Here is a 47,520-nt window from a genome sequence, read left to right as displayed (position 1 = left end):
TCCTTCGGATTCCGCGTCTGCGTCAGCGCCGAAGCGGCAACCGCTTTTTCCGCCTTTGACGCGGACTTGCTCCGAAGAACCTTCGAAGCCGCCGAGGACACTTTCTTGCCAGTGGTTTCTGCTTTCGCCATGGACGTCGTTTCCTTGTTGCGAGGGCCGCGAAACGGCGGTCCGACGGGGCTGCAACATGGCAGATTCGCACCCGCAGCGGTATCACACGCAAGGCACAATCGATCGTGTTCCAACGCGCGCAACCGGCCTCTCGGGACCGCTTTTCCGCCCATTCATTCACGTCGCCCGAATTGACAGGTTTGCGGCAAGAGGCGACAAGGCCCAACGGTATTTTCAAACTGACAACAATGACGGAGATCCGACCGAAATGGCCGCCGCAAATACCCTGCTCGATCTGCAGAAGACCATCGAGAGCGCGTGGGATAACCGCGATGCCGTTTCGTTCGACACCAAAGGAGAGGTCCGCGACGCGGTCGAGACGTCTCTCAACCTTCTCGACACCGGCGCGGCGCGCGTCGCCGAGAAGAAGGATGGCGCCTGGACGGTCAATCAGTGGCTGAAAAAGGCTGTCCTTTTGTCGTTCCGTCTCAATGATATGGAAACGATCTCCGGCGGCCCTGCGGGCAGCTTCTATTGGGACAAGGTTCCCCCGAAATTTGCCGGATGGACGGAAGCCGACTTCCGCAAGGGTGGCTTCCGCGTGCTGCCCGGAGCTGTCGTCCGCCGCTCGGCCTACATTGCGCCCGGCGCCGTGATCCTTCCCGCCTTCGTAAACCTTGGCGCCTACGTCGACAGCGGCACGATGGTCGACACCTGGGCAACGGTTGGAAGCTGCGCCCAGATCGGCAAGAACTGTCACATCTCGGGCGGCGCCGGCATCGGCGGCGTCCTGGAGCCGCTGCAGGCAGGCCCGGTCGTCATTGAAGACAACTGCTTCATCGGTGCGCGCGCCGAGGTCGCCGAAGGCGTTCAGGTCGGCGAAGGCTCCGTGCTCTCGATGGGCGTCTATCTCGGCGCTTCGACCACGATCATCGATCGCACGACCGGCGAGAAATTCTTCGGCAAGGTGCCGCCTTACTCGGTCGTCGTCTCGGGCTCGATGGCCGGCAAGCCGCTACCCAACGGCGAACCGGGACCGAACCTCTATTGCGCCGTGATCGTCAAGCGCGTCGACGAGAAGACGCGTTCGAAGACCAGCATCAACGAGCTGTTGCGAGACTGACCGTGCCCCTGACCTATCGAGCGCTCGATCCCACAAGAATTGTGGAGACCATCGAAAAGCTCGAAGAGCGCATCTCGGTGCGCTTTCCGGGGTCGGGGCTATCGCGGGTCTGCGCCGATCTCGGCGGCGTCGCCAAACACACCTCCCAGCGCATCACCTACGTTGATCGTCCGAACTGGACGCTTCGCCTGCTTCTGCTGGTGATGGCAAGTTCCTCGCTCTTGATTTTATTTTATCTCGCGACGCAGGCGGCAGCGCTGAAAGGCACCGACGAATGGTCCGAGACCGTTCAAGGCCTCGATGCGCTGGTCAATCTTCTGGTGCTCCTCGGCGGTGGCGCGTTTTTCGTCTCGACGCTCGAAACCCGCTGGAAGCGCGCCCGCGCGCTGACGGCGCTGCACGAATTGCGCTCCATCGTCCACGTCATCGACATGCACCAGCTTTCGAAGGACCCGAGTTCCGATCGTCCGCCGACCGTCGGCAGCATGAGCGGTGATCGCAAGATGTCGCTGTTCGAGTTGATGCGATATCTCGACTACTGTTCGGAAATGCTCTCGCTGACGGCGAAATGCGCCGCGCTCTATGCCGAACGGCTGAGCGATTCCGTCGTCGTCGATACCGTCGGCGACATCGAGCGTCTGACCTCCGACCTCTCCAGCAAGATCTGGCAGAAGATCACCATCATCGAAACGCTCGACGGCCGGGATATGCCGCTGCCCACCATCGAGCAGAGCCAGAGGACGTCCGCTTCGTCATGACGCTGAACCCTGCCGATCCCGTTGCTCTGACGCAGGCCCTCATTCGCTGCGAAAGCGTTACGCCTGACGAGGGCGGCGCACTGACGCTCCTGCAGAACGTCCTGGAACCGGCGGGCTTCACCTGTCACCGGCTGATCTTTTCCGAGCCCGGCACCCCTGACGTCGATAATCTCTACGCACGCCTCGGCTCGGGACGACCGCATCTCTCGTTCGCAGGCCACACCGACGTCGTGCCAGTGGGTGACGAAAAGGTTTGGACGGTCCCGCCGTTCTCCGGCGAGATCCGGGAAGGCAAGGTCTACGGTCGCGGCGCCGTCGACATGAAGGGCTGCGTCGCGGCTTTCGTGTCCGCCGCCTTGAAGCACATTCATCACCACAACGGCCTGCAACACGGTTCGCTGTCGTTCCTGATCACGGGCGACGAGGAAGGCCCCTCGATCAACGGCACGATGAAAATCCTCGCCTGGCTGAAGTCCAGAGACGAGGTCGTTGATGCCTGCATCGTCGGCGAACCGTCGAATCCAAAGGCCTTGGGCGACGAAATCCGCATCGGACGTCGCGGCTCCGTCAACGCCGAGATCGTGGTTCACGGCAAGCAGGGTCATTCCGCCTATCCGCAGATCGCGGACAATCCGGTGCCGAAGCTTGCACGCCTCATCGATCGCCTGTCGACGGCGAAGCTCGACGATGGCACCGAGGATTTCCAGCCGTCCAACCTGCAAGTGACGGTCATCTCGGTGCCGAACACCGCGACCAACGTCATACCCGGGCATGCCGTCGCCAAGATCAACATTCGCTATAACGATCTCTGGCGCCGCCCGACGATCGAAGCCTGGGTTCGCAATAAGCTCGAACACGCAGCCGCCGAAGTCGGAGCCAAATACGATGTCAGTTTTTCAGGCACCGGCGATGTCTTCCTGACGAAGCCCGGCCCTCTCGTCTCTACACTGACAGACGCCGTGCAATCCGTAACCGGCCGCGTGCCGAAACTGACGACCGGCGGCGGCACGTCCGACGCACGCTTCATCAAGGACATTTGCCCCGTCGTCGAATTCGGCCTGGTCAACGCCACGATCCATCAGGTCGACGAGCACACCAGCATCGCCGATCTCGAGCAGCTGACCGACATTTACGGCCGCTTCATCACAAATTATTTCCGGACTGAATAGCCGCGCTGGCGGCTGGCTATCCAGCGTTTCGGGCGGCCGGCTGCGAAACGCGAGTCGCGCCCGAGTTTAGTCCTGCGCTGGCGGCCGACTCCGCGAAGCGGAGTAGCCGGCGCCAACAAAAAAGGCCGCCGTAACCGGCGACCTTCTTCAATTCACGCGTCTGAACGAGCGTTAGACGGATTCTTTGAGTTCCTTGGCGGCGCGGAAGGCAATCTTCTTCGAAGCCTTGATCTTGATGGCTTCGCCCGTCGCCGGGTTGCGGCCCATACGCGCCGGACGCTTGCGAACCTGCAGCACGCCAAGACCGCCGATGCGGATGCGCGCGCCCTTCTTCAGATGCTTGCTGATGGTGGCAACCAGGTCTTCCAGCAGCGCGATCGACTGCTTCTTCGGGATCTCGTGAGCCTCGGCGAGAGCCGCCGCGATATGCTTCAACGTAACGGTTTCGATCTTTGCAGCTGCCTTTGCCGGAGCTTTTGCCGGTGCTTTCGCCGGAGCCTTCGCCATTGTTATCCCTCTCATTTGCGAATCAAATTGAAGTCGAACATTACATCTTCAAGGTTCAAAAACACGCTGTTTACGGGCGTTTTTCGAATGAAGCGCGCGAAATGAGCAGCATTTGTTGCCGGAAAGCAAGCGGCAGTTTCATGTCCGGTGCAAAAAAAGTGCGCTGAAACCCGGAAGTTTCAGCGCCGATTGTCGGCCCGATGCGGGCGATGCGGGAGAAAAATCAGAAAGTCAGCGCACTGCCGCCCGAGGCTTCGACCACCTGCCCGGTGACCCAACGGGACTGTGTTCCGGCGAGGAACGATACGACATCGGCCACGTCGGAAGGCTGTCCGATACGCTTCAAAGCCTGTTTGCTGAGGGCGAAGGCCTGCCCTTCCGGATTGCTCACGAACGCGGCCGCCATGTCGGTATTGATGACGCCGGGAGCGACCGCGTTGACGGTAATTTCCCGAGGTCCGAGTTCGGTCGCGAGCGATTTCGTGAGGTTGTCGAGCGACGCTTTCAGCATGGAATAGGCCGCAACAGCCGGAAGCGGCGTTCTGACGGCGCCCGTCGACGTCGAGATGATGCGGCCCCCGTTCCTGAGGCGCTTGACGGCTTCCTGCGTGATCAGAAACAGCGACTTGACGTTGACGGTATAGGTCTCATCGAGGACATCCTCGGTCGCATCTGCGAAGCCGACGAACGGCGCGATGCCGGCATTGTTGACGAGAATATCGAACTTGGTGTCACCGGTCCGCGCGGTCAGTTCCTGATCCAAACCTGCGAAAAGCGCTTGTGCCGCGCCCTTCTTCGATAGATCGGCGCCAACCGCGAACGCATCTCCGCCCGCCGATTTGATTTTCGCGACGACCTCGTCGGCTCCGGCCTTGCTCTTCCCGTAATGGACGGCAACGAGCGCGCCATCCTGGCCAAGTGCCTCGGCAATCGCACGACCGATGCCGCGGCTGGCCCCTGTGACCAGCGCAATTTTTCCAGCGAGAGGTTTAGACATGTCGTCCTCTTGAATTCTGTCGGTCCGTCCTGATCAGGCTCAACGGGCACCCGGCACGCCGCCTCGGACAACACCTACGTAATACCTATAGTTCCGTAGTTCAAGATTATTGAACTATTGAATTATCACGAATTCGTGCCTATATCTTGCCCAAATGCAAAGGCCATTCGTTCACCCCGCCATCGAAGATATCGCGCTCGAAAGCGTGCTCTACGCGCTCGCCGATCCCACGCGGCTCGAGATCGTCAAAAAGCTCACCGCCGGCGCCTGCGGGATGAACTGTTCGGCGGCGGCGCCCGCCGATCTCCCGAAATCAACCCAATCGCACCATTTTCAGGTGCTCCGCGAGGCCGGCATCATCCGGTCGGAGCGGCGCGGCACGGAAGTCGTCAACGCGCTCCGCTGCACGGAAATCGAGAAGCGTTTTCCGGGCGTTGTCTCGGCCATTCTGAAGGCCAGCGAACTCAAGGCCAGTGAAAAAGCCAGGAAGCGCTAGCTCTCTGCCCCCTTCAAAACGTCAAAATCCTCGGCGATCCAGCATGGCGAGAGCCGCGCGGCGACCCATTGTCATGAGTGTCGAAGCACGACGTCGCGACCCGGATAGGGAGAAAACCAAATGGCCTACGTCGATGGATTTGTTGTTGCAGTCCCGGAAAGCCGCCTCGCCGACTACAAGAAGCTGGCGAAGAAGGCCGGCAAGATCTGGCTCGAACACGGCGCGCTGGAATACGTCGAATGCATTGGCGACGATGTTCCGCCTGGCAAAGTTACATCGTTTCCGCGAGCTGTAAAATTGAAAGAGGGCGAAGTCGTCGCTTTCTCGTGGATCATTTACAAATCGCGCGCCGATCGCGATGCCATTTTGAGAAAGGTGTTCGCCGATCCTCGCCTGTCGAAAGACATGGCACAAATGCCGTTCGACGGAAAGCGCATGATCTACGGCGGCTTCAAGACGATCGTCGAGATGTAGCTTCGTCATCCTCGACCGAGCGCAGCGTGGATGGCCGCTTGCGCGGCCATGACGGATAAGAGTTTGCGATCTTCGAATAGATGACGTGTGAGCTACGCCGTCCGGCATCGATGCTCGATATTTTCAGTTGTCGTCATGGCCGCGCAAGCGGCCATCCACGGCTAAGGCGCAATCGCGCTTGCCGTGTAGCGGAGTCGCCAACGCCAACGAAAAACTATTTGAAATGCTTCGATAGCTTCAGGCCCTGGCCCTGATAGTTCGATTTAAGCCCCTGCCCGTAAATCATATCCGGCGTCTCGATCATGCGCTCATAGATCAATCGCCCGATGATCTGCCCGTCTTCGAGAATGAATGGCACCTTGTGCGAACGCACTTCGAGCACGACGCGCGACCCGCCGCCACCGGCCGGAGCATGGCCAAAACCCGGGTCCATGAAGCCCGCGTAGTGAACCCGGAACTCGCCGACCAGCGGGTTGAACGGCACCATTTCCGCGGCGTGCGTCGGCGGAACGTGCACGGCTTCTTTCGACGCGAGAATATAGAACTGGTCCGGATCGAGGATCAGGCGATGCTTGTCGCGAACATAGATCGGGTCCCAATAATCCTCGACCGGATAGGCGCCCGGTTTGTCCACATCGACGACGCCGGTATGACGGCGTGCGCGAAATCCAACGAGCCCTTTGGCATCGCCCGCCAGATCGACCGACAGCGCGATGCCGCCGGAGATGTCCGCATCCTCCGTTGAAATCAGCCGCTCGCGCTTGTGAAGCTCTTTCAGATCGACATCGCTGTCGGCCGCCGTGCCGACGCGAAAGCGGATTTGCGAAAGCCGCGATCCCTTCCTGACGACGATCGGAAACGTCTGCGGACAGATTTCAGCGAAGAGCGGGCCGTGATAGCCGTGCGGGATCTGATCGAACGCGCCAACGCCGTCGGCAATGACGCGCGTAAAGACGTCGAGCCGCCCCGTCGAGCTTTTCGGATTGGCGGAGGCTTCGATAGCCTGAGACAACTCCAGGCTTTCGAGCAACGGCACGATATAGACACAGCCGGTTTCGAGCACAGCGCCCTGGCTCAAACTGATCGTATGGAGCGCGAGGTCGTCGAGCTTCGTCTGCACGCGGCCGCCGGGCTTCGGCAGGAAACTCGCCCGAACCCGATAGGCGACAGGTCCAAGCCTCAAATCGAGGCTCGCGGGCTGCACCTGCGTTTCGGCAACGGGCTCCGCGAGCACGATCTCGCCTGAGGCAATCATCCGTGTAATGCCTTGCGAGGGAACGATACCCTGAGCCGCATCGCGTAGCTTCGACGCCGCAATGATCCTCTCTGCCTTGGCCATATGTTCCTTCGCCCTTCAGCCCGCTCCGGCCCACTAACGCTAATGTCGATCCCTAAGGCAGCCGCCCCTTGACGCCAAGGGGCACCGGAGTTAATCCCCGAGACGTTCCGTGGTCCTTTGGCCGGCCGGCTTGCAGCCACGTTAAATAAGTCGCTAAAGAGGCCGTGTGCGCTCCCGGTTTCCCGCGCCCGGCTTTGACGACCGGCGCCCGTGGACCGGGTTTTTTTTGGCGCGAAAGGCTAAAGTCCGATGGCAAAAGAACAAGAGCATCCTGCCGGGCGCAATTGGCGGCCCGAGACGGCACTCGTGCATGGCGGCATCACGCGGTCGCAATGGAACGAAACGGCGGAAGCGCTCTATCTGACGCAGGGCTTCGTCTATAACACCGCCGAGCAGGCCGAAGCCCGCTTCAAGCAAGAAGACCCGGGCTTTCAGTACACGCGCTTCGGAAATCCGACGACGGCGATGTTCGAGGAACGGCTGAAGATCTTCGAAGGCGCCGAGGAATGCCTCGCCACCGCGACGGGCATGGCGGCCGTTACCGCGTCGATCCTGTCTTACGTCCGCACCGGCGACCATATTGTCGCGGCGCGCGCGATGTTCGGTTCGTGTCGCAACGTCATCGAGACGATCTGCGGACGCCTTGGCGTCACCTCGACGCTGGTCGACGGCAAAGACTTGAACGCTTGGCGCGAGGCCATCCGGCCCAACACGAAGATGTTCTTCTTCGAAACGCCTTCCAATCCGAACCTCGAACTCGTCGACATCGAAGGCGTGTGCAAGATCGCCCGCGAGAAGGGCATTGTGTCGATCGTCGATAACGTCTACGCCACCCCGCTGCTGCAGCGGCCGCTCGCGCTCGGAGCCGACGTCGTCGTCTATTCCGCGACCAAGCACATCGACGGCCAGGGCCGCTGCCTCGGCGGCGCCGTGCTCGGAAAAACCGAATTCATCACGAAATACGTGCAGGAATGGCTTCGCCAGACCGGGCCTTCGATCGCGCCCTTCAATGCCTGGGTGTTGCTCAAGAGCCTGGAAACCATGCCCGTCCGCATTCGGGCGGCGTGCGCGTCGGCCGCAAAAATCGCCGACCTGTTAGCCGGGCTCCCAGGCGTTACGCGCGTTATCTATCCGGGCCGCGCCGATCATCCGCAGGCGGAGCTTGCCGCACGCCAGATGCCGGGCGGCGGCCAGATGATCGCCTTCGAGGTCGAAGGCGGGAAAAATGGCGCCTTCCGCTGCCTCAATGCGCTGCGCCTCATCATCCTTTCCAATAACCTCGGCGACACGAAAAGCATCGTCACGCACCCCGCAACGACGACGCATTTCAAGCTCACCCCGGCCCAGCGCGACGAATTGGGCATTAGTGATGGCATGATCCGGCTATCCGTCGGACTTGAAGCCGCCGAAGATTTAGCCGACGATCTGACGAACGCAGTAAAGGCGGCCAGGGGATGATGGGAACCCAATGACCAAGAATACGCCGGCATCGACATCGAAAAGGCGGGCTGCCAGCCATCCTTATGAGGCCATCACGCGCGGCATCCGCATTCGTGTGGAACCGCAGTACCTGGACGATCAGTCGTCGCCTGAGGACAGCCATTTCGTCTGGTCCTATGCCGTCGAAATCAGCAACGACGGCCAGGAAACGGTGCAGCTGAAATCGCGCATGTGGCGCATCACCGACGCGCTCGGCCATACCGAGGAAGTGCGCGGCCCTGGAGTCATCGGACAGACCCCGACGATTCAGCCGGGCGAGTCCTTCAACTATACGTCCGGCTGCCCATTGAAGACCCCGCAGGGCATCATGGTCGGCAGCTATCAGATGACCGATGAGGCGGGCACGCTGTTCGACGTCGCCATCCCGGCCTTCTCGCTGGATAGCCCGTACACGCGTCGCAGCATGAACTGACAGCGGCAGGCCGAATGAGCACGAGAAGCGAAACCCATTCACCGGCGGAGCTGCTCGCTCGCCTCGTCGCGTTCGATACGACCAGCTACCGCAGCAATCTCGATATCATCGCCTTCATCGAAGATTACCTGCGCGAGCACGGCGTCGCCTCGCGCCGTATCGTCAGCGACGACGGCCAGAAATCGTCTCTCTACGCCACAATTGGACCGGACGGCGAAGGCGGCGTCGCATTGTCAGGGCACACCGACGTCGTTCCCGTCGACGGCCAAACCTGGACCAGCGACCCCTTCACGATGCGCGCCGCCGACGGTCGCTATTACGGCCGCGGCACGGCGGACATGAAAGGCTTTATCGCGGCCGTTCTTGCGGCAACGCCGGACTTCAACAAACGCAAGCTCAAGACGCCGATCCATCTCGCATTTTCCTACGATGAGGAAGTCGGCTGCCTCGGCGTTCGCCCAATGCTTGCGGAACTCGGCAAAGAGCTGCCGAAGCCACGCATGGTCATCGTCGGCGAGCCGACGTCGATGCAGGTCGTCGACGCGCACAAAGGCCCAGTCCGCTGGCTCGTGGAAGTCAAAGGCCGAGCCGCGCATTCGAGCATGGCGCCGCTCGGCGTCAATGCGATCACCTACGCCGCACGCCTTATCGGTGAGCTTGAGCGTATCGAAGCGGAGCTGAAAAAGACCGTCCGCAACGCCCGTTTCGACCCCGACTACCCGACGCTTCAGGTCACGATGCTCGAAGGCGGCACGGCGTCCAACATCATTCCGATCAGCTGCACGTTCGGCTTCGAAGTGCGCGCCTTGCCGGGCCTCGATCCCGCGATCATTGAACGCCGCCTGCGCCAGTTCGCCGAGACGCAATGCCTGCCCGAAATGCGCGCCATTGCGCCGGAAGCCGACATCGCGATAACGCGAACGAATTCCGTCACGCCCTTCGGAGCCGACCGCACGTCCGACGTCGTCGCGCTCGCGCTGAAGCTCACGGGCCAGAACGAAACCCACACGGTGTCCTTCGCAACGGAGGCTGGCCTGTTTCAGGAAGCCGGAGCTGCGGCCGTTGTCTGCGGACCCGGAGACATCGCGCAGGCGCACACCGCCGACGAATGGATCGCCGAAAGCGAAATCGCAAAGTGCATGGCGTTTCTTGAGCGGCTCGGAGACTGGGCCGAAGCCTGATGCTTGCGTACCAAAAAACCTAATCTCTGAAAAATATTGCGTCACATCAAAGCCTTGGTCGCGTTTTCGGCCTCGTGTGACATCGCTGCGACATCTTCGTGCACTTTTGCATCAACCCACTGCTTTTTCTGGCTCTGCCGCGCAATCGACGCAGTGTTAGGAGTACGAATGCGCCCTAGCCAGCAAGCACTCGCGATCACAGAGACAGCCCCATGCCCTTGCGCTTCAAATCCTTGCCGTCCGTTCTTTGCGCAACGATCGCCGGGCTGACGCTGTCGGCATGTTCGACGACGCCGCTGCCGTCGATCGGATCGATCAACCCGTTTGGCGGCAACTCGCTCTCTGAAGTCGACCGCGCCTTTCTGCAGGCCGCCGGAAGCTGGGATACGAACCACGACAACGTCGTGACGTGCAACGAATGGAAATCTTATGCCGAAGACCTGTTCAATGGCGCCGACGCCGATCACGATGACTCGTTAGACGCCACCGAGTGGCCTAATCTTATCAAGGTCGACCGCCTTTTCGAGACGGCGAACCTGCAATATTACGACGCCAACGGCGACGGCAAAGTTACGCGCGCCGAATTCGTCGACAAACCGAACCCCGCCTTCACCTTGATCGACAAGTCCGGAACCTGCAAACTCGACGGCTCGCAAATCGCCAGCGCCCGCTCGAAGACGGAATACGATGTCTCCGGCGCAAAGGCCGAGAGCGGCGATCCGCGTGAGGCAGGCGGCCAGGCCGGCAAAGTCGCCAACGGCGGCATGCGCTAACGCGCCAAAAGCGAATAGTCGGCTCACGGTCGCAAGGCGCCCCACCGGCACGCCCGATAGAGGCACGCCGTCGACACCAACAACGCCACCCTCGTTGTCACCACTCGCAAAACCACACCATTGTCACGACGACAACGCCACTCCCGCCGTCATGGCCGCCTGCGCAGCCATGACGTAAGTGGGAAAAAACGCAATTTAATCACCGGCCTGCTTCAGATCATCGAGAGAGAACGCGTATCGCGACGTGCAGAACTCGCATGTCACGACGATCCTGCCGTTGTCGTCGCGCATGTCGGCAAGCTCTGCCGCTCCAAACGCCGTCAGCACATTCTCGACTTTCGCTCGGCTGCATCTGCAGAATGAGGAAAGAGGGATCACACGCTCGATCGCGACCTGCTCTTCGTGAAACAGTCTGAGCAGCAGACGCTCGACGGGCAAATCAGGATCGAGAAGCTCGTGATCCTCGACGGTCGCCGCCAGCATCTCGACGCGACGCCAGTCTTCAGCGACTTCATCTTCCCCGTCACGCTGAGCCGCGAGACTTTGCACCATCAGCCCGCCGCCGCGGCGATGCCACTCGGAGGTGCTCGACGCTGACCGGCGCCCCGCGACGAACTGGTTCGCAATCGCGATGCGGATGAACGTCGGAAGCCCTTCGCGCTGCTCGAAATAAGCGGCCGTCGTCGCCTGCAGCGGCGCATTTTCAAATGCGAGCACGCCTTGATAGCGTTCTTCGCCGGGACCGGAATCGAGCGTCAGCGCCAGATGCCCATCGCCAAGACCGGCACGCTGAGATTCTGCGGCGTCGAGCTTGGCCGCATCGTAGCGTGCATATCCCCGCAATCGACCGGGCGCGGCGTAGTCGGCAACGAGAATGGACACCGCCCCGCTCGCGCGAACCTGGAGATTGAGATTGCCGCCGTCAGGCAGCGCCGAACCGCAAAGGGCGGCAACCGCGATCGCTTCCGACAAAAACTTGCTCGGCGCATCCGGCATCGCATGTGGCGTGACGATATCGTCGAGCACCTTGCCGAGGCGGACGAGCCGGCCGCGAACGTTCGAACGGCGCGTGCGAAAAACGACGACGCTGTCGTCAGCCGGCACACGGGGCGGCTGCTGTTCGATCGGCATGGAGCGATACTCTTAGGCGTTACCCGCCGAAACACCACGCAAGAATGGCCTTCTGCGCGTGCAGGCGGTTTTCGGCTTCATCGAAAATAACCGATTGCGGGCCTTCCAGAACCTCTTCGCTGACTTCGTGTCCGCGATAAGCAGGCAGGCAATGCATGAAGATGGCGGTTTTGCTGGCCTTGCTCATCAGCTTGGCATCGACGGCATAGGGAGCCAAAATCTTCTTGCGCTTGGCGGCGCCCGACTGCCCCATCGACACCCACGTATCGGTGACGACGCAATCGGCGCCCTTCACGGCCTCATTGGGATCGGTGCCGATTTCGACATTACCCTTCTCGCGCCGGACCCAATCGATGAACTCAGCCTCCGGATAAAGCGACTTCGGGCACGCGAGCCTGAGCTTGAATCCGAAACGCACCGCCGCATGCATCCACGATACCGCGACGTTGTTGCCGTCTCCGACCCACGCGATGGTACGGCCTTTGATCGGGCCGAGATGCTCCTCGAACGTCTGGATATCGGCCATGATCTGGCACGGATGGCTCTTTTCCGTCAGTCCATTGATAATCGGGATCGTCGCGTGGCGCGCAAGCTCGACGAGCGTCGCGTGCGCGTTGGCGCGGATCATGATGCCGTCGGCATAACGCGACAGAACCCGCGCCGTGTCGGCCACGGACTCGCCGCGCCCAAGCTGCAGATCGTCATGATTGAGCGTCAAGGCTCCGCCGCCGAGCTGGCGCATCGCGACATCGAACGACACACGCGTCCGCGTCGACGGTTTCTCGAAAATCAGCACGAGAACGGCGTCTTCGATCCCCTTCGGGCGAAGCTCGGCCGGAACACGTTTCCCGGCGCGCTTCATCGCGTGCGCATTGTCGATGATCTTGCGCAGCGTCTTGGAATCGAGATCGGCAATATCGAGAAAATGCCTCGGGCCCTGTTTGGCGGTCATTAAAGTCGGAGCCTTCTCCAGCATCAGGCAACCTCACGAGCGACGCGCGAAAGCGCGCGCGATAGAATTTGCATGGCTTCGGCAATGTCTTTGTCCGAAGCGATCAGGGGTGGAAGCACGCGCACGCAGTTGTCACCAGCGCCGACCAGCAGCAGCTTTTCATCCGCCGCCACCTTGACGACCGCTTGCGGCGAGACATGCGCCTTGAGCTTGAGGCCGGTAAGAAGGCCTGCGCCGCGAACCTCTTCGACGACGTCGGCGTGCTGGTCCTTAAGACCCTCAAGTCCTTGCTTCAGATGCAGCGCTTTGGCGCGAACCGCTTCAAGAAACTCTGGCTCCGCAACGATATCGAGCACCGTCGAGGCCACCGCCATCGCCAGCGGATTGCCGCCGAACGTCGAGCCGTGCGTGCCGGGCGTCATGCCTTTCGCGGCTTCCGCCGTCGCCAGGATCGCACCGACTGGAAATCCACCGCCTAGCCCCTTCGCGACCGCCATGACGTCCGGCGTGATACCCGCCCACTCGTGCGCGAACAGCTTGCCGGTACGCCCGATGCCGGTCTGCACTTCGTCGAGCACCAGCAGCAGCCCGTGCCGGTCGCAAAGATCACGAATGGCCCGCAAGTCCTCCGGCGAGAAAGCGCGAACGCCGCCCTCGCCCTGGATCGGCTCCAGCATGATCGCCGCCGTCTCCGGCGAGATCGCAGCTTCAAGAGCCGCAAGATCTCCGGCATCGACGTGATCGAAGCCGCCCGCTTCCGGCGCGAAGCCTTCGAGATATTTTTCGTTCCCGGCTGCGGCAAGCGTCGCCAGCGTCCGGCCATGAAACGCGCCGCGGAACGTGATGATCCGCTGCCGCTCAGGATGACCGGAGACATAATGATAGCGCCGCGCAACCTTGATCGCGCCTTCGCACGCCTCCGCGCCCGAATTGCAGAAGAAGACGCGCTCGGCAAACGTCAGCCGCGTCAGCTTTTCCGCAACGGTTTCCTGGCCTTCGACGCGATAAAGGTTCGACGTGTGCCAGAGCTTGTCCGCTTGCGCCTTGAGCGCCGCGACGAGAGCCGGATGCGCGTGACCGAGCGCGTTGACCGCGACGCCTGATCCGAAATCAAGATACCGGTCGCCGTTTTCTGCAAAAAGCCATGACCCTTCGCCGCGCGCGAACACGATGTTCTGGCGGCCGTAAGTGCCCATGACGGCCGTCGACGGCTCGGTCAATGATGAGAAGCTGCCGGGTGTTTTCCCCAGCGCGGCGGGGGAAGATGCCATGTGCGTGGATAACCCCAGGCGGAAAATCAAAAAGCCGCCCACGTCCGGCGGCTCGAATGCAACCACTGATACGCGTTGACCGAATTCCTGTCAACGAATGTCCCCTATTCCCGGGGTGCCGCGAGTAGAACGGCGAGCGCTACAATCCAGCGGTTGAAAGCCTATACTCCCAAACAGGCAATTCGGACATATCCCCGGCCACGAATCGATCTGTTGCCGCCTCGCAACGTATTCCTGTCAATACCCTTATGATTAAACCTCTGGCTTGTAGGCGGGATTCAGCATGTTGTAACTTACCCTTGTTGGGCCACGAGATCTGGCGGCGCCTGTAGCGCCTCTTGTTCCGGCTGTGTATCGGCTCCAACCGCGCTCTGGGCAGCCTTGTATGAGCCGCCCGCGTCTCTTGCGCGTATGTTCCGCGTTTTCCTGAAGTTTCTGCGTTTGTAACCGGTCAGGGCCGTCGTTGTCCTGCATCCGCGTGCTGTCGTTTCGACTGCGCGCGCGCAGACATCGCGTCTCGACCGTCGTTCCGCGGGCATCCGGGGGGTGCACGCCGCTATTGCGGCTCGAGAGGGAGCATACGACGCATGTCTTGGACTGATGAGCGCGTGGATCTGTTGAAGAAGCTCTGGTCGGAAGGACTAAGCGCTAGCCAGATCGCCGGCCGTCTTGGAAGTGTGACCCGCAATGCGGTCATAGGAAAAGTTCACCGCCTCGGCCTTTCCGGCCGGGCGACCACGTCACGCATGAAAACGCACCGGCCGCGCAGTCGCATGGTCAATGCCAAGAGGCCGGTGAAACCGCGCTTCGCCCAGTCCGGCAATCCGGCCGTCCGCGCGCTCTATATGGACACCGAGGCTTACGTGCCGCCGGCGGAGGAAATCGAGATCCCGCTTGCCGAGCGCAAGACGATCCAAACGCTGACCGAATGCAGCTGCCGCTGGCCGATCGGCGATCCGCAGACCGCGGAATTTCATTTCTGCGGGCGCACGAAGGTGCCGCTTCTTCCCTATTGCGAGGTCCACGCTCGACGCGCCTTCCAGCCGGTCGCGCCACGTCGCCGCGAGCGCATCGAAATCGAGAGCCCGGTCGCCACTGCCAACGTACTTCTCGCAGTAGCCGATCCGAAGCAGCGAGCCTGAGATATTCCGCGAGGCTAGCCGGGGGGCAAAGCCAGCGGAGCACGGAAAGCCAGCAGCGCGCGGGGGCCGCTGCTGGCTTTTCTATGTCCATTTCGCTAACCGTCTTGGCGCCGTCGCAGAACGGGCTTTTTGCCGTGTGCTAACGTCTCAGGCCCGCACCGTCATCGAACAGCCCCGAGGAGACGTCCCGTGTCGAAAAACAAAGGCAAGGGAAAGTCGAATAAAGACCAGACCGTCACCTCGTCATCAAAAGCGAGCGACGCCGAACCGACGGCCGCCGACCGCAAAGCCACGAAGAAACTCGCGTCCAGCGGAACCGGCGCGGACCTTCTTAAAAGTTTTTCGATCGACGCCCCAAAGCTGCCGAAGGCGATAGAAGACGCCGCGATGCGCTCCGGCGGATACCCTTACGACGAGCGCATGAAGCGCGCGGATTTCGAGGAGCGTCTGCAGGCGCTGCAGATCGAGCTCGCGAAACTGCAGAAGCACAATCTCAAAACCGGCGGCCGCATCCTCTGTCTCTACGAGGGGCGCGACGGCTCCGGCAAAGGCTCATGCATCAAAGCCTTCAATCAGCACATGAATCCGCGCAATACGCGCACCGTCGCTCTGACCAAGCCGACCGAAACCGAACGCGGACAGCTCTACTTCCAGCGCTACGCCGTGCACCTGCCAACGGCGGGCGAAATCGTCCTCTTCGACCGCTCCTGGTACAATCGCGCCGGGGTCGAGCGTGTCATGGGCTTCTGCACCGAGCATCAGCTGGCAATCTTCCTGCGCGAGGCACCGGAGTTCGAGGGCCTGCTCGTTCGCGACGGCATCAAGCTTTTCAAATTCTACCTGACGATCGGCCGCGAAATGCAATTGAAGCGCTTCTACGAGCGCCGCCAGGATCCGTTGAAACAATGGAAGCTGTCCGACATCGACGTCGCGGCGCTCCCGAAATACGACGACTACACCAACGCCGAGGTCGAGATGTTCCGCTTCACCAACACGGTCATCGCGCCGTGGATGGTCATTCGCGCCAACGATCAGCGTCGCGCCCGCCTCGAAACCATACGCCACGTGCTGTTGGCGATCGACTATGAAGGCCGCGATCTCGCGGCCATCGGCGCGGCCGATCCGCAGATTATTTATTCGCCCGCGTAAACGATCATCGGACCAGCAGGATCGGCGCCTGGATCGCGGCCGACGCGCGCGAAAGCTCCCGGCCGTCGGCGACCGCCGTACCGCCAAAGCGCGCAACGACGAACGACGGCTTCATGCGCGCAACGATCTCGGTCATCGCGCCCGGCACACCGAACGTCGGGCCGATCGGCGCGAACACGACAGGCAATGCGTCGGCCGTCAACAGACGCGCCTGATGCTCAAGATCGGCATGCTCCGCCGCCGTCTCCGCTCCGATGACGAGATGAATAGCGGCCCCGGGCAGCGATAACCGCTCGGCCGCACGCAGCATCGACGGCAAGCGTTCGCCGTCTTCGACAATAACGACGACACCCGTTTTCCGGTTTTTCAGCGCATCGCCGCACAACAGAAAACCCGTCGCGCCGCTGACGTTGGCAAGCAGCGAATTGATGACCGACTGCCCGCCGACCGCCGGTGTGCCGGTCAATGCCACGATATTCCAAGGTCCCCGCATCAGGCACATCTCGGAAATGCGGTCGACGGCATCGCCTTGCGCCAGGGCATGACGAACCTTCACCTTGTGGGTCCGGCCTGCATCCTCGACCGTCCGCCGGCAACGCTGCGCCAGAAGCTGGAAACGGTACGCGACGGGCGGAACATCCGGCAGGCTGACATGACCGATGCGGCGGAATGGAACTTCACCGCTTTCATCCGCACGCTGATCGACGACGATCGTCTCGATTTCCGCGTCATAGGCTCGAGCCAGACGGAGCGGCGCCTCGAGAACCGTCGGCGTGCAGCGCGACTCGGGATCGAGCCAGAGAACGACGCGGCCACTCAGCTCGGAAGCTTCGGCCACGTGCGTGATCATGGAGTTTCCCCGTCGGCACGATGCGCCAACGCCTCGGTAACGTCGGAAGCCCGGATCTGCGTAGCATCGCGCGCGCCTGCGACGGCATCGGCGTCTTTGAGGAGATGCAGCAGCGTCGTGCAGGAGAGTGAAACGCGACCGCCGCCACGCCGGACCGCATCCTTGTAGATGATCGGCGCGACGCTCGGCGCCAGCGGGCGAAGCGCGTGATCGGACGCGAGCCGGGCCGCACCCATCGAATATTCGACCTCGGGCATATCCGCGAGCGCCACTGCCGAGCTAAGCTTGGCGACGTGCGGAAAATGCCGGCCGACCCCGGGCTCGATCGCTTCGAGCTTTGACCACGACGGTTCGTCGGCGATCAGGATGACGGTTGCGGCGAGCGGCACCGGATCAGCCTTGATCGACAGGCCCGGCCCGCTCAGCGGCGTGATCTCGCGCGACGCGAGCACGGCGCTCAAGGCCGACCACGCCATTGGATCGGCGGCAAGCCGCCAAGCCTCGATGATGACGAATCCCGAACCGGCGCGGGCCAGTTGACCCGGAACATGCGCCGGACGTCCCAGCGCATCGCGGCCGATTTCACCCAGGAGTTCGACGGGCGACACATGCCGCACGGTCACGACCTTGCGCGCCTCGTCGCCGTCATCGGCCGCCAGATTGAGCGGCATGGCCGCCTGCGCTCCAGCTGCGCCGCCCGATGTCGACGACGCCACGAATGCGTCTTCGACGGCGTCGATCGCCGCGACGATCGACTGGTCGTCCTCATGCGCGCCCTTGAGGGCGACAAGGCTCGGCCGGATCGCGCGCAAAGCCGTCTGCCTGACGAGCGCCTCATATTTCTCGCTCGCCTCGAACTCGACATTTGGAAGCGTCGCCACGATCGACTGCAGCTCGCCCTCGAGCGTCGTGATCTTGGCTTCGACGTTCCGCTTCAGAGCCTCCGGCAGCGCCCGGAAAACGTCCGAGCGGACGACACGCCCCTCATGCATGGGCGCCAGCACATAACCATCGAGCGATTTGACCACCGCGATGTTCTGCGATTCCGCGCGCCGTCGCACTTCATCGACGGCCTTGTCGCCGAGATAGCGAATTTCCTCTTCCAGCAGATCGAGGCTGATCCGGTGCTCGTCGCTTTTGGTGTGCCGTTCGAACGCGACCGTCGCCTTGTCGATGGCGGCGCGAAGATCGCGCACCAAGTCCCCAGCCTTCCCATGCGGAATGGCGAAGGCTTTCGCGCGCGTCGGCGTGTGCCGTTCGATGACGTAAATCCAATCGTCGGCAGCGTTGCGCGCCGTTTCCGCCGCAAGCTCTTCCGCGAGCGCCAGCCGTCCGGTGCCTGGCTCACCAAGAATGAGAACATGCTCGCCCGGCTTTGCATTGAGCGCGACACGAATTTTTTCCACGGCGCGCTTCTGCCCGAAGACATGCGGCTGCGCTGAAGGCGCAATCGGCGAAGGTTCGGTCGGAACCTGCGGCGGCTTGATCGTCTTCGTGTCCTGAACTTCGATCTGTCCGGCCGTAGTCGCGACACCGGCCAGCCTGTCGGCCAACCGATCGGCAAGCCGCGACGTCACCAGCGTGACGACATTGGTTTGCGGTATTGGCTGCGGCGGCGTTTTGGAAGATTGCGCGCTTGCGGCTTCCGTTTGCGCGGCAGGCTCGACGGCACGTTCTTCAGCGACGACCGGCGTATCGGCTTTCTTTGCCGATCTATTGCGCCAGAAAACCATGCCACAATCCCCCAGGAAGGCAACGCCTCTACACCTGCGGACGTTGTGACGTGTCCGCGATCGCTTGCCACTGACTGTCGCACCGCCATAATGGCGGCACCATGACGGACGCGCCTTCCTCCGCAACGAATAATTCAATGGCTAACGTGACGACGCCCGTCGTCGTTTCAATTCGAGACGATGCGCGCGCCCGCGCCATCCTGCGCGGTACGCAACGCCTTTTAAAATCGCTGAACTTCGAAAGCTTGAGCGAAGTCTCGCTCGGAAACGGTCGTCGCGCCGATGTTCTGGCATTGGCGCGCGACGGACGAGTCTGGATCGTTGAAATCAAGTCGAGCATTGCCGACTTTCGCACCGATCAGAAATGGCACGAGTATCGCGACTATTGCGACGGCCTGCTGTTCGCGGTCGCGCCGGATTTTCCAGTCGAGATTTTACCCGCCGATACCGGACTGATCCTCGCCGACGCTTATGGCGGAGAACTCGTGCGCGACGCGCCGAGCCACCCCATAAGCCCCGCACGTCGCAAAGTCTTGACGCTGTCGTTCGCGCGCACAGCCGCGATGCGCCTGCTCTCGCAGCTCGATCCTGGCGCCAAAATCGAATAGCGCAAAACCGGTCCGAGCTGCCTCGGCCTGTCGATTTATTTCGGCGCGCGCTTCGCGAGGATACGCTGTAGAGTCCGGCGATGCATGTTCAGTCGCCGCGCGGTCTCCGAGACATTGCGATTGCACAGCTCGTAGACGCGCTGAATATGTTCCCAGCGCACGCGATCGGCCGACATCGGATTTTCCGGCGGTGGCGCCTTCGAGTCGCTCGGCGCAAGCAGCGCGTCCGTCACATCGTCGGCATCGGCGGGCTTCGCGAGATAATCGACCGCGCCGAGCTTCACGGCCGTCACCGCCGTCGCGATGTTGCCGTAACCCGTCAGCACGATGGCGCGAGAGTCGGGCTTCAGCCGCGCGAGTTCCGCGATGACGTCGAGACCCGAGCCGTCCTCGAGGCGCATGTCGACGACAGCGAACGCCGGTGGCTTTTCGCGAATGAGGTCGACACCTTCGGCAACCGAATGCCCGAAGCGGACTTCGAATCCACGCAACTCCATCGCCCGCGCGAGGCGCTGCAGGAAGGCGCGATCGTCGTCCACGATGACCAGCGACCGATCGGCCGGCAACTCATCCTGTTTGAATGACAGATCCTCGGTAACCACGTTATCCTCCCGCATCAGGGCTCACCTGCATGTTTGTTCACTTTTTGCATAATCCAACGCTGATACTCCAGCCGCAACCCCTTAGGCACGGAAAATCGAGCCCGAAAGGTTACCAGCGGGCTATTCCGACCGATTCCTTTCGTCACAACGGCCGCATTAAACCGTATTGGCCCTCCGCGCGCGCGCTCCAGGCCAGTCAAACGTGCCCTGGGGCAACTCGAAGGCGCTGCGCGGCCAGGCGATCTGGATGACCGCACCGCTGCGTGGTGACGGCTGGTTGGAAAAGGTTACGGTCGCGCCCGAGCGCTCGAGCAGCGTCTTGGCGATGAAAAGCCCGAGGCCCAGGCCCGAATGGCCTCTGTCGCCCTTTTCCTCGTAGCGGCGCGACGTAACATATGGCTCCCCGATCGTATCCATCATTTCCGGCTTGAAGCCTTGCCCATCGTCGATGATCGTCACCATCACTTGCGCAACGTTCCAGCGCGCCGACAGATGCACTTCTGAAGCCGCGAAGCTCACGGCATTTTCGATCAGGTTGCCGAGCCCATAGATGACGCCCGGCCGCCGGTAACCGATGGGTTCTTCGCGCGCGGTATCGTCGAGTCCCGGAAGCGGATGCGCCGAAATGATGATGCGTTTACCTGAGTTCCGGTGCGCCGCCGACGCCTCTTCCAGAAGTTCGACCGTCGTGATGCTGGCGTGCATCGGGTCCTGCTCGCCGGGCTTGCGGGTCAATTTCTGCAAAATCTCGCGGCAGCGCTTCGCCTGGCTGTGAAGCAACTGCAGATCCTCGCGAAACCGGCTCTCCGGGCCGAGTTCGTGCTCGAGTTCCTTTGCAACCAGCGTGATCGTCGACAACGGCGTTCCAAGCTCATGCGCCGCCGCCGCCGCAAGACCATCGAGCGCATGCAGACGTTGCTCGCTCGCCAGCACCAGATCGGTCGCCGCCAGCGCCGCCGACATCTGGCGCGCTTCCTTGTTCAACCGCCACGTATAAAACGCCATGAAAATCATAGACGCGACCAGCGCCGTCAGCGAGCCGATTTTGTAATCGCGCGGCAACTCAAATCGCAAACCCTCATACCAGGGAAGCGGATCGTGGAATGAAATGAGCAGTCCGCCGGCCGCGATCACGATGGCGCCGAGAATAAATGTGTAGCGCATCGGTTGCGTTGCGGCGGCGACCGTGACCGGAGCAACGAGCAGCACCGAGAATGGATTTTGAATGCCGCCGGTAAAATAGAGGAGCCCCGCAAGCTGCAAGACGTCGTAGACAAGTAATCCGAACGCCAAGCTCGTGCTGAGGCGATAGCGGGCCGGATAGCGGATCGACAGAAAGACATTAAGCCACGCCGACATAGCGATCAGGATGAGGCAGTTTCCGATGTTGAACGGAAACCCATAGTAAAGTCTGATCAACGCCACGGCAGCGAGCTGCCCCAGCACGGCCATCCAGCGCAACCGCACACTGGTAACGAGCCGAAGTTGACTTTCGCGCTCGTTCACGATGCCCTTCAAGACCGGCGCGACTGCCGTTTTGCTTTCTGCCGGCGTGCTCATAGCGCTGAAATCCAACGTTGATTGTGGTAACTGCGAACCACGCGTGATGGGCTTGCACGGCAGTCCAGAAAGACCGACATGAGAGATCGTGCTGCCGCTGTATCTACCCAAAGCATAACGGAGACTTCAAGAAGATGAACCGTGGTATGATTGGATTGGCCCTGGGCGGACTATTGTTGGGCGCTGTATTCGGCGCATTGGCCCTGCGACCGACCGATAACCCGGACAATGGCCGCGCGGCCTCCGTTTCTGGAAAACCTCTGGTCGGCGGTCCTTTCAGCCTCATAGACCAGACCGGCAAACGCGTGACCGATCAGGATTTCCGCGGCAAGGAAATGCTTGTCTTCTTCGGCTTCACCAATTGCCCGGACATTTGTCCGGCTGGCTTGCAGGTGATGTCGGCCGCGCTGCAACAACTCGGCAAAAAGGCCGACGACGTCGTACCTCTTTTCATTACTCTCGATCCGGAACGCGATACGCCGGAAAAGATGTCTGAGTATGTGAAGAACTTCAGTCCGCGATTGGTCGGATTGACGGGAAGCGCAAGCGAGATCGCCGCGACTGCGAAAGCTTATCGGGTTTTCTACCAGAAGGTCCCTGACGAAAAGAATCCGAACAACTACAGCGTCGACCATTCCGCGTTCTTCTATTTGATGGGCAAGGATGGTTCATTTCTCGCACCTATTCCGATCACGAATGATCCGGCGCAACTCGCGTCCTCGATTGATAAGGCATTGGGATAGTTGACGCGGCGAATCGATGCTGAGACCTCAACGCCACACATCCACCAGCGCCAGCCCGTCTATGACGTTGCCACTGGAGCAACGACGCGAACCTTGTTAGGTCATCTTCGTGCTGCATTGGTCCGGCACACGCGTGCCGAACTTCGCTGCATCGACACGATGCGCGTCAGCTTGGGGGGCAGGACGCTTGGGGATCAAGAATAAACCGCACATTGCCGAGTTGTCTTCTCAAGCACGCGCCGTACGTCTTGAAGACATCGGCGCGCAACTCGAAGTGCGTCGTCATCCCAGCGCGCGACGCCTGACGCTGCGGGTCAGCCGCACGCGCCGCGCGGTGATCGTCACACTGCCGCTGCAGTGCAACCTCGACGAAGCAGGCACATTCCTCAATCGTCACATCGACTGGGTTCGTGCACGCCTCGATAGCCTGCCGAACCACATTCCGTTCGAGAATGAAGCGGCGATGCCGTTGCGCGGCGAGCTTCACAAGATCGCATTCACCGGCGCCCCACGCACACGGATCGTCTCCCTCGATCGCGACGCGCGCAATCATCCGGCGATCCTCGTTCCGGGTCCAAAGGATCTCGCCGCGAACCGCTTAACGCGCTGGCTGTTTGATCAGGCCAAAAGCGACCTCGAAAAGAGTGTCGCCACGCACGCCGCTGTATTGTCGTTGAAAGCCAAGCGCATCGCGATCCGCGATCAGACGAGCCGCTGGGGCTCATGCTCGACGACCGGCGCGTTGTCGTTTTCCTGGCGCCTTGTTCTAGCTCCGTCCTTCGTCCTCGATTACGTCGCCGCGCACGAAGTCGCGCACCTCGCGGAAATGAACCACGGTCCGAGATTCTGGGCGCTCGTCAAAAAGATCCGCCCCGAATTCGAAGCCGCCAAGCAATGGCTGCAGGTGCGCGGACCGGATTTGCACCGTTACGGCCCGGATCACGGCCACAACCCCTAGAGTGCTTCCGGAAAAGTGGACGCCGGTTTTCCGATAAGAAGCACGACAAAACAAAGAGTGCTTCCGGAAAAGTGGGAACCGGTTGTCCGCTAAGAAGCACCAAACAAAAAACCAGCGGCTTTCCGTGGTTACACCCAAATCGGGAAGGCTCTAGTGATCGCCGATCACGAATGCCGCGACGCCCCGGCGCGCTTCGACAGGCTCGCCATCCGGCATCGCATCCCGCTGTTGATCGAGTTCATCGGCAAGCGCGCGGGCGATGAAATCGTCGCCGATGTTGCTCGTCGGATGCGACGGCGGCGGAGGTGATAACGGCGGCGACGACAAATGCGCGGCAGCAGCGTCCGCCGTCATATCCACCGTCCTCGGCCGCGCTGAATTTTGAACGCTGCCACGACCGGCTCCCGGCAAAGCTTCGTGATACTGAACGACACGCGGCGCGCCCGCCGCTTTCACCCCATGCGATGCATCATCCGCTGCGAAATCCGCGTCTTCCGGCTCAGGCCTACTGACGACTGTGCCGGGCAACGGCTCCGGCGGCAGACCTTGGTGCGCAACCCGCATGATCTGATTCCAGATTTCCGCCGGCAAGCTGCCGCCCGTCGTGCGGATCATCGGCTTGCCATTGTCGTTGCCGACCCACACGCCCGCCGTCAGCTGGCTGGTGTAGCCGATGAACCAGGCATCGCGAAAATCCTGCGTCGTCCCGGTCTTGCCCGCGGCAGGGCGATCCGGCAACGCCGCCCGTCGCCCAGTTCCATAGACGACGACAGCATTCAACATATCGTTCAGCGCGCCGATCTGATCGAGGCTCGCGACGCGGTCGGTGCGCGGCGGCGGACTGACATAGACAGGCGATCCGCTTCCGACACGAACCTGCGAAATGATATGCGGCTCGACCGCCTCGCCGCCGTTCGAGAACACGGCATAGGCGCCCGACATCTCGAGCAGCGAGACTTCCGACGTGCCGAGCGCCAGCGACGGACCTTCGTGCAGATCGGACCTGATGCCAAGGCGTCGCGCAACCGCAATGGTGCGCCCTTGCCCGACATCCTGATTGAGACGCACGGCGACGGTGTTGACCGACTGCGCCAAGGCCTGCCGAAGCGTGATCTCTCCGGCGAATTTGTTGTTGTCGTTCTTCGGTGACCAGCCGCCGATCGTAACCGGCGCGTCAAACATCATGGTGTCCGGCGTCATGCCATGATCGAGTGCCGCGAGATAGACGAACGGCTTGAACGCCGAACCCGGCTGCCGCTTCGCCTTCACCGCGCGATCGAACTGGCTTTCGGCGTAGTCGCGCCCGCCGACGAGCGCGCGAATGCCGCCGTCCTTGTCGAGCACGACGAGCGCAGCCTGGCTCGCGCCGAACGCCGTACCCTTTCGCGCTAGCGTATACTTGACGATCTTTTGCGCACTGCGCTGCAAATCCCGGTCAAGCGTCGTTTGCACGATAACTTCGCCGCTCGCGGTTTGCGAAATCGGCGGCATCTGATCGAGAATATAATCGACGACGTATCCGGTGTCGGGCGCGATGGCGGTTGTCTTCGGATCGGCGAAGATCACCGGCTGCGCGAGCACGGCCTTTTCCTGTTCCGGCGAAATGAACCCCGCGTCGCGCATCAGCGAAACGACCACCCGCCCGCGTTCGCGCGCCGCCTCGGGGTTTGTCGCCGGAGAATATTTCGATGGCGCTTTGAGAAGCCCGGCGATGACCGCCGCTTCCGCCAGATTGAGACTTCGCGCAGGCTTGCCGAAATAGCGCTCGCTCGCCGAGCCGACACCGTAGGCGCCAGCGCCGAAATAACACTGGTTGAGATAGAGCTCGAGAATTTCGTCCTTCGTCAGTCGGACTTCGAGCCACAGCGCCAACCCAAGCTCGGCGATTTTACGCGTGAGCGTTCGTTCTTGCGTCAGGAACAGGTTTTTCGCGAGCTGCTGCGTCAGCGTCGAACCGCCTTGTGCGAAACGTCCAGCCCTGAGATTGGCGAACATCGCCCGGAACATGCCGAACGGATCGACGCCGTAATGATCGAAAAAGCGCCGGTCCTCTGTCGCGACAACCGCCGCCGGAATGAGTTTCGGTAGATCCGCGAGCCGCACATATTCGTGCGCCGCGCCACGCTCCGCGATGGTGGTTCCGTCGCGCGCCAAAATCCGGATGAGCGGCGCGCGATCGTTATTACGCAGTGCGAGAGGATCGGGAAAGACGACGGTGTAATAGACCATCATCGCCGCGAACGTCAGAATGATGCCGCCAGTTGCCGCGACGCCGAAGCTGAGGGCCAGGCGATACTTGAGTTTGAGGCGCCCCGCCAGCGAGCTTGCGACAGTCCGCTGCGTCAGAGGCGAAGGCGACACCGGATCGGGTTCGTTCCCGAAATCAAAAGCCTGTTGCGCAACGGACTGAAAAGGCGCCGGCAGCGTCGGCGGCGCATGGGTCTTACCGAGGCCGAGCGCTTTGCCCACGACCCACGCGCAAAACCGGATCGTCGCTCTCAGAAGACGAAACACCGCCGCACCTAACAATCGATAACGTTCAACGCGCCGCACGTTGCCATGGCGCAGCCGGCGCGGAACGATTTGTACTGAGCAATATCAGACCTTGGCTAAGGGCCGGTTAAGTTCGCCGCAATGCTGCCTTCGAATGCGCGACTCGAAGCTGTTGTTGTAGGTGCTCGAGCACCACCGAACGGGAAAAGTGCAACGCGAGCAAAATGCGCGATGGCATCGGGCGGCGCTGGCGTTCATAATTGCGTAAGAATGCGGGGAGGCTGATGTCAGCAACGAATGAACTTGTAGCTTACAAGGATGCACTGCTTGTCCTCGGCACGGCCGGGGTCGTTGTTCCATTGCTGCATAGAGCCGGCGTCAGTACCGTTCTCGCATTTCTGCTTGCGGGCGCCGCGCTGAGCCCCGGCAGCCTCGGCGCGCTGACGCCCTACTTTCCCTCGCTATCCTGGCTGACCATCACTGACCCGGAACGACTGTCGAAGTTCGCCGAATGGGGCGTGGTTCTGCTGCTCTTCCTGATCGGCCTGGAGCTTTCGTTTGAACGTCTGTCGACGATGCGCCGCCTGGTCTTCGGATTGGGCGGCCTCCAAGTACTCGTCTCTACGGCCGCAATCGCCATTTTCGCCATCGAAATCGGCCAGACCCCGACGACCGCCATCGTCATCGGCTCGGCGCTCTCCCTGTCGTCGACCGCTATCGTGATCGAAATTCTGGCGCGCCAGAAACGACTGTCGACCACCGTCGGACGAACGAGTTTTTCGATCCTGCTTTTCCAGGATCTGGCCGTCGTGCCGATCCTCCTGCTCGTCGGCATCCTTGAACCAGGAAGCAAGCAGTCGCTCATGGTCGGAATTCTGACCGCCCTGCTGCAGGCCGCGGCGGCGCTGCTGATCATCATCGGCGTCGGTCGGTTCCTGCTGCAGCCTTTCTTTCGCCTTGTCGCCCAGACGCACAACCACGACCTCTTCATCGCCGCGACGCTTTTCGTGGCGGTCGGCACGAGCTTCATTTCCGCGGCCGCCGGCCTTTCACTGGCGCTCGGCGCCTTCGTCGCAGGTCTGCTCCTGGCCGAAACCGAGTACCGGCGCGCCGTGCAGACGACGATTGAGCCGATCAAATCACTGCTCCTCGGCGTCTTTTTCTTTTCCGTCGGATCGAGCCTCGAGCTTAAATCTCTCATCTCCAACCCGGTGGCCATCCTGTTGACGGCCGGCGGCACGATCGCGCTGCAAACGGCCATCATCTACGGACTTTCCCGCCTGTTTGGCATCAGCCGCGGACCAGCGATCGAGACAGCAACGCTGCTTGCGCCGTGCGGAGAATTCGCATTCGTCATTCTGACGGTGGCCATCAGCTACGGACTGCTCGAGCAGGAATTGGCGAGCATTTTGCTGACGTCCGTGTCGCTGTCGATGGCCCTGATCCCAGCAACCGCAAAGATCGGCCGCTGGCTGTCGAAGCGGAATGCGCCGCCAGCCTCTGTCGACCCGGCCCTCTCCGTCGCGCCGACGGGAAGCGAGAACGCAACGGCTCTGGTCGTCGGCTACGGTCGCGTCGGCCAGCTCATCGGCGACATGCTCGCCGAGCATCAGATGCGCTACATCGCGATCGATCGCGACCCGCGCCTCGTTGCAAACGCACGCCGCGACGGAAAGCCGGTCTATTTTGGCGACGTCAGTCGGCTCGAATTCTTGAAGCACTGCGGCCTCGACACCGCGAAGGCAGCGATCATCACGATCCACACGCAGGCGGAAATCGATGCAATCGTGCAGGCGCTGCGCACGAATTACCCCAAGCTGGTCATCGTCTCGCGCGCCAAGGACGCGAACCACGCGCGCCATCTCTACGAAATCGGAGTCAGCGACGCCGTGCCGGAAACGATCGAAGCGAGCCTTCAGCTTTCCGAGGCCGCGCTCGTCGGACTCGGCATCCCGACCGGCCTCGTCATCGCATCGATCCATGAAAAGCGCGATAAGTTCCGCACCGAGCTTCAAGGCGCCGCGAAAAAAGCCGGCACCGAAACTCGCGCACTGCGAAGCCGCAAGGTGCTTTAGAGTGCTTCCGGAAAAGTGGGAACCGGTTTTCCGGTAAGAAGCACGATCAACAAAAGGGTCTAGGCGCTTTCAATCGACGATTCAAACGGCGTCGCACCGAGCAAGCGCCGCGTCACGGCCACTGCCTGGCCCAATCCGGCGCGGCGACATTCTGAAACCGCAACGGAGCGAGATCGGCAACGAGCGTCGCATTCTCAACCGGGTCCAGAACCGGCTCCTGAGCCGATACCGCCGCGAGCCGATAGAGCTTGCCGTCGAGTGCGAACAGCAGATCGCCGTTCGACTGCCAGTCCGCCCACGAACATTTTTCGATAAGGCGAATGCCCACGCCCTCGCGAAGCACCTCGAAGTCCTCGACATACCACGGCCCGTTCTTCTGATAGATCGCACGCAGAAATCGCCTTAAGACAAGCCCGCTCTTCGGCGACGGCCGATCATAGATCTCAGGCGCATTGAACAGCCACGCATAGCCCGATTGCCGATATGGGCCCGCGTCGCCCTCGCTGACGAAAACCCATCCGTCACGTGTGATCCGCTCATGATGCACGGGATTGTCCTCGCCGCGTCCCGCGTGCTCGCTCCATCGGCGCACTTCGAAATTTCCCGGCCGCCTCAAAGGCTCGTCCCCGAGCGGATGCCAACGCGCCTTGGGGACGCCTGGAATGACGGGCGCTTTGATGTCCAGATGATTGAGCCCAATGACGCGCGGCGTTTCGAAAAGACCGCCCCCGCCCCACGCGTCGCCTTTCGGCCAGAGCGCCAGCGCAGTCAGATACGGCGTGCGGCTGACGGCCGTCCAAGTCTCGAAAGGCGCCTGCCACTTGGCCGCAAAATAGATCAGCAGATCGCCATCGGGCGAGAGATCGCAGCGCCGCTCATAAATGCGCCCATTGAACCATTGCCCCGGCTCTAGCCGGTCGTGATCGAGCCACCAGCGGAGCGCCAGCACCTGCTTTGACGGACCGCGCCGAAAGACAACGGCCGATCGCCCGTCCCGCGCAAGGATCGCATAAATCCGGCACGACGGTTCGGTTGCAAACGGGGTTGCTCCATCCGTCGCGACACGACCTCACACGTCCAAGTTCGACACGTTGAGCGCGTTTTCCTGGATGAATTCACGGCGCGGCTCGACGACATCGCCCATCAGCTTGGCGAAAATTTCATCCGCCTCCGCGAGATCGCCGACCTTCACCTGCAAGAGCGTGCGAACATCCGGATCGAGGGTCGTTTCCCAAAGTTGCTCGGGATTCATCTCGCCCAGACCTTTGTAGCGCTGCAGCTCGATGCCCTTGCGGCCCGTTGCATAAACGGCATCGAGCAGCGACCGCGGCCCGAACACGGCTTCGACCTTGTCCTTGCGCTTCAGCTTCGCGGGCTTGTCGTACACTTCGACGAGATGCGCGTGACGCTCATTCAAGCGTCGCGCGTCGAGCGAACCCAACAGCGCGCGATCGAGAAAATGCACCTCCGTCACGCCGCGAACTTCGCGTTTGAACACGAAGCCGTCGTTGCCGAAGCGGCCTTCCCACCCGGTCTCCATTTCTTCCGAGATATCGTCGAGACGCTTTGCAACGCGCGCCGCCGCCGCAGTCGCCTCCGTCGCCGACTGCAGGTACGCGGGATTAAAAATACCGCCGATGGCGCCCTGCTCCACGACATTGCGATTGTAACGCGAATGCAGGCCGTTGATGCCGCCCGAAATCTGCCGCGCTTGCTCGACGATATCGCGAAGATCACGCCCCGCACGCTCGGTGCCGTCGCCGGTCACCAGAACCGCGTCGACGAGACCTTGATCGATAAGATAATTTTCGAGCGCGCGTTCATCCTTGAGATACGACTGCGCCTTGCCCCGCGCGACTTTGTAAAGCGGCGGCTGCGCGATGTAGACGTGCCCCTTGTCCACCAGCTCCGGCATTTGCCGATAGAAAAACGTCAGCAGCAGCGTACGGATGTGTGCGCCATCGACGTCGGCGTCGGTCATGATGATGACCTTGTGATAGCGCAGCTTGTCGAGCTTGAACTCATCGCGGCCGATGCCCGTGCCCAGCGCTGCGATAATATTCGTCACCTGCTCCGACGACAGCATCTTGTCGGTGCGCGCCCGCTCGACATTCAGGATCTTACCTCGGATCGGCAGCACCGCCTGGAACTCGCGCTTGCGGCCTTGCTTCGCCGAGCCGCCTGCGGAGTCACCTTCGACGATAAAAACTTCAGTCTTCGACGCATCGCGATCCTGGCATTCGGCAAGCCCGCCCGGCAGCCGCAGCCCGTCGAGCGCACCCTTGCGCCGCGTCAGATCGCGCGCCTTGCGTGCCGCTTCACGCGCCAGCGCCGCCTCGACGATCTTGCCGACGATGACTTTCGCTTCTTTCGGATGCTCTTCGAACCACGCGCCGAGTTGATCACCGACCGCTGACTCGACCACCGGCTTCACTTCCGACGAAACGAGCTTGTCCTTCGTCTGAGACGAAAACTTGGGGTCCGGAACTTTGACCGAGAGCACGCACGTCAAACCTTCACGCGCATCATCGCCGGAAAGCGAAACCTTCTCCTTTTTTGCGAGCCCGGTTTCTTCGGCATACTTGTTGACGATACGCGTCAGCGCGCTCCGGAACCCGGCGAGATGCGTGCCGCCATCCCGCTGTGGAATGTTGTTCGTGAAGCACAGCACCGTCTCATGGTAGCTGTCGTTCCACCACAGCGCCGCCTCGACGGTGATGCCGTCCTTTTCGCCCAAAACCATGATTGGATCGGGGAGCGCCGAAGACTTCGAGCGATCGAGATAGCGCACGAAAGCTGCGGTACCGCCATCGTATACGAATTCCTGCCGCTTGACATCGGCGTGGCGCGCGTCGGTCAAAACGATCTTGGCCCCGGAATTCAGAAACGCCAATTCGCGCAAACGATGTTCGAGCGTTGCGAAATCGAATTCCATGACATTGTGAAACGTTTCGGTGCTTGGCAGAAACGAGACTTCCGTTCCGCGCTCACCATTGGCGTCACCGACGACCGAGAGCGGCGCAACCGTGTTGCCGTTGTGAAATTCGACAAAGTGTTCTTTTCCGTCGCGCCAGATCCGGCATCTGAGCCATGACGACAATGCGTTGACGACCGATACGCCGACGCCGTGCAGACCGCCCGAAACCTTGTAGGAATTCTGGTCGAATTTGCCGCCCGCATGCAGCTCGGTGAAGACGATTTCGGCGGCCGAGCGCTTCGGAACCTGATCGTCGTCGTTCTTGATGCCGGTCGGAATGCCCCGCCCGTCATCGCGCACGGTGCACGAGCCGTCGGGATTAAGCGTGACCTCGCAACTCTTCGCGTGACCGGCGAGAACCTCGTCGATGCCGTTATCGACGACCTCGTAAATCATGTGGTGCAGACCCGACCCGTCGTCGGTGTCGCCGATGTACATGCCCGGGCGTTTACGGACCGCATCGAGCCCCTTCAGCATCTTGATGCTGTCCGCGCCGTAGTCGTCAGGCGCGGGCATTTTCTTCAGCGGTTGAGCGGTCATTTTTTGCTTTTCTCAAGGGACAGAAACCAGACCGCTTTAATACCACAAAAAGCCTTCAACCGCCGCATGAAATCGATTCAATCAGCCGTAAAAAAATCTATTCTTTTCATTGCCTTGTGTGTGACCGTTTGTCCCTTGGGAGCGCCTTATTCCGAAACCGTGATTTTGCCCTCCTGAACGGCCCAGAAACGCGCCCGATCCGCAAGCGCATCGAAGGCGTTCTTATCCGTGCCGGTCATCCACGCCTGCGCGCCGAGATGCAGGATTTCGTCGAACAGCGCGGCGCGCCGGTCGGCGTCGAGATGCGCCGTAATTTCATCCAGCAGCAGGATCGGTGCCGCGCCTTCCTGGCGCTCGGTCAGAAGTTCCGCGTGCGCCAGGACGAGGCCGAGCAGCAAAGCTTTTTGCTCTCCTGTCGAACAGTGCCGCGCGGCAAGTTCCTTGGGACCGTGCTCGACGATCAGATCGGAACGATGCGGCCCGTCGAGAGTCCGCGACGCCGCCCGGTCGCGTTCGCGCGTTTGCCGGAGCGTTTGCGCATAAAGATCTTCCGCCTCGACGGCCGAGAGGCGTTGCAAGCTGTCCTCGATGCTGCCTTCGAGCCGGAATGACGACCACGGAAACGCGGAGTCTGGATCGCGCTCGCGCCGTTTATCGACGATTTGCACCATCGCCGCGACCGCTTCGAGACGCGCCGCCGCGACGGCAACACCCGTCTCCGCCATCACGCGTTCGAAGCCCGCAAGCTGCGAGTCATCGCGCACGCCATCTGCGAGCAATCGGTTGCGGCTCGTCATCGCCCGTTCGAAACGTCCGGCAATCGTGCGATAACCATGATCGAAACAGAGGATCAGGCGATCGAGAAACCGCCGCCGCTCGGACCCTGGCCCGGTAAAGAGCCCGTCCATCGCTGGCGTCACCCAGACGATTTCGAGATAATCGGCGAGCACGCCGGAACTCGTCTGCGCCGTTCCATCAATGCGCACGATCCGCCCGCGCTCCGATGAACCCCGCCCACTCGCGCCAGCATGGCTCAGCGCCTCGCGGCCCGGTGGTGCAAGTTCCATCGTTCGTCGCGGCTCGCCCCGGTCAAATTCCCCTCCCCCTTGCGGGGAGGGGTTAGGGGTGGGGGTATCGTTCTCGACACCACCATTGGGAGCCGCTCGACCCTGTAAGCCCGTGCCGATATCCGCCGCCCCGGCAAGCGTATGCGCGCGCGCCGCGACCGCGAAACCGCCGTCGCCTCGAGCCCGCGCCAGATCGCTGAACGGCACGCGCCTGAGCCCTTGCCCCGGCGCCAACAGCGACAGCGCTTCGAGAAGATTGGTCTTGCCCGACCCGTTGGCCCCGACGATCACCTGCGGCCCGGCGTCTGTCGTGACGTTCGCCGCCACATAGCTGCGAAAATTCGTCAGCGCCAGCCGCTCGATCCAGAGTGCGTTTGTGCGGGCAGTCTCTGTGATCACTTCAAGAGAACCGGCGGTAATCCCCCTCCCCCTTGCGGGGAGGGGTTAGGGGTGGGGGTAGCTTCCCTCGCCAACGCATTGAGTGCGCCGGGCACACTTTCCATCACGCCATCAACATTTATAGCAACATCCATATTGCTGAACCGAAGCGCCACGAATCCTTGCGCAGAGATAACAGTGACAGCGCTTCGAGAAGATAGTCTGTCCAACTCGTTGGCTCTGACGATCACCTGCGACCCGTCGGTCGTGACGCTCTCCGCCACATAGCTCCGAAAATTCGGCACCGGCCGCTCGACCCAGAGCGTCAAAACGGTATCCCGTCCAGAATCTTCCGCTTGGCTGCCTGGAGCTTTGCCGATGTCCGCTCATCCTTTGCCAAAATCGAATTGATCTCTTCAGCGATTTTTTCGGCGGCACGATCCCTGCGCGGAAGCGCTTGCTGCTTTGAAATAAAGCCTGTTGGATCTTCGCCCATCTTCAAAGATATGATCTTGACGCCCCTCGCGTATGCAAACCCGATTTCCTGTTGGGTCCACACGCTTTCAGAGAAGCCTCGGGTATGAATTGCTACAAACGCATCCATCGCGCGAAGCGCTCGCTCAATTTCCGCTTGCCATTCAAGAGTGGGCTCAATGTCTTCATGAGCGACAAATCCACTGATCGAGTAGGACGCCAAGCATTCCTTAAGTCTGGTTGCTTTATCGCGATGATCAGAAAGATGGCTTATGAACATCTTTAAGTCAGTCGTATCGATCCAATTTTGCGGGTCGCCGATTGCCGCCGGAGAACCCGTAGGGAACCCCACATCGAGTTCCCCTGCCATCTTTAAGAGGGTGGCCTCATCTACCGACCGCAAAGCCTCCTTCGAGTAAACCCACTTGCTATTAGTCGACACACATTGAGGTTTCTCGACCTTGTAGTGAGCCAGAAAGATATCAATTTCGGCATATCCGAACCGCGCTTGAAGCTCGCGGCCCATTTTGTCGATAAGAGAAATTCGATCAGATGCTCTCATCGTGGCATTGCATCCACGGCCGCTAGTCTTCTAAACCCGCATCGGCATCAGAACGTAAAGCGCGTTGCCGTCGCCGCCGTCGCGGACCATCGTCGGCGAACCGGGATCGGCGAGCAGGAAGCGCGCATCCTCGCTTTCGAGCTGATCGGCGATGTCGAGCAGATAGCGCGCGTTGAAGCCGATCTCCAAAGGCCCAGCGCTGTAGCCGACCGTAATTTCTTCCGTCGCGCTGCCGCCTTCCGGATTGTTCACGGTCAGGATCAGCTTGTCCTTCGCGACGTTGAGCTTCACCGCCCGCCCGCGCTCGCTCGCAATCGTCGATACGCGATCGACCGCGCTCTTGAACGACGCGTTCGGCACTTTCATTTCTTTGTCGTTGTTGTGCGGAATGACGCGGCTGTAATCCGGGAACGTGCCGTCGATCAACTTCGACGTCAGCATGACCGGCCCGATCTCGAACCGGACTTTCGTCTGCGAAACGCCGACTTTCACCTTGGCGCTCGAATCTTCGAGAAGCCGCGCAAGCTCATGCACCGTCTTTCTCGGCACGATGACGCCCGGCATGCCTTCCGCACCTTTGGGCAACGACAGCTCGACCTGCGCCAGCCGATGCCCGTCCGTCGCCACCGCGCGCAACGTCTTCGTGCCCGCCGTCTCCGCCGGATGCAGAAAAATGCCGTTGAGATAATAGCGCGTCTCTTCCGTCGAGATCGCAAACCGCGTTTTATCGATGAGACGTTTCAGGTCGCCGCCCTCGATCGTGAATTCATGTCCGATCTCGCCAACCGCAAGATCCGGAAAATCTTCCGCCGACAGCGTCTGCAGGCTGAAACGCGAATGACCCGACGTGATGGTCAGACGTTCCTTGTCGCCGTCGCGCTTCATCTCGATCTCGGCGCCGTCGGGCAGCTTGCGCACGATGTCGTGCAGCACGTGCGCCGGAACTGTCAGCGTGCCGGGCGTCGAAACCTTCGCGCCGACGCTCTCGCTCACTTCGCGTTCGAGGTCCGTCGCCTTGAACATCAGCGTCTCACCGGACGCCTTCAGCATGACGTTCGAAAGAATGGGAATAGTCGTCCGCCGCTCGACGACACTTGTCACATGGCTCAGCGCCTTCAAGAGTTCCCCACGTTCAATCTCGAGACGCATGTCTGTCCTCAGTTCTGATTTCGGAGAGCGCGTGAAGCGGCGGCAGCGGCACGCCGCCGGTGACGATCACACGCAAGGGAATGTCTGCGGGCGCCCAGAACCGACCAGAAGCGGCTCGGCACTGGAATCGCCCACGGGTGGCGATCAGAGCCGAATGGGGCTCATTTTTCAAGCCAAGATGTACCAGCTAGGCGGCCTTTAGCGTTACAAATCATGCACGAGCGCCAAAAACAGCAAGGCCGGCCTTCCGAGGGCTTGGAAGGACCGGCCTCGCGCCGTTGAGGTCGCGGCTTGGGGACGCCGCGATCGGTGTCTCGGTTAGGGTCCGATCAATGCCAAATCAATGGTTGAGCAGACGCTTCAGTTCCTCGAGCTCATCGCCGAGATGCGGATTTTTGGTGATCTCGCCTTCGATCTTGCGGATCGCGTGCAGCACCGTCGTGTGGTCTCGGCCACCGAACCGGCGCCCGATCTCAGGAAGCGAACGCGCCGTCAGGTGCTTGGCGAGGTACATGCCGATCTGGCGCGGCCAGACGACCGACCGATGCCGCCGCTGGGACAGGAGATCGCCCTTCGACACCCCGTAGTGGCGCGAGATGATGCGCAGAATGTCCTCGATCTTGATGCGCCGCGGCTCGAGGTTCTGCACCAGATCGCGGATCACGGTCTCGGCGATGTCGAGCGTGATCGGCGTCCGCATGTACTGCCACGTCGCGTAGAGCCGCGTAACCGCGCCTTCGAGCTCGCGCCCGTTCTCCGTTAGCCGCATGGCCAGCAGATCAACGACATCGCGCGACAGCGCGAACGACGGGTCGGCAGCTCGCTTTTCGCCAAGACGCTTTTCGAGAACCTTGAGGCGCAGCTCATGATCGAGCGGAACCAGCTCGGTGACGAGCCCGCGCTGCAGACGCGAGCGCATCCGCTCATTGAGGCGCTCAATCTGGTTCGGCGCACGAGCCGACGCGACAACAACCTGCTTCCCGCCATCGAGCAGCGCGTTGATGATATGGTCGAACTCTTGCTCCGTGCGTTCGCCCTGCAGGAACTCGAGGTCGTCGATCAGCAGCATATGGATGTTGCGAAAACGCTCTTTGAACGCCAGCGGATCGGAGGAGCGCAGCGCCTCGACGAATTGATAGCGAAAGCGCTCGGCCGTCAGATACAGCACCTGCGCGCTCGGCGCCCGCCGCTTCACTTCCCAGGCAATTGCCTGCAAAAGGTGGCTTTTGCCGAGCCCGACGGCGGAATGGATGTAAAGCGGATTGTAGCCGGGAGCGTCCGTCAGAACCGTCTCGGTAACCTGCGTCGCGCCGGCATGCGCCATGCGGTTCGAAGCGCCGACAACGAAGCTGTCGAAAGTATAGCGCGGATCGAGCGGCGACCCTTCAAGTCCACCAGCCGAGGTGCGCTGCGCCGGAAGAACCGGTGGCCTGAGCACCGAAACGCGCGGTGGAGCTTCGGCTTGCGAAGCAGACGCCGGGGCTTTGTCCATGTTCGCGGTTTCAGAGCGCGTGTCCAGCGGACGCTGCATGGCGACACCCGGCTGCCGCCAGACGACTTCGACGCGCTCGGCCGTCGCGAATTCGACGCGAGAACAATGCAGCAGACGCTCAGCATAATGCTCCTGGATCCAGTTCCGCACGAACTTGACCGGCACCGAGACTTTGACGACGCGACCGTCGAAATCCTCGAATTCGAGGCTCTTGAACCAGCTCGAATAGATTTCTTCTCCGAGCTGTGCCCGAAGCATGGCGCGAACTTTCTGGCCACGGCCCTCAACCGCACCAGTTGCCGTCTGAACAACAGCCGTCCCCTGCGCACCGCTTACGCTCTGCGCCTCAGTCGTCTTTGCTGCCTGCATAGTGATTACTCCCGCTATTTACGCGGGACGCCGGCCCTAGGCGTCCCCCCGAATGTGCGCCACATGCCCAAAACCCTCTGAGCGATGCAGCACGACCCCATGCACTTTCAAAAATCTGGGTGCTAACCCTGCACCCAGGCCAGCCCGGCCTGCCTCCAGCCGGCAATCTGGTTGCGATGACGGTTGGTATCGATTGGCCCCTCGAAACCTTCCGCCACGTTGTAACAGCGCCGATACCCCGACGCCGCCATTGCCTCTGCTGCCCTCAGGCTACGAGCGCCCGAGCGGCAAATGAAAAAAATCTGATCGTCCTTCTCGACACCGCGAGCTTTGAGCGTTTCATCCAGCCGATCTTTGAAATCCGGGACGGTCCGGCTGTCGGGGAATGTCTGCCATTCCATCAACACCGTCTCGCGTCCCAAGCTGCTCAAGTCGGGAACTCCGACGAACGCCCATTCGGCGCGCGTGCGAACATCCACGAGAACGGCTTTCGGATCGGCGTTTAAACGCCCCCACGTTTCAAGGACTGAAACATCCTCGACGCGGGAAGCTTCGATGTTTTCCACGAGCCCCCTCTCACGCTTTACAAGAATATCTAAAGATCCACACAAGACTTCCCCGAGTATAATTCGGGGAAGCCTTTGCCACTGGATGTCTGCAAATAGCAGAACACCCTGACTGAACAGAGATCTTTATCTATTTCGACGATGCTTCTGAGGCTTGGACTTAGCCGAAACTTCAGATGCTACGCACGCTGACTTTTCACAGTGAACGATCGCATTTACCCCGCTGCCATCCACTGCATATTAACTAACCGCTAACCCATTTTTCGACAAGCGTTCCGATCATCCAAATCGCGCGGAGGCAGGCTCGGAAACTTATCCACAGCTACCCTGGAGAACCGAGGTTTGATCGCAGGCCCTGTGCAAAAATCGCTGACTCATTTGGAGATTTCGCCACTGATCCAACCCGCGAAAAAATCGTGTTGCATCGTCACGTCACCGTCATTTTGCGCTTGCTTTCGCCCTGCGACAAAATCGCCAGCGAGTCTTTCCGGGCGCGCGAAACAGGTCTCTGACGCGCGATTCCAGAGGGTTAATGACATTTAAAAAACAAACGGGCCCTCGAAGGGCCCGCTCTTTACCGTAGCGAATATGCAACAGGGAGAAAAATTGCCCCGCAGCGCATCAAAGGCTGTCAGGCCGACATGGCCTTGACACGCTGAGCAAGCCTCGAAACCTTCCGGCTGGCGGTCTTCTTGTGCATGATGCCCTTCTGAGCCGTCCGCGCGAGAACCGGCTCGGCTGCGGCCAGCGCCGCATGGGCCTTACCCTGATCTCCGGCCTTGATCGCTTCTTCGACTGCACGAATTTCGCTCTTGACGCGCGTGCGGCGTGCTTTGTTGACGTCCGTGCGGCGGATCATCTGGCGCGCGGCTTTTTTTGCCGACGACGTATTAGCCATGGAAAAGTCCTTACTGCTGGTCAAAGGCGCCGTCCGCCGCCTTGGAAAGGCAAAACGGCGGCTGCGGGCTGAGAAAAACTAATCGGCCCGGATTTTTGCCCAGGCGTGCTTGACGCGCGGTATAGCGGTCGGCCATTCGCCGGTCAATTAATACGCTCGCTCTGAATACGCATTTTCTTGGAGGTTTGCGCTTTTTTGAGCCAAGCGGCGGTTCAACGCAGGCCCCCGGGATACACGGCCGGATATAAAGGCTAATGAAGATGCTGCCTGTGCAGCCATAGCGATGGGGGTATCTGAAGGATGCTGTCACTGATTGGATGGCTGTTTGGTTTGGCGATCGCAACCTGCGCGACCGTACTGACGGCAGGCCTGCTGGACCCCAAACTGCACATCACCGCCTGCGCACTCGTCGCCCTGGCGATCACCCTGCTCGCGATCCATGACCATCAGCGGCTGATCAATAGCGGCGCCATGACTAACGCCATCGGCAGCTCCACGGCCCGCTATCTTGGACTGGTGTGGGCCTGGGGAGCGCTATCCGTGCTCGCCATTTATCTTTTCGTGCTGGAGAAAGTCTGGCCGGAATGGTGGCAGTTCTTCATCGGATTCGCGTTCGCGGCCGTCGCCAGCATTGCCTTCTCCACGCTGCTCGATCGCGATCGCGCCGCTGGACGCTCGGACCCGATGCTGACGAAGGTCGGCCGCATCCTCGCGCAGGTCCAGATCGTCGGCATGGCGGTCGGCATCATCAGCCTTTTCGTCGATCATAAATTCCCGCGCGACGTGACCCACGCGGATTGGGCCGGCAACAACATCCTGTTCTTCGGCGCATTGGCAATCGCCGCGATCAGTCTCGACGCTTTACGTTCGCCGGCGCACGTGTGATGCAGTCCGGGACATAGTCCTTTCTCGGATTCCATTCGCATGTCCTTACGCCCTCCCCTGCCGTGGCTGCTCGCGACCCTTCTCGCCGCCTTGGTCGCCATGTACCTCGCCACAAACGGATTGCAAAAGGCCGAAGCGGCGACCTCCGCCGCCGCATTCGCGATCCTTCTCGTCATCGCCGGCTTTCGTACGAACGCGCCGCTCTGGCGGCGTCGAGCCGCGAACATTGCAACGACGCCGCGACAAGCGCTGTGGCAAACGACGTTGCTCATCATGCTCGCGTATCTCTGGTGCGCACTCGCATTTTATGCCGTCTATCTCGGCACGACGCTACGCTGGCAGCACGGCTGGGAATACGCTTCGGCGATGCTTCTCGTCGCCGTCGGACACGCGATTTATCTCTGGCGCCTCGACGATCCGAATGCCGCGGTATCGACACCGAAGGCGGTTGGCCGCGCCGTGGCGATGGCGGCTTTGCAGGCCGTCACGATCGCATGCGGATTAATCTGGCTCATCCAGTCGGGAAAGCTCTCGTCGGTGAAAGGCGACTGGGCCGCGAACCAGCTGTTCCTCGCGGGAGGCTTCACGGTGATGTGCCTGAGCGTCATCATCGTCAAAACCCACGCCTCGCTCAGCGAGCGTTCGGCGCGCTGAGCGAGCCCTAGCGCTGGCAGCGCGGACAATAAAAGCTCGCCCGGCCCGCATGCACCACGCGCCGGATCTCGCCGCCGCATCCGGCTCTGCGGCAAGTTTCCCCAGCGCGATCATAAACGGCGAACGAATTCTGAAATCCACCGGACGCCCCGCTCGCATCGCGATAATCGCGCAAGGTCGATCCGCGCGCCGCGATCGCCTGTTCGAGAACACCTTGAATCGCCGGAACGAGTTTCCTCGCCCGCTCGGTCGCTTCGCCGCGCCGATCCGCCAGCGCCCGCGCCGCACGGTTCGGAGACAGGCCCGCGCGAAACAGCGCCTCCGCGACGTAGATGTTTCCGAGACCGGCGACGACACGCTGATCCATCAGAAAAGACTTCAGATTGGCCTTCTTTCCACGCGCCCGCGCCGCGAGATAATCCGCCGTCAGCTCCGGCCCCAGCGGTTCGACACCGAGCCCGCGAAACAGCGGATGCGCGGATCTCTCCGCATGCGGCATCATGACCATGAAGCCGAACCGACGCGGGTCGTTGTAGACGATGCGCGCGCCGCCCGAGAGCGTCAGCATGACATGATCGTGCACCGGATCGGCACCGACGCTGTTCGCGTAGTCCCCCGGCGTATCCGCCCGCCCCTTTTCCAAAATCGTAAAGCGCCCGGTCATGCCGAGATGCATGACGAGGTCTTCGCCGCCCGAAAGCGCTGCGATCAGATATTTGGCCCGCCGCTCGAGCCCGACGATCCGTTGACCGACGAGCCGTTCGGCAAATCGCTCCGGAAACGGAAACCTCAGGTCGGGACGGCGGATTTCGGCTGCGGCGATGCGCCGTCCGGCGACAACCGGCTCAAGGCCGCGCCGGACCGTTTCAACTTCGGGCAGTTCGGGCATAAAGGTCTAAGCTACGATTGACGCTAATTTGGAGAGACGATAGCGCGCCTCGTCCGGGACCGCTATCTTGACCGACATGATCGAAAATACCGCATCCCAGTCAAACGACGAAAACACGGTTTCGTTCGGCTTTCGCGCCGTCCCCGAAGGTGAGCGCCAAGGCCTCGTCAACAGCGTCTTCGCCTCCGTCGCCGAGCGCTACGACCTGATGAACGATCTGATGTCGGGCGGCCTGCACCGGCTTTGGAAGCGCGACCTCATCACCATGTTGAATGCGCCGCGAAGCGCAACGCCCTTCCGGCTGCTCGACGTGGCTGGCGGCACCGGCGACATCGCGATCCGTTACGCTGAGGACGGAGGCCCCGCGACCACCGCCGTCATCTGTGACATCAGCCCCGAGATGCTGAACGTCGGCCGCCGCCGCATCGAGACCATGGGCCTTGCCGATCGGATCACCTGCATCGAAGGCAACGCCGAAGCTCTTCCCTTTGAAAGCGCCAGCTTCGACGCCTACACGATCGCCTTCGGGATCAGAAACGTCACCCACATCGACCAGGCGCTGGCGGAAGCCTATCGCGTGCTGAAGCCCGGCGGGCGATTCCTCTGCCTGGAATTTTCCGAGTGCCAGGTTCCGCTCCTCGACCGTCTCTATGATTTCCATTCGTTCGAGATCATACCTCGCCTCGGCAAGCTCGCCGCCGGAGACGCTGAATCCTATCGCTATCTCGTTGAGAGCATTCGCCGCTTCCCGAAACAGGAAGCTTTTGCAAACCTCATCCGAAACGCCGGATTTTCGCGCGCCAGCTATCGCAATCTGACCGGCGGGATTGCCGCGATTCACGGCGGCTGGAAGATCTAATCGGCCACACATCAACGGCGTTTTATGCGTCACGGCACGACTTGAATTGACCGTGACCAATGCCACTCATAGCCTCCGCGCGCACGGGGAGAAGAATTTTTTCTTCTATCGGAGGAGATGGAACTCATGAACAAGAAAGTGCTGATGTGCGCCGCGCTGGCAGCCGCTATGTCGTTCGGCGCCGGCGTTGCCAACGCAGGATGCGTGACGAAGGGCGCCGTAGCGACGTCGTCTTCTGCGGATTCCGCCAAATGGTACGCCTTCGAAACGATGGTGCAGTCGGTGAGCTGGGGCCTGTGGCCGGGCTTCCTCGCAACCGGCAACGTCGAGGGCTACAAGGTCGTAAACAAGCGTTACAACTGCCGTCCCGACGGCGGCATGACCACCTGCCACGGTCGCGCGACGTTCTGTAAGCGCTAAATATCCGCAGACTTCATATATTTTGAACGGCGCCCGCCGAAAGCTTGGGCGCCGTTTTTGTTGTAGGAACCCTTAGAGGCTCGCATCGCGATTTGAAGCACGGCGATTAACGGTCTTTACCCCTCCCCCCGGCGACTTCACTTGACCGAAACTCTTTGAGGCGCATTGTGCAGGCCTCGGCGGCTCGTCCGCGACGACAGGACGACGAATTCTGAGCCATGGCCGGAGCACTTCTCAATTCTTTACGATTGGCGCGCGCCGGATTCGTGCTGGCGCAGCACGGGATCCGCTTCGTACCGCGCGGCGTGCCGGTGCCGCTGCCCCTGAAGATCGCCCGCGCTCTGACAGTCCCGATCCAGCTCGTTACCGCTCCGTTCCGCCGCGATGTTCCGCGCGCCTCCCGCGTTGCATCCGCACTGAGCGAGCTCGGGCCGAGCTATGTGAAGCTCGGACAGTTTTTCGCGACGCGTGCCGACGTCATCGGCCCGGAGCTTTCAGCCGACCTGCGCCATCTGCAGGACAAGGCCGAACCGTTCTCCATGGCCGAAGCTCGCATCGCCGTCGAACGCGCGCTTGGCGGCAAGCTCGAAGATCATTTCATTGAGTTTGGCCCACCAGTCGCCGCCGCGTCGATCGCGCAAGTGCACAAGGCTTACATTCTCGAAGACGGCGTGAAAAAAGCCGTCGCCGTAAAAATTCTGCGGCCGAATATCGAGAAGCGTTTTCAGCACGACCTCGACAGCTACTATTTCGCCGCGCGCCTGGTCGAGCGCTTCTATCCGCCGGCCCGCCGCCTGAAGCCTGTTGCCGTGGTCGACAACCTGAAGCACACGACCGACCTCGAGATGGACTTGCGGCTCGAAGCCGCCGCCATCTCCGAAATGGCGGGCAACATCAAGGATGATGAAGGCTTCCGCGTTCCCAACGTCAATTGGCGCCGTACCGCCAAGCGCGTGCTGACGGTGGAATGGATCGACGGCACGCCGATCTCGCATCGCGACGCTTTGCAGGCGAAAGGCTTTGACACTGGCGCGATCGGCTTGACGGTGCTCCGCACCTTCCTGCGCCATGCGATGCGCGACGGCTTCTTCCACGCCGACATGCACCAGGGCAACTTGTTCGTCGACGACAACGGCATCGTCGTTGCCGTGGACTTCGGCATCATGGGCCGGCTGGGCCTCGCCGAACGCCGCTTCCTCGCGGAAATCCTGCACGGACTGATCACGCGCGACTACCACCGCGCCGCCGCCATCCATTTCGAAGCGGGCTACGTGCCGCCGCACCACACCGTCGAAGAATTCGCGCAAGCGATGCGCGCCATCGGCGAGCCCATCCAGGGACGCACGGCGGAAGAAATCTCGATGGCCGATCTCCTCGGCCAGCTGTTCGCCTACACCGAAGTGTTCGACATGCAGACGCGTCCCGAGCTGATCCTGCTGCAGAAAAGCATGGTCATCGTCGAGGGCGTGGCGCGCGATCTCGATCCGCTGCTCAACATGTGGATCGCGGCCGAGCCCGTCGCGAAGGAATGGATCGAATCCAATCTGTCGCTACTTGGCCGTCTCAAAGGCGCCGGTCGCGGCGCCGAGACGATCGGCGACATTCTGCTGCGCACGCCCGGCCTGTTGCAGAGGGCCGAGCAGACCCTCGTCGGATTTTCCGAAATGGCGCAATCGGGCCTGAAGCTCGACGACGCGACGCTTGAAAATCTCGCATCGCGTTCTCGCCATAACCGCATCACCGATGCGGCGCTCTGGGTGACCGCCCTCGCGCTGATCGCCATCGCATTAAAAATCTACGGCGTGGTCTGACGTTTCGCCTTGCGCGGCCCGACGAGATGCGTGCCATGCGCGATCGCCGCCGTGGCGCGCATCGTTGCAGCCAGAAAAACCGCTTCCGCGAGTTCGGCTTCCGTCACGCCCGCATTTTCCGCATTCGTGCGGTGCACCTCGAGACTGTAGGGACACTGCGTGGCGATAGCGACTGCGACCGCGATAAGCTCCTTGTAGCGCCGCGGGATCGTGCCCGGAGCCATCGCAGCACGATCGAAATTCTCGAATGCCGCCATGGTCGCCGGCGACAAGCTACGGAGCTGCGGCAGATTCGAAAGATTGGATATATCGTACATGAAAGAGGTTCCCTAAATCCGCAGAGTTGGCGCGCTTTAAAATGTCTTGAAGCGTTGCGGCGTTCGCGCGACTGATCAAGCATCGGAATTTCAAGTCATGCAAGAAAGGACCGCCCGATGACCGACCGGCCGCCGCTGCCCCCATTCACACGCGAGACAGCCGCGCAAAAAGTTCGCGGCGCGGAAGACGCGTGGAATCTGCGCGATCCCGAGCGTGTCTCGCTCGCCTACACAGTGGACAGCCGCTGGCGCAATCGCGCCGAATTCCCCGTCGGCCGCGCTCAGATCGTCGAATTTCTGACGCGAAAGTGGAACCGCGAACTCGATTACCGGCTGATCAAGGAGCTATGGGCGTTCGACAACAACCGCATCGCCGTGCGTTTCGCCTACGAATACCGCGACGACAGCGGCCAGTGGTATCGCGCTTATGGCAATGAAAACTGGGAATTCGACGCGCATGGCTTGATGGCAGTTCGCCATGCCAGCATCAACGACATGCGGATTTCCGAATCGGACCGCAAATATCATTGGCCCCTCGGACCGCGTCCGAAGGACCATCCGGGCCTGTCCGACCTCGGCCTCTGATCGCGATCAATTCAAGCAAAACTCGAGTAAGACGAACGCGGGCAAGCTCCCGCGTTCAACATTCAGAGTTTATCGATCAGCCTTCAGGCTCCGACCGAAGATCGCGCCGCCTTCGGCGCTCCGCGCCAATACGCCAGCGCGAAAATTGTGCACGCTGTCACTGCGTAGGCAATGAGCTGCAGTCCCGTCGGCCGATCCATATAGCCGATGAGCACGTGCAGCACGCGGCCCACCCAGCCATCCTGAGACAGCAGCCACGATGTATCCCAGACTTTTGTGTCCAGGATCTCGATGAAGCCCGCGTTCGAGAGTTGCTGCACGGCCGACGCAGCAAGCCCGGCAGCAAGAAGCGTCACCAAAACACCCGTCACCGAGAACATCCGTTTCAACGGAATAGCGGCCAGGCCGAGGTACAGAACGAGCGACACGATGGCCCCAAGCAACAGCCCGATTGCCGCCCCAAGCAAGAGCTCGCCCGCCGTATCCTTTCCCTGCATGACGATGCCCGTCATGAAAAGAACGACCTCGCTGCCCTCACGCATGACGGCGATCGCGACCGCAGCGCCGAGAGCAAACAACGACTGTTTTCCTGAAACGACATCGCTACCGAGCTGACGCAATTCCCGCGTCATCTCGCGCGCGTGCTCGGCCATCCAGACGACGTGCCAAGCCAGCATCACGACGGCAAAGAGCAGAATCGCCGCGACGAACAGTTCTTGTCCGCGCCCATCGAAGGCATCGGTAATTCTCGTCGCGAAAAGCGCGACGACCGCTGAGCCGACGATACCGGCGAGAATTCCGAGCGTAACGGCGCCGTTCCGCCCCGGCACGCCGCGCGAAGCCGCGAGCACGACGCCGACGATGAGACCGGCTTCGAGAACCTCGCGGAAGATGATGACGAGAGCTGCGAGCATTTAAGCCTCATTCCACGAGGATATGGCCGAGAGCGCTATCCATGTGAAACTCCCCGAAGAAGATGTAAGTGCCCGCTTCGAGAGGCTTGATACGGATGGTCGCTTCGCTGTTTCCGGCGATGATTTTTTCAAAGCCAATATCGTTGCTTTCAAATTCTTCCGGCGTCGGATCGAGATTTTTGACGATGATCTTCGCGCGCTGACCGGCTGGGAGCTTGACCGCCGCCGGATCGAACTTGTGATCCTTGATCTTGATTTCGATCTCAAGCTCTTCGGCCGCGTTTGCCGGCGCAACGGCGAAGCCCTGCCCGATCGATCCAACGACCACGGCGCAAACAACAGCAAAAGCGGGAAGGAAATAAGCGATCGAGTGCCCGATCGAGCGAAATGACATGTCGGCTCCCAATAAGTCAGGATTCAAGGTCCCGAGATCAGGTTTTATCTCGTTGAACCTATGCCAACAAAATCGGTCAAGAACAATACCCCCATCGTATGGCCCGCGCTCGTGTCGCGGATCAAGTCATTGGAATTGTTCCAAGTTTGTTGGCGGCCCGGACCTTGGTCGCCGATTCCTGCGCTTGTCATCCGGACGCGCGGTGACGACGTTCACGAGCGCGTCGCCACATAACTCGCGATCCGCACATTGCCGAAGCTCCGCGCATCGCCCTAAGGCAACGCGCCCAAAAGCAAAAACGAGCGACGACGTTTGAGCGAGCGCGGAACGACGGCAAAATCAGATCATTCGGGAAATGAATGCGTGCGGCGCTGAACGCATCCGTCGAAAGACCTCAGCCAGCGCAGCAAAAGCTCGGAGATGACACCAAGCGCTGAAAATAAAAACGCGCCGCTGGCACAAGGCACAGCGGCGCGTTTAAATTCTATAGAGGGTGCACTGATTGACTTCTTTTCTTCTAACGCGCTTTCCGGCTGGATCCGCATAGCGGAGTCGGAAAGCACAAAATCAAATGACGTCTCTGCAGACCTGGCAACGACCTACTCTCCCGCGTCTTAAGACGAAGTACCATCGGCGCAGGGGCGTTTCACGGCCGAGTTCGGAATGGGATCGGGTGCAGCCACCCCGCCATAATCACCAGGTCGGCGGAGACGTCATATGACTTCTATTCTGGTCTATTTCTGAATCTTACGCTCATCGTACGGCTGCGCCTCTTCGCGCCTCTAGGCGCCAGCGTCCAAAGGACGCCAGCACAAGTGCCGCCTGCCAGGGCCGCGTCACGCTTTAGGCGTGACATGCGGCGTAAGGCATAACGATGAGCATTGCTAAATGAGAGCAATCAAGCCAATCGAGTTATTAGTACCGGTAAGCTACACGCCTTGCAGCGCTTCCACACCCGGCCTATCAACGTGGTGGTCTTCCACGACTCTCGAGGGAGAACTAGTTTTGAGGTGGGTTTCCCGCTTAGATGCCTTCAGCGGTTATCCCGTCCGCACATAGCTACCCTGCTGTGCCGTTGGCACGACAACAGGTCCACCAGAGGTGCGTCCATCCCGGTCCTCTCGTACTAAGGACAGATCCTCTCAATTCTCCTACACCTACGGCAGATAGGGACCGAACTGTCTCGCGACGTTCTGAACCCAGCTCACGTACC

Annotated in this window: 44 protein-coding genes, 2 rRNA genes and 1 riboswitch; of the genes, 21 read left to right on the top strand and 25 right to left on the bottom strand. The window is 61.1% G+C overall.

Going from position 1 to position 47,520, the window contains the following annotated elements; genetic code table 11:
* The first annotated feature begins 379 nt into the window (after positions 1 to 379).
* From dapD to dapE, 3 genes are read left to right on the top strand one after another with little or no spacing between them, the layout of a single operon-like run.
* A complete protein-coding gene (gene dapD, locus WC026_RS12190) occupies positions 380 to 1,234 on the top strand; it encodes a 2,3,4,5-tetrahydropyridine-2,6-dicarboxylate N-succinyltransferase (RefSeq protein ID WP_372711252.1) in 855 nt (284 codons plus the stop codon).
* 2 nt (positions 1,235 to 1,236) lie between these two features.
* Positions 1,237 to 1,992 (top strand): hypothetical protein, encoded by a 756-nt coding sequence (locus WC026_RS12185; RefSeq protein ID WP_372711251.1) that lies wholly within the window; start codon positions 1,237 to 1,239, stop codon positions 1,990 to 1,992.
* On the top strand, positions 1,989 to 3,161 hold the full coding sequence (gene dapE, locus WC026_RS12180; RefSeq protein WP_372711250.1) for a succinyl-diaminopimelate desuccinylase: 1,173 nt from the start codon (positions 1,989 to 1,991) through the stop codon (positions 3,159 to 3,161). The genes WC026_RS12185 and dapE overlap by 4 nt, the downstream gene beginning before the upstream one ends.
* 171 nt (positions 3,162 to 3,332) lie before the next feature.
* On the opposite strand, the gene WC026_RS12175 is transcribed toward dapE, so the two are convergent.
* Positions 3,333 to 3,668, bottom strand: a complete 336-nt coding sequence (locus WC026_RS12175; protein WP_372711249.1) for an HU family DNA-binding protein — start codon at positions 3,666 to 3,668, stop codon at positions 3,333 to 3,335.
* A 223-nt stretch (positions 3,669 to 3,891) separates the two neighbouring features.
* Positions 3,892 to 4,665, bottom strand: a complete 774-nt coding sequence (locus WC026_RS12170) for an SDR family oxidoreductase (RefSeq protein WP_372711247.1) — start codon at positions 4,663 to 4,665, stop codon at positions 3,892 to 3,894.
* A 154-nt stretch (positions 4,666 to 4,819) separates the two neighbouring features.
* Here WC026_RS12170 and WC026_RS12165 point away from each other — a divergent pair, with 154 nt between their 5' ends.
* Both WC026_RS12165 and WC026_RS12160 read left to right on the top strand, forming a co-directional pair.
* Entirely contained in the window at positions 4,820 to 5,161 is a 342-nt protein-coding gene (locus WC026_RS12165; RefSeq protein ID WP_372711246.1) for an ArsR/SmtB family transcription factor, read from the top strand.
* 120 nt (positions 5,162 to 5,281) lie between these two features.
* Positions 5,282 to 5,635 carry a DUF1428 domain-containing protein gene (locus WC026_RS12160; RefSeq protein ID WP_372711245.1) on the top strand — a complete coding sequence of 118 codons (354 nt, stop codon included), beginning with the start codon at positions 5,282 to 5,284 and terminating at the stop codon, positions 5,633 to 5,635.
* A gap of 214 nt (positions 5,636 to 5,849) precedes the next feature.
* Here WC026_RS12160 and WC026_RS12155 read toward each other — a convergent pair whose 3' ends face one another.
* Positions 5,850 to 6,974, bottom strand: coding sequence for a 2'-deoxycytidine 5'-triphosphate deaminase (locus WC026_RS12155; RefSeq protein ID WP_372711244.1), 1,125 nt, complete (start codon positions 6,972 to 6,974; stop codon positions 5,850 to 5,852).
* A 99-nt stretch (positions 6,975 to 7,073) separates the two neighbouring features.
* A riboswitch (SAM riboswitch) is annotated at positions 7,074 to 7,152 on the top strand.
* A gap of 71 nt (positions 7,153 to 7,223) precedes the next feature.
* Between WC026_RS12155 and metZ the strand changes: the two genes are divergently transcribed.
* The 4 genes from metZ to WC026_RS12135 all read left to right on the top strand — a co-directional run bounded on the left by metZ (position 7,224) and on the right by WC026_RS12135 (position 10,840).
* A complete protein-coding gene (gene metZ, locus WC026_RS12150; RefSeq protein ID WP_372711243.1) occupies positions 7,224 to 8,432 on the top strand; it encodes an O-succinylhomoserine sulfhydrylase in 1,209 nt (402 codons plus the stop codon).
* A gap of 10 nt (positions 8,433 to 8,442) precedes the next feature.
* Positions 8,443 to 8,886, top strand: a complete 444-nt coding sequence (apaG, locus tag WC026_RS12145; RefSeq protein WP_372711242.1) for a Co2+/Mg2+ efflux protein ApaG — start codon at positions 8,443 to 8,445, stop codon at positions 8,884 to 8,886.
* Positions 8,887 to 8,900: 14 nt separating this feature from the next.
* Positions 8,901 to 10,067, top strand: a complete 1,167-nt coding sequence (argE, locus tag WC026_RS12140) for an acetylornithine deacetylase (RefSeq protein ID WP_372711241.1) — start codon at positions 8,901 to 8,903, stop codon at positions 10,065 to 10,067.
* 212 nt (positions 10,068 to 10,279) lie between these two features.
* A complete protein-coding gene (locus WC026_RS12135) occupies positions 10,280 to 10,840 on the top strand; it encodes a histidine kinase (RefSeq protein ID WP_372711239.1) in 561 nt (186 codons plus the stop codon).
* 195 nt (positions 10,841 to 11,035) lie between these two features.
* Here WC026_RS12135 and WC026_RS12130 read toward each other — a convergent pair whose 3' ends face one another.
* The 3 genes from WC026_RS12130 to WC026_RS12120 are packed head-to-tail and all read right to left on the bottom strand — an operon-like array spanning position 11,036 to position 14,143.
* Complete coding sequence (locus WC026_RS12130) at positions 11,036 to 11,971, bottom strand: Hsp33 family molecular chaperone HslO (protein ID WP_372711238.1); 936 nt, start codon at positions 11,969 to 11,971, stop codon at positions 11,036 to 11,038.
* 19 nt (positions 11,972 to 11,990) lie between these two features.
* Positions 11,991 to 12,947: an ornithine carbamoyltransferase gene (argF, locus tag WC026_RS12125; protein WP_372711237.1), complete on the bottom strand. Its 957-nt coding sequence runs from the start codon at positions 12,945 to 12,947 to the stop codon at positions 11,991 to 11,993.
* The gene (locus WC026_RS12120; protein ID WP_372711254.1) at positions 12,947 to 14,143 is read right to left on the bottom strand and encodes an aspartate aminotransferase family protein; all 1,197 of its coding nucleotides are present in this window, start codon (positions 14,141 to 14,143) and stop codon (positions 12,947 to 12,949) included. The genes argF and WC026_RS12120 overlap by 1 nt, the downstream gene beginning before the upstream one ends.
* 638 nt (positions 14,144 to 14,781) lie before the next feature.
* Between WC026_RS12120 and WC026_RS12115 the strand changes: the two genes are divergently transcribed.
* Entirely contained in the window at positions 14,782 to 15,336 is a 555-nt protein-coding gene (locus WC026_RS12115; RefSeq protein ID WP_372711236.1) for a GcrA family cell cycle regulator, read from the top strand.
* Between the two features lie 189 nt (positions 15,337 to 15,525).
* Positions 15,526 to 16,485 carry a polyphosphate kinase 2 gene (gene ppk2, locus WC026_RS12110; RefSeq protein WP_372711234.1) on the top strand — a complete coding sequence of 320 codons (960 nt, stop codon included), beginning with the start codon at positions 15,526 to 15,528 and terminating at the stop codon, positions 16,483 to 16,485.
* 4 nt (positions 16,486 to 16,489) lie between these two features.
* On the opposite strand, the gene WC026_RS12105 is transcribed toward ppk2, so the two are convergent.
* Together WC026_RS12105 and WC026_RS12100 are read right to left on the bottom strand one after the other, a co-directional pair.
* The gene (locus WC026_RS12105) at positions 16,490 to 17,335 is read right to left on the bottom strand and encodes a hypothetical protein (RefSeq protein ID WP_372711233.1); all 846 of its coding nucleotides are present in this window, start codon (positions 17,333 to 17,335) and stop codon (positions 16,490 to 16,492) included.
* Positions 17,332 to 19,068: an AAA family ATPase gene (locus tag WC026_RS12100; protein WP_372711232.1), complete on the bottom strand. Its 1,737-nt coding sequence runs from the start codon at positions 19,066 to 19,068 to the stop codon at positions 17,332 to 17,334. The genes WC026_RS12105 and WC026_RS12100 overlap by 4 nt, the downstream gene beginning before the upstream one ends.
* A 137-nt stretch (positions 19,069 to 19,205) precedes the next feature.
* On the opposite strand from WC026_RS12100, the gene WC026_RS12095 reads away from it, so the two are divergent.
* Complete coding sequence (locus WC026_RS12095; RefSeq protein ID WP_372711230.1) at positions 19,206 to 19,676, top strand: MmcB family DNA repair protein; 471 nt, start codon at positions 19,206 to 19,208, stop codon at positions 19,674 to 19,676.
* 35 nt (positions 19,677 to 19,711) lie between these two features.
* On the opposite strand, the gene WC026_RS12090 is transcribed toward WC026_RS12095, so the two are convergent.
* On the bottom strand, positions 19,712 to 20,293 hold the full coding sequence (locus WC026_RS12090) for an ActR/PrrA/RegA family redox response regulator transcription factor (protein ID WP_041921461.1): 582 nt from the start codon (positions 20,291 to 20,293) through the stop codon (positions 19,712 to 19,714).
* Between the two features lie 141 nt (positions 20,294 to 20,434).
* Positions 20,435 to 21,838, bottom strand: coding sequence for an ActS/PrrB/RegB family redox-sensitive histidine kinase (locus tag WC026_RS12085; protein WP_372711229.1), 1,404 nt, complete (start codon positions 21,836 to 21,838; stop codon positions 20,435 to 20,437).
* 146 nt (positions 21,839 to 21,984) lie between these two features.
* Between WC026_RS12085 and WC026_RS12080 the strand changes: the two genes are divergently transcribed.
* Both WC026_RS12080 and WC026_RS12075 read left to right on the top strand, forming a co-directional pair.
* Positions 21,985 to 22,581 carry an SCO family protein gene (locus WC026_RS12080; RefSeq protein ID WP_372711228.1) on the top strand — a complete coding sequence of 199 codons (597 nt, stop codon included), beginning with the start codon at positions 21,985 to 21,987 and terminating at the stop codon, positions 22,579 to 22,581.
* A gap of 187 nt (positions 22,582 to 22,768) precedes the next feature.
* The gene (locus WC026_RS12075; protein ID WP_372711227.1) at positions 22,769 to 23,539 is read left to right on the top strand and encodes a M48 family metallopeptidase; all 771 of its coding nucleotides are present in this window, start codon (positions 22,769 to 22,771) and stop codon (positions 23,537 to 23,539) included.
* Positions 23,540 to 23,689: 150 nt separating this feature from the next.
* Here the strand turns inward: WC026_RS12075 and WC026_RS12070 are convergent, their stop codons facing one another.
* Positions 23,690 to 26,008: a transglycosylase domain-containing protein gene (locus WC026_RS12070; protein WP_372711226.1), complete on the bottom strand. Its 2,319-nt coding sequence runs from the start codon at positions 26,006 to 26,008 to the stop codon at positions 23,690 to 23,692.
* Between the two features lie 308 nt (positions 26,009 to 26,316).
* On the opposite strand from WC026_RS12070, the gene WC026_RS12065 reads away from it, so the two are divergent.
* Positions 26,317 to 28,107, top strand: coding sequence for a cation:proton antiporter (locus WC026_RS12065; protein WP_372711225.1), 1,791 nt, complete (start codon positions 26,317 to 26,319; stop codon positions 28,105 to 28,107).
* Positions 28,108 to 28,219: 112 nt separating this feature from the next.
* Here WC026_RS12065 and WC026_RS12060 read toward each other — a convergent pair whose 3' ends face one another.
* The 8 genes from WC026_RS12060 to rpsT form a co-directional block, all read right to left on the bottom strand.
* Complete coding sequence (locus WC026_RS12060) at positions 28,220 to 29,056, bottom strand: hypothetical protein (protein ID WP_372711224.1); 837 nt, start codon at positions 29,054 to 29,056, stop codon at positions 28,220 to 28,222.
* Positions 29,057 to 29,176: 120 nt separating this feature from the next.
* Positions 29,177 to 31,624, bottom strand: coding sequence for a DNA topoisomerase (ATP-hydrolyzing) subunit B (gene gyrB / locus WC026_RS12055; RefSeq protein WP_372711223.1), 2,448 nt, complete (start codon positions 31,622 to 31,624; stop codon positions 29,177 to 29,179).
* Between the two features lie 146 nt (positions 31,625 to 31,770).
* Entirely contained in the window at positions 31,771 to 33,090 is a 1,320-nt protein-coding gene (locus tag WC026_RS12050; protein WP_372711221.1) for a DNA replication/repair protein RecF, read from the bottom strand.
* Between the two features lie 304 nt (positions 33,091 to 33,394).
* Positions 33,395 to 34,105 (bottom strand): toll/interleukin-1 receptor domain-containing protein, encoded by a 711-nt coding sequence (locus WC026_RS12045; RefSeq protein ID WP_372711220.1) that lies wholly within the window; start codon positions 34,103 to 34,105, stop codon positions 33,395 to 33,397.
* 30 nt (positions 34,106 to 34,135) lie between these two features.
* Positions 34,136 to 35,254 carry a DNA polymerase III subunit beta gene (dnaN, locus tag WC026_RS12040; RefSeq protein ID WP_372711219.1) on the bottom strand — a complete coding sequence of 373 codons (1,119 nt, stop codon included), beginning with the start codon at positions 35,252 to 35,254 and terminating at the stop codon, positions 34,136 to 34,138.
* Between the two features lie 340 nt (positions 35,255 to 35,594).
* Positions 35,595 to 37,115: a chromosomal replication initiator protein DnaA gene (gene dnaA, locus WC026_RS12035; protein WP_372711218.1), complete on the bottom strand. Its 1,521-nt coding sequence runs from the start codon at positions 37,113 to 37,115 to the stop codon at positions 35,595 to 35,597.
* Positions 37,116 to 37,237: 122 nt separating this feature from the next.
* The gene (locus WC026_RS12030; RefSeq protein WP_372711217.1) at positions 37,238 to 37,681 is read right to left on the bottom strand and encodes a rhodanese-like domain-containing protein; all 444 of its coding nucleotides are present in this window, start codon (positions 37,679 to 37,681) and stop codon (positions 37,238 to 37,240) included.
* A 631-nt stretch (positions 37,682 to 38,312) separates the two neighbouring features.
* Complete coding sequence (gene rpsT, locus WC026_RS12025; protein WP_372711216.1) at positions 38,313 to 38,579, bottom strand: 30S ribosomal protein S20; 267 nt, start codon at positions 38,577 to 38,579, stop codon at positions 38,313 to 38,315.
* A 330-nt stretch (positions 38,580 to 38,909) separates the two neighbouring features.
* Between rpsT and WC026_RS12020 the strand changes: the two genes are divergently transcribed.
* The gene (locus WC026_RS12020; protein ID WP_372711215.1) at positions 38,910 to 39,464 is read left to right on the top strand and encodes a hypothetical protein; all 555 of its coding nucleotides are present in this window, start codon (positions 38,910 to 38,912) and stop codon (positions 39,462 to 39,464) included.
* 39 nt (positions 39,465 to 39,503) lie between these two features.
* Entirely contained in the window at positions 39,504 to 40,118 is a 615-nt protein-coding gene (locus WC026_RS12015) for a hypothetical protein (protein ID WP_372711214.1), read from the top strand.
* Positions 40,119 to 40,125: 7 nt separating this feature from the next.
* Here the strand turns inward: WC026_RS12015 and mutM are convergent, their stop codons facing one another.
* The gene (mutM, locus tag WC026_RS12010) at positions 40,126 to 41,007 is read right to left on the bottom strand and encodes a bifunctional DNA-formamidopyrimidine glycosylase/DNA-(apurinic or apyrimidinic site) lyase (protein WP_372711213.1); all 882 of its coding nucleotides are present in this window, start codon (positions 41,005 to 41,007) and stop codon (positions 40,126 to 40,128) included.
* A 76-nt stretch (positions 41,008 to 41,083) separates the two neighbouring features.
* On the opposite strand from mutM, the gene ubiE reads away from it, so the two are divergent.
* The 3 genes from ubiE to ubiB all read left to right on the top strand — a co-directional run bounded on the left by ubiE (position 41,084) and on the right by ubiB (position 44,097).
* Positions 41,084 to 41,866 (top strand): bifunctional demethylmenaquinone methyltransferase/2-methoxy-6-polyprenyl-1,4-benzoquinol methylase UbiE, encoded by a 783-nt coding sequence (gene ubiE, locus WC026_RS12005; RefSeq protein ID WP_372711253.1) that lies wholly within the window; start codon positions 41,084 to 41,086, stop codon positions 41,864 to 41,866.
* A gap of 126 nt (positions 41,867 to 41,992) precedes the next feature.
* Complete coding sequence (locus WC026_RS12000; RefSeq protein WP_372711212.1) at positions 41,993 to 42,286, top strand: hypothetical protein; 294 nt, start codon at positions 41,993 to 41,995, stop codon at positions 42,284 to 42,286.
* Positions 42,287 to 42,504: 218 nt separating this feature from the next.
* On the top strand, positions 42,505 to 44,097 hold the full coding sequence (gene ubiB, locus WC026_RS11995) for a 2-polyprenylphenol 6-hydroxylase (RefSeq protein ID WP_372711210.1): 1,593 nt from the start codon (positions 42,505 to 42,507) through the stop codon (positions 44,095 to 44,097).
* Here the strand turns inward: ubiB and WC026_RS11990 are convergent.
* Positions 44,082 to 44,414 (bottom strand): carboxymuconolactone decarboxylase family protein, encoded by a 333-nt coding sequence (locus WC026_RS11990; RefSeq protein WP_372711208.1) that lies wholly within the window; start codon positions 44,412 to 44,414, stop codon positions 44,082 to 44,084. The two genes, ubiB and WC026_RS11990, sit on opposite strands and share 16 nt — an antisense overlap.
* A 117-nt stretch (positions 44,415 to 44,531) precedes the next feature.
* Here WC026_RS11990 and WC026_RS11985 point away from each other — a divergent pair, with 117 nt between their 5' ends.
* Positions 44,532 to 44,999: a DUF1348 family protein gene (locus WC026_RS11985; protein ID WP_372711207.1), complete on the top strand. Its 468-nt coding sequence runs from the start codon at positions 44,532 to 44,534 to the stop codon at positions 44,997 to 44,999.
* 83 nt (positions 45,000 to 45,082) lie between these two features.
* Here WC026_RS11985 and WC026_RS11980 read toward each other — a convergent pair whose 3' ends face one another.
* From WC026_RS11980 to WC026_RS11965, 4 genes are all read right to left on the bottom strand, one after another.
* A complete protein-coding gene (locus WC026_RS11980; RefSeq protein WP_372711206.1) occupies positions 45,083 to 45,913 on the bottom strand; it encodes an FTR1 family protein in 831 nt (276 codons plus the stop codon).
* A 7-nt stretch (positions 45,914 to 45,920) separates the two neighbouring features.
* The gene (locus tag WC026_RS11975) at positions 45,921 to 46,307 is read right to left on the bottom strand and encodes a cupredoxin domain-containing protein (RefSeq protein WP_372711205.1); all 387 of its coding nucleotides are present in this window, start codon (positions 46,305 to 46,307) and stop codon (positions 45,921 to 45,923) included.
* Positions 46,308 to 46,893: 586 nt separating this feature from the next.
* Positions 46,894 to 47,008, bottom strand: a 5S ribosomal RNA gene (rrf, locus tag WC026_RS11970).
* Between the two features lie 193 nt (positions 47,009 to 47,201).
* Positions 47,202 to 47,520, bottom strand: a 23S ribosomal RNA gene (locus WC026_RS11965); the annotation flags it as partial.

It is taken from the genome of Hyphomicrobium sp., assembly GCF_041674905.1.
Classification (GTDB): domain Bacteria; phylum Pseudomonadota; class Alphaproteobacteria; order Rhizobiales; family Hyphomicrobiaceae; genus Hyphomicrobium_B.
Note: the sequence above shows the minus strand (reverse complement) of the source record. Positions and strands in the feature narration are given on the sequence as shown.

Excerpts from the sequence above, each read along its gene's own strand:
- dapD (WP_372711252.1), top strand. The coding sequence starts at position 380 with ATGGCCGCCGCAAATACCCTGCTCGATCTGCAGAAGACCATCGAGAGC.
- dapE (WP_372711250.1), top strand. The coding sequence starts at position 1,989 with ATGACGCTGAACCCTGCCGATCCCGTTGCTCTGACGCAGGCCCTCATT.
- WC026_RS12175 (WP_372711249.1), bottom strand. The coding sequence starts at position 3,668 with ATGGCGAAGGCTCCGGCGAAAGCACCGGCAAAAGCTCCGGCAAAGGCA.
- WC026_RS12170 (WP_372711247.1), bottom strand. The coding sequence starts at position 4,665 with ATGTCTAAACCTCTCGCTGGAAAAATTGCGCTGGTCACAGGGGCCAGC.
- WC026_RS12165 (WP_372711246.1), top strand. The coding sequence starts at position 4,820 with ATGCAAAGGCCATTCGTTCACCCCGCCATCGAAGATATCGCGCTCGAA.
- WC026_RS12160 (WP_372711245.1), top strand. The coding sequence starts at position 5,282 with ATGGCCTACGTCGATGGATTTGTTGTTGCAGTCCCGGAAAGCCGCCTC.
- WC026_RS12155 (WP_372711244.1), bottom strand. The coding sequence starts at position 6,974 with ATGGCCAAGGCAGAGAGGATCATTGCGGCGTCGAAGCTACGCGATGCG.
- metZ (WP_372711243.1), top strand. The coding sequence starts at position 7,224 with ATGGCAAAAGAACAAGAGCATCCTGCCGGGCGCAATTGGCGGCCCGAG.
- apaG (WP_372711242.1), top strand. The coding sequence starts at position 8,443 with ATGACCAAGAATACGCCGGCATCGACATCGAAAAGGCGGGCTGCCAGC.
- argE (WP_372711241.1), top strand. The coding sequence starts at position 8,901 with ATGAGCACGAGAAGCGAAACCCATTCACCGGCGGAGCTGCTCGCTCGC.
- WC026_RS12135 (WP_372711239.1), top strand. The coding sequence starts at position 10,280 with ATGCCCTTGCGCTTCAAATCCTTGCCGTCCGTTCTTTGCGCAACGATC.
- WC026_RS12130 (WP_372711238.1), bottom strand. The coding sequence starts at position 11,971 with ATGCCGATCGAACAGCAGCCGCCCCGTGTGCCGGCTGACGACAGCGTC.
- argF (WP_372711237.1), bottom strand. The coding sequence starts at position 12,947 with ATGCTGGAGAAGGCTCCGACTTTAATGACCGCCAAACAGGGCCCGAGG.
- WC026_RS12115 (WP_372711236.1), top strand. The coding sequence starts at position 14,782 with ATGTCTTGGACTGATGAGCGCGTGGATCTGTTGAAGAAGCTCTGGTCG.
- WC026_RS12105 (WP_372711233.1), bottom strand. The coding sequence starts at position 17,335 with ATGATCACGCACGTGGCCGAAGCTTCCGAGCTGAGTGGCCGCGTCGTT.
- WC026_RS12100 (WP_372711232.1), bottom strand. The coding sequence starts at position 19,068 with ATGGTTTTCTGGCGCAATAGATCGGCAAAGAAAGCCGATACGCCGGTC.
- WC026_RS12095 (WP_372711230.1), top strand. The coding sequence starts at position 19,206 with ATGGCTAACGTGACGACGCCCGTCGTCGTTTCAATTCGAGACGATGCG.
- WC026_RS12090 (WP_041921461.1), bottom strand. The coding sequence starts at position 20,293 with ATGCGGGAGGATAACGTGGTTACCGAGGATCTGTCATTCAAACAGGAT.
- WC026_RS12085 (WP_372711229.1), bottom strand. The coding sequence starts at position 21,838 with ATGAGCACGCCGGCAGAAAGCAAAACGGCAGTCGCGCCGGTCTTGAAG.
- WC026_RS12080 (WP_372711228.1), top strand. The coding sequence starts at position 21,985 with ATGATTGGATTGGCCCTGGGCGGACTATTGTTGGGCGCTGTATTCGGC.
- WC026_RS12065 (WP_372711225.1), top strand. The coding sequence starts at position 26,317 with ATGTCAGCAACGAATGAACTTGTAGCTTACAAGGATGCACTGCTTGTC.
- gyrB (WP_372711223.1), bottom strand. The coding sequence starts at position 31,624 with ATGACCGCTCAACCGCTGAAGAAAATGCCCGCGCCTGACGACTACGGC.
- WC026_RS12045 (WP_372711220.1), bottom strand. The coding sequence starts at position 34,105 with ATGAGAGCATCTGATCGAATTTCTCTTATCGACAAAATGGGCCGCGAG.
- dnaN (WP_372711219.1), bottom strand. The coding sequence starts at position 35,254 with ATGCGTCTCGAGATTGAACGTGGGGAACTCTTGAAGGCGCTGAGCCAT.
- dnaA (WP_372711218.1), bottom strand. The coding sequence starts at position 37,115 with ATGCAGGCAGCAAAGACGACTGAGGCGCAGAGCGTAAGCGGTGCGCAG.
- rpsT (WP_372711216.1), bottom strand. The coding sequence starts at position 38,579 with ATGGCTAATACGTCGTCGGCAAAAAAAGCCGCGCGCCAGATGATCCGC.
- WC026_RS12015 (WP_372711214.1), top strand. The coding sequence starts at position 39,504 with ATGTCCTTACGCCCTCCCCTGCCGTGGCTGCTCGCGACCCTTCTCGCC.
- mutM (WP_372711213.1), bottom strand. The coding sequence starts at position 41,007 with ATGCCCGAACTGCCCGAAGTTGAAACGGTCCGGCGCGGCCTTGAGCCG.
- ubiE (WP_372711253.1), top strand. The coding sequence starts at position 41,084 with ATGATCGAAAATACCGCATCCCAGTCAAACGACGAAAACACGGTTTCG.
- WC026_RS12000 (WP_372711212.1), top strand. The coding sequence starts at position 41,993 with ATGAACAAGAAAGTGCTGATGTGCGCCGCGCTGGCAGCCGCTATGTCG.
- ubiB (WP_372711210.1), top strand. The coding sequence starts at position 42,505 with ATGGCCGGAGCACTTCTCAATTCTTTACGATTGGCGCGCGCCGGATTC.
- WC026_RS11990 (WP_372711208.1), bottom strand. The coding sequence starts at position 44,414 with ATGTACGATATATCCAATCTTTCGAATCTGCCGCAGCTCCGTAGCTTG.
- WC026_RS11985 (WP_372711207.1), top strand. The coding sequence starts at position 44,532 with ATGACCGACCGGCCGCCGCTGCCCCCATTCACACGCGAGACAGCCGCG.
- WC026_RS11980 (WP_372711206.1), bottom strand. The coding sequence starts at position 45,913 with ATGCTCGCAGCTCTCGTCATCATCTTCCGCGAGGTTCTCGAAGCCGGT.
- WC026_RS11975 (WP_372711205.1), bottom strand. The coding sequence starts at position 46,307 with ATGTCATTTCGCTCGATCGGGCACTCGATCGCTTATTTCCTTCCCGCT.